Below are 57,066 nucleotides of genomic sequence, written 5' to 3'. Positions count from 1 at the left end.
GCTGCCGGCCTGGGCGAAGCCCGGGCCCTGGCTCAGGGCGGTCAGGGAGAGGCCGAGGGCCTGCATGCGGGCGCGGTCGGCCGGCGAGGTGCCGGTGGGCAGCTTGTAGGCGAGCGCGTCGAAGAGGTCGGCGTTGTCGTGGGCGTCCACGTACTCGACGGCCTCGCCCGGCTGGGCCGCGTAGCCGGTGGGGGCGCCGTTGTAGTCGACTCCCTTGCCGGTGACGGGCTTTCCGGCGCTGTCGGTGAAGGCGTACCCGGCGAGGTTGCCGGTCAGGCCGACCTTCAACTGGTCCATCTGGTGCAGCAGGCGGGCCTTCTGCTCGGCCTCGGTGCCGTTGTCGGGCGAGCCGTTGGGGTCGGTGTACAGGCCGGAGGCGAAGCCCTGCTGCGGGGCGGACGAGAGCATGTAGTTGCCGCCGCGGGCGGCGTCACGGATGCGGTCGTTGAAGGTGGCGATGCCGGTGCCGGCCATGTTGGTCTGGGTGGCCTGGACGAAGCGGGCGTCGTTGGCGACGACGCCGAAGTTCCAGCCCTCGCCGTAGAGGAAGACGTTCTTCCCGTCGACGCCGTCCTTCTGCTTCGTCAGCCTGCCCAGGGCGGACTGCACGTCGAGCATGGTGGACTTCGGGTCGAGGCCCATGAGGTCGAAGCGGAAGCCGTCCACGCGGTACTGCTTGGCCCAGGTGACGACCGAGTCGACGATCAGCTTGTTCATCATGGCGTGCTCGGGCGCGGTGTCGGCGCAGCAGCTGTCCGTGGTGACCTTGCCGGTGTCGCTGAGCCGCTGGTAGTAGCCGGGGACGACCTTGTCGAGCACCGAGTGGTCGGACTGCCCGGCGGCGGCGGTGTGGTTGTAGACCACGTCGAGGACGACCCGCAGGCCGGCGTCGTGCATGGCCTGCACCATCGCGCGGAACTGCACGGTGCGGGCGGTGCCGTTGGGGTCGGTGGCGTAGGAGCCCTCGGGCACGGTGTAGTGCAGCGGGTCGTAGCCCCAGTTGTACGCGTCGTCGGCCTGCACGGCGGCGACGCACTCCTGCTGCCCGTCGCCGTCGGCGGCGAGCGCGGTCAGGTCGCAGGCGGGGAGCTTCTGGTCGGCCCGGTTCTCGCGGATGGTGGCGATGTCGAAGGTCGGCAGCAGGTGGATGGTGGTGACGCCGGCCCTGGCGAGTTCGCGCAGGTGCTTCATGCCGGCCGAGGCCGACTCGGTGAAAGCCAGGTAGGTGCCGCGCTCGTCGGCCGGCACGGTGGTGTCGGCGGTGGAGAAGTCGCGGACGTGCAGCTCCTGGATCTGCTGCCGGGCGGCCGGGACGGCCTCCGGGCTGCTGTGCCGGTCCCAGCCCTTGGGCTTGTTCCGGTCGGCCGCCAGGTCGGTGACGAGGCTGCGCTTCGAGTCGGTGGAGAGCGCGACCGCGTACGGGTCGGTGACGGTGTTGGTGACGACCTGCTGGACGCTCGGCGCCCAGACCTTCACCTGGTAGGTGTAGTACGTCCCGTCGAGGTCGTCGTGGCCGCGGGTGAGCGACCAGACGCCGGTGGCGTCGTCGCGCTTCAGCGGCACGGTCCGCGCGGTGCCGCCGGTGGCCTTGTCCCAGAGCTGGACGGAGACCTCGGTGGCGGTCGGCGCCCAGAGGGAGAGGGTGACCTTGCGGTGGTCGTCGCCGAACCAGCCGCCCTCCTTGCGGCCGCTGTAGACCGGGCCGAGCCGGGCCTCGGCGGCCTTGGCCGCGTACAGGTCGTCCAGGACGCCGGGGGTCTGGACGCCGGTGGCGGCCAGGGCGGCGCCGTTGGGCAGGTGCTCGGTGAAGAGCAGCTGGCTGCGGAGGGCGTCGGTGATGCGGCCGGTGTCGCGCTTGTCGACGGTGAAGGCGCGGTAGCCGGCGAGGTGCGGGAACTTCGCCTTCTGGGCGTCGGTGAGGCTGCCAGGGGTGAGGCGGATCCACCGGCCGGGCTTGCTGAGCACGCCCTTGTCGACGGTGATGCCGCCGGCGGGGTCGTAGATCAGCTGGGCGCTGGTGCCGCCGCCGAGGGCGGTGTCGGTGGCACCGTAGTTGGCGGGCACGACGACGGTCTTCGCGTCGATCCACTGGGCGCGGGCGGAGGTGGGGTCGAGCTGCGAGGAGGCGCCGGCGGCCTGCGGCAGCAGGTAACCCTCCTGGCCGCCGACGATCCAGATCTCCCGGCCGCTGGCGGCGAAGTTGAGCGCCTGGTCCTGCGGGAGGTCCTTGTCGTTGCCGTTGTGGAGGATGTAGTTGAGGCTGGTGGCGCCCTCGGCGAGCGGCACCTCGTAGACCGCGCCGTAGCTGTCCTTGCGGACGGGCATCAGCGGGCTGGCCCAGTCGGTGGGGTTGGCGGCGCCCGTCCAGTCGTGCAGGCCCCAGCCGTCGTAGTTGCCGTCGGCGCGGTGGTAGTGGATGACCGCGGTGTTGTCCTTGACGGGCACGGCCGGGTCCGGGTTCGCCGTGCGGACGGCGGCGTCGCCCTCCTTGATCCACACCTCGCCGGTGGCCGAGACGTCGACGTGGCGGTCGGAGTCGACGTCCTTGGTGCCGTTGTTCTCGACGACGAAGCCGACGTCGGACGCACCGGACTTCAGCTTCACGTACGCGAAGGCGCCGTACGCGTCGCGGCCGGTGAAGCCGTGGCCGTCCGGCCAGGTGGTGGCCTCGCCGTCGGCGATGTCGCCCCAGGCGTAGAGGTTCCAGCCGGTGTAGTCGCCGTCCTTGCGCTGGTAGTGCACGATCGCGTACGGACGGGAGGTGGCGCTGGGCGCCTGCTGCGGCACCGGGCTGCCGGTGGTGAAGGACCCGGTGGTGGAGGCGAGCTTCCCGGCGGAGTCCTGCACGACGGCCTTGTAGCGGACGACGGTGCCGGGGGCGGCCGCGCTGATGTCCTGGGTGACCTTGTACGTGCCGTTGTCGGCGGTGCCGAGGATCTGCCAGGGGCCGGTGCCGACCTGCGCGGCGAAGCTGACCCGGTCGAAGCCGCCGCCGGGCACCTGGGCGCCGACCGTGACCGTGCCGGTGGAGCCGTCCGCGGGGGCCTGCAGGGTGATCTGCGGGGCGGCGGCGGGCTTGGCGAGCTTGCCCTTGGCCTTGTAGACGACCGAGGAGAGCGGCGGCACGGTGACGGTGAGCTTCTTGTCGGCGCCGGTGGTGGCCTTCGCGCCGGCCGCCGGGTAGATCTGCTGGAAGCCCAGGCCGGCGGAGTACGTGTCGAGCGCGACGGTCTTCGGCTCGGCCGCGTTGTTGACCGCGACGACGTACTCGACCTGCTGCTTGGCGTCGATGCGGGAGAAGGCGTACACGCCGGGCCCGTCGGCGGCGTACCGCTCGATCTGGGCGCCGTCGGTGAGCGCCGGGTTGGCCTGGCGCAGCGAGGCGAGGTCGGATATGCCCTCGTAGAGCGCGCCGTGCGTGCCGTAGCGGTCGGCGGAGCCCTTGGTGCCTCCGATGACGGTGTCGGTGTTGTACGACGGGGTCTTCGAGGCGAACATGTCCTGGCGGGCGTCCTTGTCGCCGCCGGCGCCGGTGAAGCCCTGCTCGTCGCCGTAGTAGACGACCGGCTGGCCGCGGGTGAGGAACTGCAGCTCGTTGGCGAAGAGGTCCTTGCGCAGCAGCAGCTCGGCGCTCGCGCCGGGGTTGTCGGTCTGCAGGTAGCTGCCGAAGCGGCCCATGTCGTGGTTGCCGAGGAAGGTCGGCAGCTCGTAGGCGTCGGTGTCGGCGGTGGTGTAGCGGTAGTCCTGGCCGTAGACGTCGGCGAGGGACTTGGCGGAGCCGCCCTGGGAGACGTAGCGGCGGGCGGCGTCCTGGAAGGCGAAGTCGAGGGTGGCCTGGAGCTTGCCCTTGGTGACGTACGAGGAGCTGACGGCGGGGTCGGCCGAGTAGACCTCGCCGAACATGAAGAAGTCCTTGTCGCCGCGCCCGGCGGCGTACTGCTTCAGCGCGGGGGCGAACTTCTGCCAGAAGGCCATGTTGACGTGCTTGACGGTGTCGATCCGGAAGCCGTCGACGCCGCTCTCGGCGACCCAGGTCTGGTAGAGCTTCGTGAAGCCCTCGACGACCTTGGGGTTCTGGGTGTCGAGGTCGTCCAGGCCGGTGAAGTCGCCCTCGGTGGCGGACTCGCCCGCCCAGGTCGAGTTGCCCCGGTTGTGGTAGAGCGACGGGTCGTTCAGCCAGGACGGCGTCTTCGCGTTCGCGTCGGCGGCGGAGCGCAGCACCGGGCTGTACGGGAAGGAGTCGGCGGTGATCTTCGGCCAGGCGGTGCCGGCGTCGGCGGTGGCGATCTCGTCGACCGGGTTGCCGTCGGCGTCGAGGGTCGGGTAGGCGCCGGAGCTGCGGTAGTCGTAGCTGTGCTCGGCGTAGTCGACGACGTCGGCGGTGTGGTTGGTGATGACGTCGAAGAAGACCTTGATGCCCTTGGCGTGCGCCTTGCGGATCAGCTCCTTGAGCTGGTCGTTGGTGCCGAAGTGCGGGTCTACCTGGGTGAAGTCGGTGATCCAGTAGCCGTGGTAGCCGGCGGAGGCGTCGGCGCCGGTGCCCTGGACGGCCTTGTTCTTGAAGATCGGCGCCATCCAGATGGCCGTGGTGCCGAGGTCCTCGATGTAGTCGAGCTTCTTGATCAGGCCCTGGAGGTCGCCGCCGTGGTAGAAGCCCTTGTCGGCGGGGTCGAGGCCGTTGTCGAGGCGGCCGCCCGTGATGCCGCCGGTGTCGTTGGCGGTGCTGCCGTTGGCGAACCGGTCGGGGAGGACGAAGTAGAACTGCTCCTTCGTGAGGTCGTGCCGGCCGGCGGAGGCGGCGAGAGCGGCGTCGGACGGCGGCGCGGGCGGCTGTGCGGCCGCGGCGGCCAGCGGCGCGGAGCCCAGCGTGGCGGAGATCAGCGAGGCCGCGAGCAGGACGGCTGCACGGCGGGGTCTGCGGTACGGGGTGGTGCTCCGTCGACGGGGCTGGACTTCGGCCACAGCGGGCTCCCTTGGGGCGGCTCGTCGTCATTGAGGTGAGGTGGCGTGGACGCTAGCGCGCTGCAAGATGTTTCAGCAAGATGCTGAAAATGTTGCAACACACCTCTTGACCGAACCGTTGCGAAGCCCTCAGAGTCTTTCGTGTGCCTCTCGCGACGACATGACCGCAAGGCACGACGCGCGGCGCCCGGCGGGGCGTTCCGCGCGGGGGTGGTGAGCCCGTCGGGTCCGGCTGCGGTCCGGAACCTGACAGCCCGACGGGCTACTCCCCCTCCTCCCGCCGCCCCACACCCGGCCCGGCCCATCGCTGCGACCCGCTCCCCCGGCACCGCGCCCGCCGACGGCGACCCCGCGCACGCCCCCGCACCCCGGCCCGTGGACACCCGCCACGGACCCCGCCGGCCCCGGCCCGGACCCGCCCGCACCCCGCCCGCCCCCCGCACGCGCACCGGCCGCACCCCGCCCGCACCCCGGCCGACCTGCGGCAGCGCGACCCCGGTCGACCCCCGCCCTCCGCACACGCAACAATGGCTGCATGCGTCCCTCCAGGCTCACACCCCCTCCACCCGCAGGGGGACAGCCGGTGAAGAATCCCCGACCGGAGGATGAGCGGACGGCCACAGGACGTCTGGCAGACTTCTCGTCCATGGGGGAACCGACCGAGATCCACGCAGCCGACGCCGATCGCGCCGGCGCGGCGTCCACCGGCGGTTCCGTCCCCGGCGAGGCCACCACCGGTCGCCCGCTGCCGGACGGAGCCACCCGCGCCGCCCGCACGCGCTCCGCCGCGCTCCGCGGCCGCATCCGCGACCAGCGGAGGTCTCCTGCGCGCCCCCGGCTCTGGTTCGAGCTGGCGCTCATCGGCGTCAGCTACTGGCTGTACTCCCTCGTCCGCAACGCCGTCCCCGAGCAGGCCGCCGCCGCCCAGCGCCACGCGACCTGGATCTGGGACTTCGAGCGCGCCGTCGGCGTCGGCATAGAGCGGGCGGTCAACCACACGGTCAACCGGGCCGAGTGGCTGATCGTCGGTATGAACTACTACTACGCGACGCTGCACTTCATCGTCACGATCAGCGTCCTCGTCTGGCTCTACCGCCGGCATCCGGGCCGCTACGCGGCCGCCCGCACGGTGCTCTTCGTCACCACCGGCATCGCCCTCGTGGGCTTCTACTGCTTCCCCCTGGCACCGCCCCGGCTCATGACCGGCGGCCGCTTCGTCGACACCGTCGCCGTGCACCACACCTGGGGCTCGATGGCCTCCGGCCCGGCGGCGCACGTCTCCAACCAGTACGCGGCGATGCCGTCGATGCACATCGGCTGGTCGCTCTGGTGCGGCCTCACGATCTTCTTCCTCGCCCGCCGCACCTGGGTGCGGGTGCTCGGCCTGCTCTATCCGGCCGCGACCCTCGTCGTGATCGTCTCCACCGCGAACCACTTCTGGATGGACGCGGTCGGCGGCATGATCTGCCTCGCGGTCGGCTTCCTGGCCGCCCGCCTGCTCTACCACGCCTGGGCCTATCAGCTGCCGAGACGGCCCGGCGGCGCCGCGCAGCGGCCGGTCACCGTGCCGGTCGACTGGTCCGCGCCGGTCGGCGCCGGCCGCCGCTAGCCGCCCGCCCGCCCGCATGCGGCGGCCCCGCCCGGGATCGTCCCGGGCGGGGCCGCCACCGTACGCGGGCGGGTCAGCCCTTCGTGCCGCCCTCGGCGGCGGGCAGCGGCCTGCGGAACACCGGGTCGTCCGTCAGCGCCTTCAGCCGGGCCACGTCCAGCGGCGGGGCCGCCCGGGTGGCCCTCTCCTCCTTCTGGGTCCGCGCCCCGGCCGCGACCACGATCACGTGCCGGCCGGTCGGTGTCACGAGCATGGCCGTCCGGAGCACCGTGCGCTCCGCCGCGGAGGACGTGGCTCCCGTCCCGTCGGCGCGTTCCGTGCGGGTGGTGAGGGTCGAGCCGTCCGGCAGCACGGTCTGCGTGCACTCCTCGGCCGTCGGTGCGCACGATGCCAGGTAGGTCCACATGCCGAGGGCCGGCGGGTTCTGGGCCACCGTGACGGTGACCGATCCCACCCCGGCCCCGTCGTCGGCCGCCGTCCAGGCCCCGACCCGCGGATAGCCCATGTAGAGGGCCGTGCCGGGCGTCATGTCGGACACCTCCGAGTCGACGACCCTCCAGCCGTTCAGGTACCGCGCGATCGCCGCCGTCATCGCCTCCCCGGTGAGTTCGCCGGCCGGCTCGGCGGACGCCGGACCGGACACCGGCCCGGACGCCGGCCCCGCCGTGGCCGCGGCCGGTCCGGCCCCGCCGCCGGAGGCCGGGGTGAGCGAGGCCACCCCGGTGGCGACGGCCAGCACCAGGCCCGTCGCCACGGCGGCGCGGGCCGCCACGGCCCTCCGGTGCCGCCGTGTGCCGCGCGCGCTGCCGCCCGCGGCCAGCCGGGGCGCGTCCGGGTGATAGCCGTGCGCCTCCTCCCGGAAGAGCGACACCAGCATCGCGTCGTCCGTGTCCTCGTGGTGGGGCATGGGTCGGTCACCGTCCTTGCGGTCGTGTTCGGGGTGGGGCGGGGCGTGCGGAGCGGTACGGCGACGGGCCGCAGGGGCGTTCAGGGCCGGGCCATGTCGTTCAGGGAGTCGCCGAGCTGCAGCCTCAGCCGGGCCAGTGCCCGCGAGGCCTGGGTCCGGACGGCGCCGGGGGTCGACCCGACGATGGCCGCGGTCTCCTCCGCGCTGACGTCCTCCCAGTAGCGCAGCACCAGCACCGCGCGGTCCCGGGGCGGCAGGGCGGCCAGGGCCTGGGTCAGGGTGATCCGCAGGCTGCCGTCGCCCTCGGGGCCCGCCCGGTCGGCGAACTCCCGCACGGGGTACTCGCTGCTGCTGCGCCGCCGCCGGTGGTCGATGAACAGCCGGTACAGCACCCCCTGCGCGTAGGCCGCCGGGTCCTCGACGGGGCGGGCCCCGAAGATCCGGCCCGACCCGCGCCACACCGCGTACATCCGGCCCAGCGTCTCCTGCACGAGGTCCTCGGCGAGGTGGCTGTCCCCACCGGTCAGCAGGCACGCCGCACGGTAGAGGTGGCCCGCCCGGGCGTGGGCGAACGCCACGTAGCCCTCCTCCGCGGCACCGCGGTCGACGCCGATTCCGAACATCTGCCCTCCTTCGTTCCGTCCGTCTCCACCTGGTAGACGGGTCGGGCGCGGAGGGTCGTTACAACGGCACCGGGCACGGGGGCGGCGCGGGCGTCACGGCCCGTAGAACAGCCGCTCCACGACGGCCCGCGCCCGCCGGGTGGTGCGGCGGTAGTCGTCGACCAGTTCGCCGCTGTGCCCGGCGCCGTAGCCGAGGTAGCGGGCCACCCCGGCCAGCTCGCGGGCGTCGCCGGGGAAGCTGTCGCCGGGCCGCCCGCGCACCAGCATCACCGCGCTGCGCACCCGCGAGGCGAGCACCCAGGCGGCGTCCAGCACAGCGGCGTCCCCGGCGTCCAGGAGCCCCGCCGCGGCGGCCTGCTCCAGTGCGGGCCTGGTACGGGTGGTGCGCAGCCCGGGCAGCCGGTGGCCGTGCTGGAGCTGGAGCAGCTGCACGACCCACTCGACGTCGGCGAGGCCGCCGCGGCCGATCTTGGTGTGGGTGGTCGGGTCGGCGCCGCGGGGCAGACGTTCCGTCTCGATCCGTGCCTTGATCCGACGGATCTCCGTCAGGTCGCGTTCGGGCACCCCGGTGCCGGGGTGGCGCAGCGGGTCGATCAGCGCCCGGAACCGCTCCCCCAGCTCCGGGTCGCCCGCCAGCGGTTCCGCCCGCAGCAGCGCCTGGCTCTCCCAGACGTGCGACCAGCGCCGGTAGTACGCGGCGTACGAGGCCAGGGTGCGCACCAGCGGGCCGTTGCGGCCCTCCGGGCGGAGGTCGGCGTCGACGAGCAGCGGCGGCTCGGTGGAGGGCGAGGCCAGCAGGGTGCGCAGCTCGTGGCAGACGGCGTGGGCGGCCCGGGCGGCGTCCTCGTCGAGCGCCTCCAGGAGCGGCTCGTGGACGAAGAGCACGTCCGCGTCGGATCCGTAGCCGAGTTCGTGGCCGCCGAAGCGTCCCATGGCGATCACCGCGAGCCGGGTCGGCATCTCGCCGTTGCGGGCCTCCCAGCCGGCGATGCAGGCGCGCAGGGCGCCCTGCAGGGTGGCGGCGTTGAGGTCGGTCAGGGCCTCTCCGGCGGCGGTGACGGCCTGGCCCGGGGTGTCGCCGAGGCGGCCGAGCACGTCGGCGGCGGCCGTGCGGAAGAGCTCCCGGCGCCGCACCGAGCGGGCCGCGGAGACGCCGGCCGCGGCGGTCCCGGCGCGGCCGACGGCGGCGAGGATCTCCTGTTCGAGGACGGCCCGGCCGCGGGGCTGCAGGCCCTGCGGGTCGCCGAGCATGGAGACCGCCTCCGGGGCGCGCAGCAGGAGGTCCGGGGCGAGGCGTCCGGCCGACAGCACGCGGGCGAGCTGCTCGGCTGCGGCGCCCTCGTCGCGCAGCAGCCGCAGGTACCAGGGGGTGCGGCCGAGCGCGTCGGAGATCTGGCGGAAGTTGAGCAGGCCGGCGTCCGGGTCGGCGGAGTCGGCGAACCAGCCGAGCATCACCGGCAGCAGGGTCCGCTGGATGGCGGCCTTGCGGCTGACGCCGGAGGCCAGCGCGGAGAGGTGGCGCAGTGCGGCGGCCGGGTCGGCGTAGCCGAGGGCCTCCAGCCGGGCCTTGGCGGCCTCGCTGCTGAGGCCGGCCGCGCCCGGCGGCAGTTCGGCGACGGCGTCCAGCAGCGGGCGGTAGAACAGGCGCTCGTGCAGCCGGCGCACCTCGACGGCGTACCGCTTCCACTCGCGCTGCAGGGCGGCGACCGGGTCGGCCCGGGTGTCGTCGTTGATCAGCGTGTTGAGCGAGCGGGCGAGCCGGCGCTGGTCGGCCGGGTCGGTGGGCATGAGGTGGGTGCGGCGCAGCCGGTGCAGCTGGATGCGGTGCTCCAGCGCGCGCAGGAAGCGGTAGGCGGCGTCGAGGGAGGCGGCGTCGGCGCGGCCGACGTAGCCGCCGTCGCTGAGCGCGGCCAGGGCCTGCAGGGTGTTGCCGCTGCGCAGCGTCGGGTCGGTGCGGCCGTGGACGAGCTGCAGCAGCTGCACGGAGAACTCGACGTCGCGCAGGCCGCCGGGGCCGAGTTTGAGCTGCCGGTCGAGCTCGGTGGCGGGGATGGCGTCGACGACGCGGCGGCGCATCTGCTGCACGTCGGTGACGAAGTTGTCGCGGGCGGCGGCCTGCCAGACGAGCGGGGCGATCGCGTCGGCGTACGCGGCACCGAGCTCGGTGTCCCCGGCGATCGGCCGGGCCTTCAGCAGCGCCTGGAACTCCCAGGTCTTGGCCCAGCGCTGGTAGTAGGCGAGGTGGCTGGCCAGGGTGCGTACGAGCGGGCCGTTGCGGCCCTCGGGGCGCAGGTTGGCGTCGACCGGCCAGATGACGCCCTCGCCGGTGGTGTCGGAGCAGATCCGCATGAGCCGGGCGGCGAGCCTCGTCGCGGCCTGCACGGCGTGGTGCTCGTCGACGTCCTCGCGGGGCTCGGCGACGAAGATCACGTCGACGTCGGAGACGTAGTTGAGTTCGCGGCCGCCGCACTTGCCCATGCCGATCACGGCGAGGCGGCAGGCCTCCGCGGTGTCCGGGTCCTCGGCGGCCGCGATGTCGAGCGCGGTCTGCAGGGTGGCGCCCGCGAGGTCGGCGAGCTCGGCGGAGGCCTGCGGCAGGTCGGTGGTGCCGGTGAGGTCGCGGGCGGCGATGGTGAGCAGGCAGCGGCGGTAGGCGGTGCGCAGCACGTCCGGCCGGCGGGCGGGCTCGGCGGCCCAGACCCGCTCGGTGAGCGCGTGCCGGAAGTCGGCGGCACCGGGGTGCATGTCCTGCAGCTCGAAGGTGACCAGCGCGTGCCAGTCCTCCGGGTGCCGGGCGAGGTGGTCGGCGAGGGCGTCGGAGGCGCCGAGCACGCCGAGCAGCCGGTCGCGCAGCGGCTTCGAGGTGGTCAGGGTGTCGCGCAGGGTGTGCTGCTCCGGCTCGTCGAGCGCCTCCAGCAGCCGGGCGAGGCCGAGCAGGGCCTGGTCCGGGTCAGCGGTCGCGCCGAGCGCGTCCAGCAGCACGGTGTCGCCGGACAGCCCGTGCAGGGCGGGCTCGGCCAGCCGCCGGACGGCTGCGTCCGGGTCGGCGAAGCCGCGCCGCACCAGACGGATCTCCGGCCGGCTGGTACGGCCTCCGGTCCGTTCCTCCACCGACATCGCCCCTCCGGTCCGACAGCAGACCCGCACCGGGGTGCGGGTCTACGAGCCTACGGGCCGAGCGCGGCGGCGGCGCATCCGGCCGTCATGCCAGCAGGAACGTCCGCCTGATCCGCTGCCACGGCAGTGCCGCGAACGGGAGGGCGGTCGCCAGCGCCATCCCGATCACCGGGAGCTCGCGGTCGCCGAGCACGAGCCCGGCGGCCACGGTCGCCCAGCCGGCCGCCCCGCCGAGGAGGCCGAGGGTCTGCCGCCGGCGGTCGGAGATCCGGGTGATGACGGTGCGCCGCCGCTGGCGTCCCGTCCAGGAGACCAGGTGCCGGCCCAGGACCCATTCCCGGAACATCACCCAGAGCGAGAACGCGGTGCCGAGCGTGCCGACGATCAGGTACGCCGGGTAGCAGGCCAGGGCCCGCCGCACCCCCAGCTGGAGGCTGGCCACCCCGAGGGTGATCGCCGCCATCACCAGGAACCACGAGCCGAACCACCGCACCGCGTCGAACTCGGTGAAGCCCGTGGCCAGGTGGTAGAGCAGGGAGGCGTAGCCGACGGCGAGCAGCGCGCTGTCGACCAGCATCGCGCCGAAGACCTTGGTGAAGCCCCAGCTCCGGAAGAACAGGCCCTTGTGCTTGTAGATGGCCTGCGCCCAGCCGGCGGCCCAGCGGTGGGTCTGCGCCCAGTACTCCCGCCAGTTCCGCGGGTCGCGGACGGCGACGAACTCGCCGGGCACGAAGCCCGCCGGGCGGCCCGAGCGGTTCATCTTGAGGGCGAGCTCGACGTCCTCGCAGAGGCTGTCGGTCGACCAGCCGCCGACCGTCCTGAGGTCGTCCGTGCGGTAGATGCCGGCCGAGCCGGAGAGGACCGCCACCCAGCCGTGCCAGGACTCGACGACCCGGGAGACGCGGTGCGCGGAGGCCCATTCGATGGTGCGGGACCGCTGGAACAGCCCCTTGCTGCTGTGCGGGGTGACGGAGAGGCAGACTCCGCCGTAGCCGCGCTCCGCCATCACCCGCAGGCAGGTCTCGAAGACCTGCTCGGAGGCGAAGTAGCCGTCGGCGTCGAGCAGCGCGACGTGACTGGTCGTCACCCGTTCCAGCGCGGCGTTGAGCGACTTCGGCTTGCTCGCGTGGGCGACCTCCATCACCTCCGCGCCGCACCCGGCTGCGATCCGCGCGGTGTCGTCGGTGCAGGAATCGGCAATGACCAGAACGGTTTGCGGCGGCACGGTCTGACGAAAAGCGGATTTCACCGCGGTCGCGATGAAATCCGCCTCGTTGTGTGCCGGAATCAGCACGGTGAGCGAATCGGTCACCGCCGGGCGAACCACTTCACGGCCGCGCCGACCGCCGTGCTGGCCCCACCGATGGCCAGCATGGCGAGAGAGGCGACGCCTGTGTGGGCGAGTGCGTACATTCCTTTTCCTCCGGATTCCTTGGCGATATCGTGTCTGCACCGCACGGAACGGACCTGCACGAAGTGATTTTCGGCCCGGTTCGGCAAGCGGTCCAGATCTACCACGCCCACGACATCGGTCTGCTCATAACACAGTCACCTCGGGAGCCGCTCCCGGCTAATTCATCCGGACAGCTCTGGGTGCGGGCGGTCCGCACCCGAACCGCTCATGGTGAAACCACCGGAGAGACGCCGTCATCCGGACGGCCTCCGGCCCGAGGAGACACATGCTTCCGCTCAACCTGCTGCTCGCCACCGCGCTCGCGGCCGTACCCGGAGCCGCCGAGCCCCGCGCCGTCACGGCCGCCGCCAGCCGCATCGTCTTCGTCGACACCTTCCGCACGCTCGACGTCGGCCCCGGACGCACCTGGGGGTGGCAGACCGCCGCCTACTCGCGGTGCACCGACAGCAGCGACAACCCCGACGCGTGGAAGCTCGACCGGCTGACCACCGACGCGCTCAGCACCGCCTCCGGCCACCTCGTGATCACCGCCACCCCGCGCCCCGACGGCGCCTGGAACACCGGGCTGCTCACCACCGGCGACTCCTGCGACTCCGGCGGCAACGGCGTCCAGGTGCGCACCGGCGACTTCCTCCTCGCCCACATACGCCTGCCCGAGGCGAACACCGGTACCTGGCCCGGACTGTGGACCTGGCGCGACGGCAAGAACGAGGTCGACGTCTTCGAATGGCACGCCGACCGCCCGGAGAACATCGAGTTCGTCAACCACGTCCGCAGCGGCGACACCGTCTTCACCGCCCCGTACGTCGGCGCCGGCAAGTGGATCTACATAGGCGCACGCTTCGGCGCCGACAACACCACCTGGTACATCGGCACCGACAGCACGCAGCTGACCCCCGCCTTCTCCGACCACGCCGGCGTCGGGCCCGACTTCGCCGCCTACCCGATCCTCAACCTGTCGGTCAGCGACGGCGCCTTCCACCGGCCCCCCGGCGGCACGACCCCGGCCACGCTGGAGTCCGACCTCTTCATGATCCAGCGGCCCGCCCCCGCCAGCCTCCCCGACGGCCCCTGACCCGAAGGCCCGGAGGCACCGAAAACGCCCCCCGGGCCGGCGGGTACTCCGCCGGCCCGGGGGGCGCTGGTGCCGTGAAGGCCCCGGTTACAGCACCTGCAGGTTCTTGCGGAGCTCGAACGGGGTGACCTCGGAGCGGTACTCCTCCCACTCCTGGCGCTTGTTGCGCAGGAAGAAGTCGAAGACGTGCTCGCCGAGGGTCTCGGCGACGAGTTCGCTGCGCTGCATGAGGTCGATGGCCTCGCCGAGGTTCTGCGGCATGGGCTGGATGCCCAGGGCGCGGCGCTCGGCGTCGGAGAGCGCCCACACGTCGTCGTCGGCGCCGGACGGGAGCTCGTAGCCCTCCTCGATGCCCTTGAGGCCGGCGGCGAGGGTGACGGCGTAGGCGAGGTAGGGGTTGCAGCCGGTGTCGAGCGAGCGGACCTCGACGCGGGTGGAGCCCTGCTTGCCGGGCTTGTACATGGGCACGCGGATCAGCGCGGAGCGGTTGTTGTGGCCCCAGCAGATGTACGAGGGGGCCTCGCCGCCGGCGCCGGCGGTGCGCTGCGAGCCGCCCCAGATGCGCTTGTACGAGTTGACCCACTGGTTGGTGACGGCGGCGGTCTCGGCGGCGTGCTTCAGGAGGCCGGCGATGAAGGAGCGGCCGACCTTGGAGAGCTGGTACTCGGCGCCGGACTCGTGGAAGGCGTTGCGGTCGCCCTCGAAGAGGGAGACGTGGGTGTGCATGCCGGAGCCGGGGTGGTCGGAGAAGGGCTTCGGCATGAAGCTGGCGTGCACGCCCTGCTCCAGCGCGACCTCCTTCATGACCAGGCGGAAGGTCATGATGTTGTCGGCGGTGGAGAGCGCGTCGGCGTAGCGGAGGTCGATCTCCTGCTGGCCGGGGGCGCCCTCGTGGTGGGAGAACTCCACCGAGATGCCCATCGACTCCAGCATGGTGATGGCCTGGCGGCGGAAGTCGTGGCCGACACCGCGCGGGGTGTGGTCGAAGTAGCCGGACTGGTCGGCCGGGATCGGCGCGGTGCCGTCGCCCGGGAGGTTCTTCAGGAGGAAGAACTCGATCTCGGGGTGGGTGTAGAAGGTGAAGCCGAGGCTGGAGGCCTTCTCCAGCGTGCGCTTGAGCACGTAGCGGGGGTCTGCGTAGGAGGGCGAGCCGTCGGGCATGAGGATGTCGCAGAACATCCGCGCGGTGCCCGGGGTCTCGGAGCGCCACGGCAGTATCTGGAAGGTGGTGGGGTCCGGCTTGGCGATCATGTCGGACTCGTAGACCCGGGCGAAGCCCTCGATCGCCGAGCCGTCGAAGCCGATGCCTTCCTCGAAGGCCTGCTCCAGCTCCGCAGGCGCGACGGCGACCGACTTGAGGAACCCGAGCACGTCGGTGAACCACAGCCGGACGAAACGGATGTCACGCTCTTCGAGCGTACGAAGCACGAACTCCTGCTGCTTGCCCATGGGGACAGTCTCACCTCTGCTCTTTACATCCGTGTTACGCCCGGCGGCGGCCCTGTCGGCTCGTGGTCCCGCGACCGATCCCATCATGTCGGATCATCGGCGTACGTCCACCCCTGGGTGGCCGCGGACACGGTGAACGGACGGTAACCAGGACCCCCCGCGACATAACGTCAGTTCGACGATTACACTCGGGGCCATGCCGAATCTCCGTCTCGCCCTGTGCCAGATCGACCCGTGGGTCGGCGACCTCTCCCGCAACGGCGACGAGGTGGTGCGCTGGACCAGGCAGGCCGCCGACGCCGGCGCCCAGCTGGTCGCCTTCCCCGAGATGGCCCTGACCGGGTACCCGGTCGAGGACCTCGCCCTGCGTTCGTCGTTCGTGGAGGCGTCCCGCGCGGCCCTGGTGGAGCTGGCCGCCCGGCTGGCCGCCGAGGGCCTGGGCGAGGTGCCGGTGGTGGTCGGCTACCTCGGCCGGTCCGAGCACGACTCGCCGAAGCTGCACCGCGCGGCGGGTTCGCCGCAGAACTGCGCGGCGGTGCTGCACCGCGGCACGGTGGTGACCCGCTTCGCCAAGCACTACCTGCCCAACTACGGCGTCTTCGACGAGTACCGGTACTTCGTGCCGGGCGACCAGCTGGTGGTGCTCAGCCTGCACGGCGTCGACGTGGCGCTGGCGATCTGCGAGGACATCTGGCAGGACGGCGGCCGGGTCGCCGCGGCCGGGGAGGCGGGGGCCGGCCTGCTGCTGTCGATCAACGGCTCGCCGTACGAGCGGAACAAGGACGACGTCCGGCTGGAGCTGGTACGGCGCCGGGCCGCCGAGGCGGGCTGCACCCTCGCCTACCTCAACATGGTCGGCGCGCAGGACGAGCTGGTCTTCGACGGCGAGACCCTCGTGGTGTCGGCGGAGGGCGAGGTGCTGGCCCGCGCCCCGCAGTTCGAGGAGAAGCTGCTGGTCGTCGACCTGGAGCTGCCGGCCGCCGCCGGGGGGCACACCGACGGGCTCATCCTCACCGACGGCCTGCACCTCGTCCGCGCCGAGCTGGGCGGCGAGCCGCTGCCGGCCCCCGCCGAGCCGCTCGTCAACGAGATCGCGCCGCGGCTGGACGACGAGGCGGAGATCTACGCGGCACTGGTCGAGGGCACCCGGGCGTACGTCCGCAAGAACGGCTTCCGGTCGGTGCTGATCGGCCTCTCCGGCGGCATCGACTCGGCGCTGGTCGCCGCGATCGCGGTGGACGCGATCGGGGCGGAGAACGTGCACTGCGTGTCGATGCCGAGCCGGTACTCCTCGGAGCACTCCAAGGACGACGCGGCCGACCTGGCCCGCCGTACGGGTCTCAACTTCCGTACCGTGCCGATCGCGCCGATGTTCGACGCCTACATGGCCTCGCTGGGCCTGACCGGCCTCGCGGAGGAGAACCTGCAGTCGCGGCTGCGCGGCACGCTGCTGATGGCGATCTCCAACCAGGAGGGGCACATCGTGCTCGCGCCCGGCAACAAGAGCGAACTGGCCGTCGGCTACTCGACGCTGTACGGCGACTCGGTGGGCGCCTACGGCCCCATCAAGGACGTCTACAAGTCGCTGATCTTCCGCCTCGCGACGTGGCGCAACGAGGCCGCCGTGCAGCGCGGCGAGGAGCCGCCGATCCCGCAGAACACCATCACCAAGCCGCCGTCGGCGGAGCTGCGGCCCGACCAGGTCGACACCGACTCGCTGCCCGACTACGACCTGCTGGACACCGTGCTCGACCTGTACGTGGAGGGCGACCTCGGCCGGGACGCGATCGTCGCCGCCGGGTTCGCGCCGGAGGTGGTGGACCGGATCGTCCGCCTCGTCGACACGGCCGAGTACAAGCGCCGGCAGTACCCGCCGGGCCCGAAGATCTCCCCGAAGGGCTTCGGCCGCGACCGGCGCCTGCCGATCACCAACCGCTGGCGCCGCGGCTGACCCCGGCCGGACGCCCCCTCCCGGACGCCCCGCCCGCCCGGCCCGGCTCAGCCGAGGGAGGCCTGCCACGTCCAGCTGGTGCGCCGCGCCCGGCCCGCGAGGGCGGCCCGGCCGGTGCACCACAGGAGCACCTCGGCGGGGTCGCCCCCGGGGGCGTCCGGGAAGAGCCGGGCCAGCACGCCCTTCGCGAGGGGCGCCGGCAGGTGCCAGTCGACCCGGAGGCCCCGGGTGATGTCCCAGGTGTGCAGGAGGATCTCGGCCGTCCCCATGGCCGCGAAGCCGGACGGGTCGCACGGCCCCCAGTGCCAGGCCCGGGCCTCGGGCCCGGCGAGGGCGAGCGCGCCGGTCAGCAGGCCGCCGCCGGCCCGCACCACCTGGAGGAGCTCGGAGACCGGCGCCCCGGGGCGGACCACCAGGTCGAACGGCAGGTAGCCCTCGCGGGGCCGGGCGGCGAGCTGCCCGGCGTACGCCACCAGGTCGTGCGCGATGTGCTCGGCGGCCTCGCGGCACGTCCAGACGAGCGGCCCCGCGCGGACCGACCAGTCGTCGTCCTCACGGCCGACGAGCACGGCCAGCGACTCGGTGAGGGCGCGGTCGACGTCACGTCCATCCATGCCTGCCATCGTCCCACGCAGGGACGGGCCGCGGACCCCGGCCGCAGGGCCGGCCCGGGGCGGCCGGGCGGGGCAGGTCGGGCGGGACAGGTCGGTACCGGTGGTCGGCTCAGTACCGGTAGTCGGCGGCGACGGCCCGGTGGTCGCTGCCGTCGGCGGGCAGCACCCACGAGTCGGTGGGCTTCAGCCCGCCCTTGCTGAGGATCTGGTCGATCCGCGCCATCGGGAAGGCGGACGGCCAGGAGAAGCCGAAGCCGTCGCCCGCGGCGCCCTGGGCGGAGCGCATCTGGGAGGTGACGGGGGCGAGGCTGCGGTCGTTCATGGTGCCGTTGAGGTCGCCGAGCAGGATGACCTTGGAGAGCTTCTCGGCCTCGATGGCGTCGCCGAGGGCCTGCGCGCTGCGGTCGCGGCGGCCGGCGGTGAAACCGCTCGCCGACTTAAGGCGCACCGACGGCAGGTGCGCGACGTACACCGCCAGCGGGCCGGCCGGGGTGGCGACGCGGGCACGGAAGGCCCGGGTCCAGCCGATGCGGATGTCGACCACGCGCACGTCGCCGATCGGGTACGTGGACCAGAGGCCGACGGTGCCCTCGACCACGTGGTACGGGTAGCGGTCGGCCAGGCCCGTGGAGTAGGCGGCCACCGCACTCGGGGCGAGCTCCTCCAGGGCGACGATCTCGGCGCCGGAGCCGTTGAGCAGCTTCACGGTGCCTGCGGTGTCACTGTTGGCGGCGGCGACGTTGTGCGTGAGCACGGTGAAGTCGCCCTCCCCGCCGGACTTGTCGGTGACCAGGCCGCCGAAGAGGTTGAGCCAGACGATCGCCGGGAGCAGCACCGCCGTGAGGGCGGTCGCCGAGCGGCGCCACAGCCCGACCAGGGCGAGGACGGGCACGGCCAGCCCGAGCCACGGGAGGAAGGTCTCCACCAGGCTGCCGAGGTTGCCCCAGCGGTTGGGGGCGACCGCGTGGGCGGCGAGCACCACGGCGGTGAGGACGGCGAGCGCGGCGGTGATCCAGCCGCGGCGGGGGTCGAGCCAGCGGCTCCGGGAGCGGGCCCGCCCGCCGGGGGTGCTGCCGGCCGCCGTCACTGCCTCGTCCGCCTGCACCATGCGCCGCACCGCTCCCGTGTTCCCGTTGTGCCGTCGTGCCCGTGCCGTCGTGCCCGCGCCGTGGTGTCGTGTCGCCGTGCAGGTCCGCGCGCCAGGAGGCGCCCGGGTTTGTCGGATTCTCGGCTCAGCCTATGACGGCATGGACGCGAAACCGCCCCCGGGGGGTTGCGGCACGCCCCGGATCAGCGGGAACGCCCGTCCGGCGGCGGGGCGGCGACCCCGTTGAGGACCGCGTCGACCATCTGCTCGGGGAGTCCGGGGTCCTCCAGCGGCGCCTCGTCCCACAGGACGGTCCGCAGCAGGATCGGGCCGATGACGATCTCGCAGAGGAGTTCGATGTCGAGGTCGGAGCGGAGCACGCCCTCCTCGACGCCGCGGCGCACGATGGCGCGCGCCATCGCACGGCGGGGCCGGACGACCTGCTCCTGGTAGGCCTCGCGGAGCTCCGGCCAGGAGTTCATCTGGCTGAGCGCGGACTTCAGCATCCAGCGGGACCGTTTGGCGAGGCCGCGCTGGCGCATGTACTCGACCATGGCGATCAGCTCGTCGCGGACGCTGCCGTCGGTGCTGGTCCGGACGGGTGCCGGGGCCTCCAGCCGGGCGACGACGTCGACGAGCAGCGCCTCCTTGTTGGGCCAGCGCCGGTAGATGGTGGCCTTGCCGACGCCCGCGGCGGCGGCGATCCGTTCGACGGAGAGGTCGGAGAGGCTGCGGCCGGCCTCCATCAGCTCCTCGACGGCGGCGAAGATCGCCTGCTCGGCCGCCTCGCTGCGCGGACGGCCCCGCCGCGGGGCGCAGAGCTCCGTGGCGGGGCCCCCGTCGAGGGCGTCGCAGGCCGGGTCGGTCGGCGCCGGATGGGTCGTCGCCGTGGCCTGGGCGGTCGGTTCGGTGTGCATGGCGCCATTCTCTCCCGGTCGCTCAGACGCGGGCCTTGCGAGGCTCGCTGTCGGTGGGGGCCTGCTGGACGGCCGGGGCGGCGGGGGCCTTGCCGGGGAGCAGCAGGAGTGCGAGGAGGACGCCGACGGCGGTGATGCCCGCGGAGAGCCCGGCGACGACGTGCATGGCGTGCACGAAGGCGTCCTGGGCGGGGACGACCAGGCCGGGGAGCCCCGCCTTGTCGGCGACGGCGACGGTGGCCTCCAGGGACTCGCCGGCCTTGCCGCGGAGGGCGGCGGGCACCTGGTCGAGGTGGTCGGCCATGCCGTCGCGGTAGACGGTCGACAGGACGGCGCCCAAGACGGCGACGCCGAGCGAGCCGCCGACCTGGCGGAAGGTGTTGTTGATCGCGGAGCCGGCGCCGGCCTTCTCCCGGGGCAGGGCGCCCATGATGGCGACGGTCACGGGCGGCATGACGTGGGCCATGCCGGCGCCCATGACGAAGCCGATCACGACGAGCACCCAGATGGGGGTGGTGGCGCCGAGCAGGAGGTAGCCGAGGAAGCCGACGGCGATCAGCGCCATGCCGGCGGCGCAGGTGGCGCGGATGCCGAAGCGGTCGACGACGAGGCGGGCGCGGGGGGCGAAGGCCATCTGGGCGCCGGCGAGCGGCAGCATCAGCAGGCCGGCCTGGAGGGCGCTGTAGCCGCGGACGCTCTGGGTGTAGAAGACGCCGAAGAACGAGACGCCCATGAGGGCGAAGAAGACGACGCCGATGACCACGACGGAGGCGGAGAACACCTTGTTGCGGAACCAGGTGACGTCCAGCGCGGGGTGGGAGGTGCGGCGTTCGAAGACGACGAACGCGGCGAGGGCGAGGACGCCGACGAGGATCGGCACCCAGGCGCCGGGCGCGGTGAAGTCGGCGAGTTCGCCGCCCTTGATGATGCCGTAGATCAGTGCGACGAGGCCGACGATGGAGAGCAGCACGCCGATCGGGTCGAGCTTGCCGGGGCGCGGGTCGCGGGAGTTCGGCACGAGCAGGCTCATGGCGACGAGCGCGACGATCACGATCGGGACGTTGACGAGGAAGACCGAGCCCCACCAGAAGTGCTCGATGAGCAGGCCGCCGGTGATCGGGCCGATGGCGATGGCGAGGCCGACGGCGCCGGCCCAGATGCCGATGGCCTTGGGCTGCTCGTGGCGCTCGAAGACGTTCATGATGATCGCGAGGGTGGCGGGCATGACGAACGCCCCGCCGAGGCCCATCACCGCGCGGAACGCGACGAGCTGGCCGGGGCTGTCCGCGAAGGCGGAGAGCAGCGAGCCGAGGCCGAAGACGACCATGCCGCCGAGGAGCGCCCACTTGCGGCCGAGGCGGTCGCCGAGGAGGCCCGCGGTGAAGAGCAGGCCGGCGAAGACGAGCGTGTAGGAGTTGATCGCCCATTCGAGGTCGCTCTGGCTGGCGCCGAGCCCGGTGGGGGCGGGGGCGGCGATCGTCTTCATCGCGACGTTGAGGATGGAGTTGTCGAGCACGACGACGAGCAGGGCGAGGATCAGGGTGCCCAGGATCGCCCAGCGGCGGCGGTGGATGGCTTCGGGTGCACGCGGTGGCGCAGCGGTGCTCATGTGGTTCTCCCCGTCCGTACGAGAGGTGCAGACTTACGAGTCGCCTTCGTCTCGTAACCCGTTCGGGCCAAGCCTAGCGCCTCTTGCGATACGAGACGGGCTCGTATCGTAAAGTATGGGTAAAGAGTGCCGTGAGCCGTCCGGACCCGGGCCTTTGCGGCGGGCGCGCGGCGTGCAAGCATGGGTGCAGATCCGGGGACGCCGTAAGGCGCCACGAGACGACAACCTTCTGGAGTCTGTTCGATGAACGCTTCTCCGCTTCAGCCTGCCCAGCCGCAGGAAGGCACCGTCCTGTACGGCGGCATCACCAACCGGCGCGTGACCGTCCGCGACCTGGCCAGGGCCAAGCAGCACGGCGAGCGCTGGGCGATGCTCACCGCGTACGACGCCCTGACCGCCGGCGTGTTCGACGAGGCCGGCATCCCGGTGCTGCTCGTCGGCGACTCGGCCGGCAACTGTCACCTCGGCTACGAGACCACCGTGCCCGTGACCATGGACCAGATGGTGATGCTCTCCGCCGCCGTCGTCCGCGGCACGAAGCGCGCCATGGTCGTCGGCGACATGCCGTTCGGCTCCTACCAGGAGTCGCCCGCGCAGGCCATGCACAACGCGGCCCGCCTCATGAAGGAGGCCGGGGTCGGCGCCGTCAAGCTGGAGGGCGGCGAGCGCAGCGCCCGATCCATCGAACTGCTCGTCGAGGCGGGCATCCCGGTGATGGCCCACATCGGCCTCACCCCGCAGTCCGTGCACGCCTTCGGCGGCTACCCGGTGCAGGGCCGCGGCGACGAGGCCGCCCACCGGCTGCTGCGCGACGCCAAGGCCGTCCAGCAGGCCGGCGCCTTCTCCGTCGTGCTGGAAGCCGTGCCCGCCGAGCTCGCCGCCGAGGTCACCGCGCAGCTCGCGATCCCGACGGTCGGCATCGGCGCCGGGGTCTCCACCGACGCGCAGGTGCTCGTCTGGACGGACATGGCCGGCATGACCGCCGGCCGGGTGCCGAAGTTCGTCAAGCAGTACGCGGACCTGCGGGCCGTCCTCGGCGACGCCGCCCGCGAGTTCGCCGCGGACGTCACCTCCGGCGCCTTCCCGGCGCCCGAGCACAGCTTCAGCTGATCCCCCTCGCACGGGTGCCGGGGCCGCGACCTGCGGTCCCGGCACCCGTGCGTCCGGGCCCGTCCGGCACCGCCCGGCCGCCGCGGCCAGGCCCGGACGGGCGCCCGGCAGCACCGCGACAGCGCCGTGCCGGTGCACCCGTCGCGCTGACAGCAGGGTGACAGCGGGCTGACAGCGGCGCCCGGCAGCCTGGGGGCATGACATCGAACGCAACCGCCCCGAACGACCGGGGGCAGCTCGGCCGCGGCAACGCCGTGGAGGTCCGCGGCATCGTCAAGACCTTCGGCGCCACCCGGGCGCTCGACGGCGTCGACCTCAGCGTCCGCGAGGGCACCGTGCTCGGCCTGCTCGGCCCGAACGGCGCCGGCAAGACCACCCTCGTCCGCATCCTCTCCACCCTCGTGAAGCCGGACGCCGGCACCGCGTTCGTCGGCGGCTACGACGTGCTGCGCCAGCCCAAGCAGCTGCGCCGCACGATCGGCCTCACCGGCCAGTACGCCTCCGTCGACGAGCTGCTCTCCGGCTACGAGAACCTCTACCTGATCGGGCGGCTGCTCGACCTCTCCGCCAAGGAGTCGAAGACCCGCGCCGGCGAGCTGCTGGAGCGCTTCTCCCTCACCGAGGCCGCCAAGCGCCCCGCGAAGACGTACTCCGGCGGCATGCGGCGCCGGCTCGACCTCGCCGCCTCCATGATCGGCCGGCCCAAGGTGCTCTACCTGGACGAGCCCACCACCGGCCTCGACCCCCGCACCCGCAACGAGGTCTGGGACGAGGTGCAGCGGATGGTCGCCGAGGGCTCCACCGTGCTCCTCACCACCCAGTACATGGAGGAGGCGGAGCAGCTCGCCCACGAGCTGACCGTCATCGACCGCGGCCGGGTGATCGCCGCGGGCGGCATCGACGAGCTGAAGACGCAGGTCGGCGGCCAGACCCTGCAGGTGCGCCCGCTGCACGCCGCCGAACTCCCCGAGATGGCCCGGTGCCTGCACGAGGCGGGCATCGCGGCGACGTTCTCCACCGACAGCGGCCTCCTCTCCGTGCAGCTCACCGAGGACGGCCAGCTGACGTCGGTGATCGGCGTGCTCGGCACCCGCGGCTTCGGCATCGCGGGCATCGACACCGAACTCCCCAGCCTGGACGAGGTGTTCCTCACCATCACCGGCAAGCCGTCGGCCGCCGCCGCCCCGATCCACGACAAGGAGCCCGTGGCATGACCACCGCCGCCCCGACCTTCGCCCCGGCCCACGCGGACGATCCGCGGATCGGCCTCTCCGGGCACCTGCGCCACGTCGGCGCGCTCACCCGCCGCAACCTGATGCGCATCAAGGCCGACCCCGAGTCGATGCTCGACGCGCTGCTCATCCCGATCATCTTCACGGTGCTGTTCGTCTACGTCTTCGGCGGCGCGGTCTCCGGCAGCCAGCAGGAGTACATCCAGTACATGATCCCCGGCCTGCTCGGCACCACCGGCCTCAACCTGGCGATGGCCGTCGGCACCGGCCTCAACAGCGACTTCCAGACCGGCGTGATGGACCGCTTCCGCACCCTGCCGATCGGCCGGTCCGCGGTGCTGCTGTCGAAGATCGTCGCCGAGACCTGCCGCGGCCTGGTCTCCTTCACCATCCTCATCGGCTTCGCGATGATCCTCGGCCTGGAGATCAGGACCGGCTTCCTGCAGCTGCTGGCCGCCGTCGGCCTCTCGCTGCTCTTCGGCATGTCGATCGTCTGGATCTCCATGCTGCTCGGCATGTCGCTGCGCAGCGCCCAGGCCGTGCAGGGCGTCAGCATGCTGGTGATCATGCCGCTGCAGTTCGGCAGCTCGATCTTCGCGCCGACCAGCACCATGCCCGGCTGGCTGCAGACCTTCACCGAGTACAACCCGCTCTCCGCGCTGGCCGACGCCTGCCGCAGCCTGATCAACGGCGGCCCGCTCACCCACTCGGTGACGATCGTGGTGGTCTGGTCGCTGGCGATCACCGCCGTCACCGCGCCGCTCGCGGTGGCCCGCTTCCGCAAGCGCACCTGAACCGAAGACTTCTGACGTGGTGTCAGATCTCATCGATGTCGTCGAGCAGGGCGGCCGCCTCCGAGAGCGTGAGGCGGCTGCCCTCCTCGCGCGCCGCGCGCAGGCCGTCCGCGCCGAGCAGTTCCTCCAGCCGCCCGATCAGCCGCCGGTGCTCCAGCCGCTCCATGTGCGAGCCCAGCGCGCCGTGCAGCACGTCTCCGGCGCCGACCAGGACGCCGGCGCGGCGCGCCGCCACGGGCTGCGCCTCCTGCTCCGCGAGGGCCAGCAGCACGCCCGCCGCGGGCATCAGCAGCATCGCGGCCATGTGCTCGACGAAGATGGTGGCCCCGCCGGGCGAGGCGGTCATCTCCCGGCGCCCCCCGGCCATCAGCTCCAGGCCGCGCCGGGCGTCGCCGGCCCGCGCCACGACCCAGCCCCGGATGCAGGCCACGATGCCGAAGAAGACGGCCGGGACGACCGGCCCCAGCGTGCTCTGGGTGCTCAGGAGCTCGTCCAGCTCGTGCAGCGCCGCGTCGTGGTCGCCCTGGCGGACCCGCAGGTTGCACAGCACGAGCCGGCCGTACATCGTGGCGCCGTCCGCCGCGTGGTGACCGCTCAGCCTGACGTCCTCCAGGGCGTCGAGCACCATCCGTTCGGCCTCGACCGGGTCGATCTCGAACAGTGTCTCGCCGAGCCGCACCTGGAGCAGCGGCACCTCCTGCGAGGCGCCCAGCTCCTCGGCGATCCCGATGGCCTGGCGGTAGGCGGCGGCAGCGCGCCGGTCGTCGCCCTGCTTGGCCGCGTTCTCCGCCTGCGCGGACAGCGCCTCCGACATGCCCCAGCGGTCGCCGATCGCGGTGAAGAGCTGCAGCGCCTCGGCGCTGTCCTCGACGGCCTGGCCGAGGCCGCCGACCAGGTCGTTGAGCAGCCGGGCGCGCAGCTGCAGGGCGAAGGCGAGGTCGATCGGCCGCCCGTGCCGGCGGGCGCCCGCCACGGCGTCGTCCATCAGGCCCTTCATCCGGTCGAACTCCCCGGTGAGGAACGCCCCGAAGACCCGCAGCAGCACCGGGAAGCGGTACGCCTGCGGCAGGTCCGGCGTGTACGTCTCCAGCACCCGCCGGCTGAGCCGCATCGCCTCCTGGTCGCCGAGCATCGCCATGTTGCCGGTGAACATCGCCACCAGCCGGTGCAGGTGCACCTGCCGGCGGGTCTCGGCGAGCATCGCGGGCGCCAGCGGCGGCGGGGCGTCCAGCGGGCCGGCCAGCAGCGGCTCCGGCGGCTCCGCGTCGTCCGCGTACGCGTCGGGGCCGAGCGCGGTCACCGCCTCGTACCAGCTGTGGGCCTCGCGGCGGTAGTCGCGCAGCGACCAGAACCAGCTCATGCCGAGGACGAGGAGCAGCGCCTCCTCCTCGTCACCGGCGTCGACGGCGGTGCGCAGCGCCGCACGGATGTTGTCCTGGTCGCGGTCGAGCACGGCGAGCCAGTGCAGCTGCTCGGGGCCGTGCAGGCTGAGCTCGGCGGTGCGCACCAGCTCGCGGAAGCAGCGGACGTGGCGCTGCCGGGCCGCGGCCTCGTCCTCCCCGGCCTCGGCGAGCCGCTCGGCGGCGTACTCGTGGATGGTCTCCAGCATCGCGTAGCGGGGGCCGCCGTCGAGGTCGGCGACCACGAGGGACTTGTCGACGAGGGAGAGGAGCAGGTCGGCGACGTCCTCGCGGCGCACCTCGGTGCCGTCGGCGACGACGTCCTCGGCGGCCTCCAGGGTGCAGCCGCCGGCGAAGACGGAGAGCCGCCGCAGCACGGCGCGCTCCCGCCGGCCGAGCAGGTCCCAGCTCCAGTCGACGACGGCCCGCAGGGTCTGCTGACGGGGCAGCAGCGTGCGGGAGCCCGCGGTGAGCAGGGCGAACCGGCCGTCGAGGCGGTCGGCGAGCCGGCGGGGCGTCAGGCCGCGCAGCCGGGCGGCGGCGAGTTCGATGGCGAGCGGCAGGCCGTCGAGGCGGCGGCAGATCTCCGCGCAGGCCTCCGGGTCGTCGGCGGGGTCGAAGCCGGGCCGGGCCGCGGCGCCGCGTTCGGCGAGCAGCCGCAGGGCGGCCGGGTCGGGCAGCGGTTCGACGGGCAGCACGGTCTCGCCGGGCACGCCCAGCGGTTCGCGGCTGGTGGCGAGGACGGTCAGGCCGGGGCACTCGGCGAGCAGCCGGTCGGCGAGGTCGGCGGCGGCCTGGACGAGGTGCTCGCAGTTGTCGAGGACGAGGAGCATCCGGCGGCCCGCGCAGTGCTCGACGAGGCGGAAGAGGGGGTCGCTGCGGCGGCCGTCGATGGCCTCGGCGACGGCGCTGCTGGTGTGCAGCACGGTCTCGCGCAGGCCGAGGGCGGCGACGACGGCGTCGGGCACCGCCCCGGCGTCCTCCAGCGGGGCGAGCTCGGCCATCCAGACGCCGTCCGGCCAGGCGCCGCCGGCGAGCTGGGCGCGGCCCGCCTCCAGGGAGAGCCGGGTCTTGCCGGAGCCGCCGGGGCCGGTGAGCGTGGTGAGCCGGCCCGCGGCGAGGGCGCGGCCCACGGTGGCGAGGTCCGTGTCGCGGCCGACGAAGCTGGTGAGCCGGGGCCGCAGGTTGCCGGCGGGGGCCGGGCGGGCGCCGGGCCTCGCCGCCGCGGCGCGGGGTGCCGGTACGGGCTCCGCGGCGGGGCCGGGCCGGGCGGCCGCGGGGGCGTCGCCCGCGGCGAGCAGCCCGGCGTGCAGGGCGCGCAGCTCCGGTCCGGGGTCGGTGCCGAGCCCGTCGGCGAGGGCGCGGCGCAGCCGGTCGTAGCGCTGGAGCGCCTCGGCGGTGCGGCCCTCGGCCTGCAGGGCCCGCAGGAGCAGTGCGTGCAGGGGTTCGTCGAGGGGTTCGCCGGCGCAGAGTTCGGCGAGTTCGGCGGTGAGGTCGGCGGCGCGGCCGAGGGCGAGGTCGGCGGTGATCCGGTGCCGGCGGGCCTCGTCGCGCTGGGCCTCCAGGCGGACGGCCGCGCCGGCCCGGTCGGGGAGGTCGGCGAGGGCGGGGCCGCGCCACAGGGCGAGGGCGGCGCGCAGCAGGTCGGCGGCCTCCCCGGGATCCCCGGCGGCGAGGGCGCGGCGGCCGTCCGCGGCGAGGCGCTGGAAGTCGCCGGCGTCGGTGCCGCCGCCGGCCAGCCAGTAGCCGGACGGGCCGGAGCCCACCTCGTCGCGGCCGACGGTGCGGCGCAGCCGTCCGACGAGGGTCTGCAGGGCGGCGGAGGCGTCCTGCGGCGGGTCGTCGCCCCAGACCTCGTCCACCAGCAGGTCCGCCGGGACGGGCCGGCCCTGCCGGAGGGCCAGGGCGGCGAGCAGGGCGCGCAGCCGGGCGCCGCCGAGCGGCACCGGGATGCCGTCGTCGTGGTGGGCCGTGGTGGTTCCGAGGATGCCGTAGTGCACGGCCCCATTCTGGTCGACGGCCGGGCGGGCGGGCGCCCGGGTGCCGGTGGCCGTGCGGCGGGGCCGCGGAACCGGGGGCGCGTGCCGTGCGTTCACCGGGGACGGCTTGTCCCCGCCTCGCGGCGCGGGGCATGATCGGTCCCCCCGTCCGCACCCCGGCCGATTTCGGAGCGCCGCCACCATGACCTTCGCCGACACGCAGCGCCGCAGCGAGGAGAACCGGATCAGTCCGGTGTTCTGGGTGCTGCTCGCGACCCTGGCCACCTCGGCGTGGGCGGTGGTGAGCGGCTACGGGAGCGCGCGGTTCGGCGTGTTCCTGTTCGTGGTGTCGGGCTGGATGGTCTCGCTGTGCCTGCACGAGTACGCGCACGCGCGGACGGCGATGCACAGCGGCGACATCACGATCGGCGCCAAGGGCTACCTGACGCTCAATCCGTTCAAGTACGCGCACGCGCTGCTGAGCTTCGTGCTGCCGGTGATCTTCGTGATCATGGGCGGCATCGGTCTGCCCGGCGGCGCGGTCTACATCGAGCGGCACCGCATCCGGGGCCGGCTGAAGCACAGCCTGATCTCGGCGGCCGGGCCGCTGGTGAACGTGCTGTTCGGAGTGGCCCTGCTGGTGCTGGTGAGCTCCGGGGTCTTCGACGACCCGGACCGGCCCGCGGTGCTCGACGGCCAGCAGCTGATCGTCTCGGCCTTCCCGGCGGCGCTCGGTTTCCTGGCGTTCCTGCAGGTCAGCGCGTCCCTGCTGAACCTGCTGCCGATCCCGGGCCTGGACGGCTACGGCATCGTCGAGCCGTGGCTGTCGCCGAGGACCCGCCGGGCGATCGAGCCGTTCGCGCCGTACGGGATGCTCGCGGTGTTCGTGATCTTCTGGCAGACGTCGGTCGGCCAGTGGTTCTCCGACCTGGTGTTCTCGATCATCCGCCTGTTCGGCGTCTCCGAGGCGTACCCGGTGGTCGGCCAGTACCTCTTCCGCTTCTGGCAGTGAGGCCCGTCCGGGGCCCGTCCGCCGCGGCCGCCGGGCGCTACGGCTGCCGGGCCGCCGCCGCGGCGCGCTCCAGGCGCTCCTTGCGGATGTAGTACCAGGCCATGTTCGAGGACAGGCCGGCGAGCAGCACCCAGATCACGCCGAACCAGTTGCCCTCCACGAAGGAGACGACGGCGGCCGTCACCGCGAGCACGAGGACGATCGAGGCGAAGAGGGCGTTGCGGGGCATGGTGGAACTCCTAGGGCCGGCTGCGGTCGCCACCCATTGTCACCGACCGGCCCCCGTGCCCGGGTACGGGGGCCGGTCGCGGGCCGTCAGACGTCGGTGACGCGGAGCCCGGCGTGCGCCTTGTAGCGGCGGTTGACCGAGATCAGGTTGGCGACCAGCGACTCCACCTGGTGGGCGTTGCGGAGCCGTCCGGCGAAGATGCCGCGCATGCCGGGGATCCGCCCGGCGAGGGCCTGCACGGCGTCGGTGGCGGCCCGGTCGTCGCCGAGCACCATCACGTCGGTGTCGATCTCCTCGACCGCCGTGTCCTGCAGCAGCACCGCCGACAGGTGGTGGAAGGCCGCGGTGACGCGGGAGGCGGGCAGCAGGGCGGCGGCCTGCTGGGCGGCGCTGCCCTCCTCGGGCTTCAGGGCGTACGCCCCCTGCTTGTCGAAGCCCAGCGGGTTCACGCAGTCCACGACGATCTTGCCGGTGAGCTCCTCGCGCAGGGCGGCGAGCGTGTCGGCGTGGCCCTCCCAGGGCACGGCGACGATCACGATGTCGCTCTCCCGGGCGCAGGCCGCGTTGTCGGCGCCGCGCACGCCGAGGCCCAGCTGCTCCGCCGCGGCCTCCGCGCGTTCGGCGGTGCGGGAGCCGATCACCACCTGCTGGCCGGCCCTGGCCAGCCGGTAGGCCAGGCCGCGGCCCTGGTCGCCGGTGCCGCCGAGGACGCCGACGACGAGCGCGGACACGTCGAGCGGGACGGGGGGCGCGGGGGCCGCGGTGGCGGCCGGATTCACCGATTCGGGTTGCGTCATGCCGAAGATCCTCCCAAAGGCGGGCCCACTGCTCCATTCTGTCCCGCATGGACGCGGTGAGACTTTCCGCACTGAGCGCGTCACTGGCCGGCACCGGCCTGCTGGACGTCACCCGGGCCTTCGGCGGCGCACTGCACCGCTCGGTCACCCGGCGCTCCGCCACGGGCCTGCTGCTCGTGGGCACCGAGGCGTACGAGCCCTGGCACCTGGCCGCCCACCTGGACGAGGAGGCCGTCGCCTGCGGGGTCGGCGCGCTCGCCCCGCTGCTGGTCCGGCACCGGGTGCCGCCCGGTGCGCCCGCCCACCTCGCGTCCGGGCTGCACCGGCTCCACGCGGCCCGGCGCGGCGAGACGGTGCTGGTGGTGGCGCCCGGCGCGGCCGGCGAGGGCCTCCTGGAGCGGGTGGACGACGCCCGGCGCGGCGGGGCGACGGTGCTCGCGCTCGACTCCGGCGACCCGGAGCTCGGCTCCCTCGCGCACGAGCGGCTGGCGGTGCCGGTGGCGGGCGAGGGTCCGTTCGACCTGGTGCAGCACCTGGTCGGCGCGGCGGCCTCGGCGCCGCCGTCCGGGGGGATGCGCAGCCGGCTGGCCCGGCTCGCCGGGCAGCTCATGGCACCCCCGGTGCTGCACTGGTGAACGGCCGGGCCGCGCCGTAAATTCGCTTGCCCGGCCCCGGCCGGGCGACCGAGGATGGCCCGTCGTGACCTCCGGACCACCGCAGACCCGGTCGAGCCGGCCGCCGGGCCTTCTCCGCGGCCTGCTGCCCGACACCACCCCCTGGCGGGCCTCCCGCGAGTTCCGCCTGCTGTGGGCGTCGGGGTGCGTGAGCAGCCTGGGCAGCTTCCTGACGTACGTGGCCGTGCCGCTGCAGGTGAAGGAGCTCACCGGCTCCTCGTTCGCGGTCGGCCTGGTCGGGGCGTTCGAGCTGGTGCCGCTGATCGTCTTCGGGCTGTGGGGCGGCGCCCTCGCCGACGCGCTCGACCGCCGCCGGCTGGTGCTGTTCTCGGAGGGCGCCCTCGGGCTGCTCACCGGCCTGCTGCTGATCAACGCCCTGCTGCCGCACCCGGTGCTGTGGCCGGTCTACGCGGTGGCCGCGCTGGTCGCCGCCGTCGACGGCCTGCAGCGGCCCGCCCTGGACTCGCTGACCCCGCGGATCGTGCCGCACGAGCAGCTGACCGCCGCGTTCGCCCTGAACTCCCTCTACCGCAACGTCGGCTCGGTGGCCGGCCCGGCACTGGCCGGGGTGATCGTGGCACTCGCCGGGGTGCAGACCGCGTACGCGCTGGACGTCGTCAGCTTCGCGGCCTCGCTGCTGCTGCTCGCCCGGATCCGGGCGGTGCCGCCGCCCACCGGCGCGGAACGGCCCTCGGTGCGCGCGATCGCCACCGGCCTGCGCTACGCCTGGAGCCGCAAGGACCTGCTCGGCACCTACGCGATCGACGTCTGCGCGATGCTGTTCGCCTTCCCGGTGGCGGTGTTCCCCTTCCTCGCGGCGGACCTGCACGCCGGGTGGGCGCTCGGCCTGCTGTACGGCGCGCCCGCGGCCGGTGCGCTGCTCGTCTCCGCCACCGGCGGCTGGACCTCCCGCATCCACCGGCACGGCCGGATGCTGGTCGCCGCGGCCCTCGGCTGGGGCGCCGCGGTGACCGTCGCCGGGCTGGTGGGCGACATCTGGCTCGTCCTGGCGTGCCTGGCGGCGGCCGGCGCCGCCGACCAGATCAGCGGGACCGCCCGGGCCACCCTGTGGAACCAGTCGATCCCGGACGAGCTGCGCGGCCGCCTGGCCGGGGTCGAACTGCTCAGCTACTCGGTGGGCCCGCAGCTGGGGCAGGTGCGGGCCGGCGGCACGGCCGCCCTGATCGGGGTGCGCGGCTCGGTCTGGGCGGGCGGCGCGGCCTGCGTGCTCGGGGTGGCGGCGCTGGCCGTGGCCCTGCCCGCCCTGCTCGCCTACGACGCCCGGACGGATCCGCACACCGCGGCCGTCCGGGAGGCCGCGGAGCGCGCCGCGCGGCTCCGGGCCGCCGACGGCGCGGGGCAGCCCGCCACCGCCTGACGCAGGGTCGGCGGGACCGGCCGGGTCAGCCCTGCCCGCCCTCCGCGGGCGGGTCGTCGTGCCAGCGCGGGTCGTTCCGCCACTCGCGGTTGCGCTCGGCGGCGGTGTCCAGCGCGGCGGCGGCCTCGCCCGGTGTGGCGTACGGGCCGAGGCGGTCCTTGGCCGGGCACTCGGGCCCCTCCTCGACCTTGGCGTGCTTGATGCAGTAGAACCACTCGCCGGGCTTGCCGGTGGGCTTGCGCCCGAATCCCAGTGCCATGGGGTGCTCCCCTCGTTCGTCGGTCGTCCTGGAAAGATCCTTTCCCGACACCCGGACCGTACACACGACCGGACGGCCGGGCGGCGGCGACTAGAATCGCGGCCATGGCTCTCGTACCCGGCACGCAGTCCCCCACCCGCAAGGTCCCCGCGCACATCGCGCGCCCGGAGTACGTGGGCAGGCCCGCGCCGACGCCGTACACCGGCCCCGAGGTGCAGACCGCGGAGACCGTGGAGAAGATGCGGATCGCCGGGCGGATCGCCGCGCAGGCCATGGAGGAGGCGGCGAAGCTGATCGCCCCGGGCGTCACCACCGACGAGCTCGACGCCGTCGCGCACGCCTACATGTGCGACCACGGCGCGTACCCGTCGGACCTCGGCTACCGGGGCTTCCCCAAGTCGATCTGCACCTCCGTCAACGAGGTGATCTGCCACGGCATCCCGGACTCGACGGTCCTTCAGGACGGCGACATCGTCAACATCGACGCCACCGCGTACATCCACGGCGTGCACGGCGACCTCAACGCCACCTACCTGTGCGGCAACGTCGACGAGGAGTCGAAGCTGCTGGTGGAGCGCACCCGCGAGGCACTCGCCCGGTCGATCAAGGCGGTCAAGCCGGGCCGTCAGGTCAACGTCATCGGCCGGGTCATCGAGTCGTACGCCAAGCGGTTCGGCTACGGGGTCGTCCGCGACTTCACCGGCCACGGCATCAACACGTCGTTCCACTCCGGGCTGATCATCCCGCACTACGACAGCGAGCGGGCCACCGAGGTCATCAAGCCCGGCATGACGTTCACCATCGAGCCGATGCTGACGCTGGGCAGCTACGACTACGACATCTGGGAGGACGGCTGGACGGTCGTCACCAAGGACCGCAAGCGGACCGCCCAGTTCGAGCACACCCTCGTCGTGACCGCGGACGGCGCGGAGATCCTCACGCTGCCGTGACCGCTCCCTGTCCCGCCCCGCCCCCTGGCCGGGCGGGGCAGGCGGGTCCTAGCCGATCAGCCACTGCTCCTCGGCGACCGCGCCGACCTCGGTGCAGGCGTCGGTGAGCACGTCCAGCACGCGCAGCGGGTCGGGCAGCGCGTGCTCGGGACCGCGCAGCCAGCACACCTCGGAGCCGTCCGGCAGTGCGGCCGGGGGCAGCAGCGTGTACGAGCCGCGGCAGTGCCAGCGCAGGCCGGGGTGCTCGGACATGGTGTCCGGGGTGGAGTCGAGGGCGCTCGTCCACCACTCGTCCTCGTCGGCGGGGGTGCCGCGGGTGGCGGTGAAGAAGAGGTAGCGGTCGTCGCCGACGGCGGCGACCGGGCCGGTCACGCCGAGCCCGTCGAGCCGTTCCAGGGCGAGGCGTCCGGCCGCGGCCGGCACGTCCAGCACGTCGTGCGCGCGGCCGGTGGCCGTGACGAAGTTCGCCTGCGGGTCGCGCGCCAGCCAGCGTTCGAGCTGTTCCGCGTCGGTGGTGGCCTGGGTCTGCCAGGCGAAGGAGACGGGGTGCTGGGCCGGCGCCGGACAGCCGACCCGGTCGCAGGAGCACCGGTGGCCCGCGGGATGCGCCGCGGGCGCGAGCGGGAATCCGGCGCGCACGGCGCCCAGCAGCAGATCCAGCCTCGCAGCCGCTCCCCCGCCCGTGACCGTGCGGTCCTGCCGCCGCTCACGCCGCCACCAGGTCGTCCACCTGCTGCTGGCTTCCATCGGGCCCCTTCCGCTCTGCCGTGACCTGACGTGCCTGGTGCGGCACGCCGACCGGCGTGACATCCGACGCAACACCCGGCGCCGCCCGCTGCTTCCCGGTGCGCCGTCCGTCACGTCCGCCGTGGGCCGGAACCGGGATCGCCGGCCGGCCGACGCCCCGGGCACAGCACGGAGTTCGCGGCCTGCGACTCGCGGCCGGACGCACCGGCGTGCGCCGTGACCGGCCCCGACGGACCCGCGGACCCGGGTCGACCCCGAGGGCGTACAGAGCAGGATAAGGGTGCGGACGACCCCGGAATGACCGGGGCGGGTGCTGCGCCGGTCACAGCGGCTCCACACCGCCTCTGCCGGATGCGCACGCACGGCCGCCGCCGGCCGCCGCGTACGCTGGTGGGCGTGAAGAGCGCGGAGACGGAATTCCTCGGCGGCCCCCTGGACGGCAGGGTGCTGCCCGTCATGCTGGGGGTGTTCCACACCGTGCCGAAGGTGTACCGCGTGCCGGTGCCCGGCTACCACGACACGCCCCCGGTGACGCTGGTCTACCGCCGCACCAAGGTGCCCGGCAGCAAGGGCTGGCGCTGGTGCTACGCGTACGACGAGCAGGCGTGACGCGGCCCCGCCGACCCGGACCGGGACCGGCGGGGCCTGCTCCTGCGGCGGGGCCCGCCCCTGCCGGGAGCCGCCCGGCGGAGACCGTCAGACCTGCTCGTCGGCGAGGATCAGGTAGAGCTTGCGCTTCGCCTCGTTGAGGACGGCGAGGCCCTTGGCGCGCTGCTCGGCGGTGCCGGTCGCCACGACCTGCCGGATCGCGTGGTCGACCGCGGCCATCGCCGCGCCCGTCTCCTGGACGGCCTCCCAGTCGACGCCGCGGCCGGCGTCCTCCCAGGGGGACTCCGCACCCGCGTCGGCCTCGGCCCGGCCGGCGTCCGTCAGCTCGAACAGCTTCTTGCCCGAGGACTCCTGAGCCGCGATCAGCCCCTCCTCCTCCAGCATCTGCAGGGTCGGGTAGACCGAACCCGGGCTGGGCCGCCAGGCGCCGCCCGTCCGCTCGCCGATCTCGGTGATCATCTCGTAGCCGTGCATCGGCCGCTCCCTGAGCAGCGCGAGCAGCGAGGCCCGGACGTCGCCGCGCCGGGCCCGGCCGCCGCGGCGACCGCCGCCCGGCCCCCAGCCGCCTGGCCCCCAGCCGCCCGGTCCTCGGCCGCGGCCACCGTGACCGGGGAAGCCCGGTCCGCCGAAGCCGCGCCCGAACGGGCCCGGACCGCCGGGGCCCGGCGGCACCCCCGGCAGGCCGGGCGGGCCGAAGGCGAAACGCCCCTCGAAGCCGTCCCCGGGCATCCCGCCACCGGACATCCCGCCACCGGGCCGGCGCTCTCCCCTGAATCGCATTCCCTGGCGCATCTGCGCACCACCTCTCGCCTGTGACACCTCTTTCCGAAGCATCTCGATAACTCGACGATATATCGGTGACTGTCGCTCGTCAACGGTTTCCGACCACCGCGCGGCCGGCCGCGGCCCGCGGGCCGCCCCCCGCGGCCCCACGGCGCCGGGCCGGCGCCCGCGACACGGACGCGGCTGCCCGCCGCCGCGCGGCACCCGCACTACGGTGGACGCATGGCCGCCGAACGAGACCTCAGCGCACTGCTCGGCGGGTTGCGGCCCGTGCTCAACCCGGGCCGGTACGTGTACTGCACGCTGCCCGCCCGCGTACCGCCAGGGCTGCGCCCGGTGGTGACCGTCGCGGAGGCCGAGGGCGTCACCGTGGTGGTGCCGCAGCCGGAGGCGGACGAGCTCGGACTGCGCTACGAGTACGTCGCGGCCTGGATCACGCTGCGGATCCACTCGGCGCTGGAGGCCGTCGGCCTCACCGCGGCCGTGGCGACCGAACTCGCCGACCACGGCATCAGCTGCAACGTCGCCGCGGGCTTCCACCACGACCACCTGTTCGTGCCGGCCCGCGACGCCGAACGGGCCGTCCGGGTGCTGGAGGAGCTGTCGGCCCGGCAGGGCTGAGCGGCACGCGCCGCCGCGGGCCCGGCCGCGCCGGGGCGCGCCCGCGGAGGCGCTCTGGCCGCGCGACCCGGGTGCGGGCGACAATCCGGGAGTACCGCACCGTTCGACCGGCTCCACTCCACCGGTTACGGAGGGACGCACGTGACCACCACCACGCCCTGGGCCCCCGCGGCAGCCGCCGCACTGGCCGACGCCCTCGACCACGCCGTACGGGAGCGCGGTGTGCCCGGCGGGGTGCTCGTGCTCGGCGACACCCGCGCAGGCCCCGCCCCGGACCGGTCGGTCGCCGCCCGCGGCGCCGTCGCCCCCGAGTGCGGACCCGCCGCGCCGGACGAGCACACCCGGTACGACCTCGCCTCGCTCACCAAGATCACCGCCACCTGGGCGCTGACCGGCCGGGCGCTCGCCGCAGGGCTGCTCGACCTGGACACCCCGCTCGGCGAGCGGTTCCCGGAGCTGCCCGTCCCCGGCGCCCTGCTCACCGTGCGCGGCCTGCTGTCGCACAGTGCGGGCCTCCAGCCGGAGACCCGGCTCGACCGGTACCTCCACCTCGACCGGCCGCTCGCCGAACTCCTCTGCGCGGAGCGGCTCGTCGCCACCCCGGGCAGCGAACACCGTTACATCAACCGGGGGTTCGTCCTGCTCGGGCTGCTGCTGGAAGCCGCGCACGGGCGGCCGCTGGACCGCCTCGCGGACGAGATGTGGCGCGAAACCGGCATGTACGAAACGGAGTTCGGCCCGGTGCGGCGCTCACCCGCGGTCGCCCCGACCGAGCAGCGGCTGCGCGGCGCGCCCCGCACCTGGGGCACTCCGCACGACCCGAACGCCGCCCTGCTGAACGGTGTCGCCGGCCACGCCGGGGTCTTCTCCACCGCGGCCGACCTCGCCGTCTTCGCCGAACACCTGCTGACCGGCGACGACCCCTGGCTCGCGGCCAGCCTGCGCCCGCAGATCGCCGCCGACCCGGGCCGCAGCCGCGGCCTGGCCTGGCTCGTCACCGACACCGGCGTCGCCTACCACCACGGCTACACCGGCACCAGCCTCTTCCTCTCCCCCGCCACCGGGCGGTACGCCGTGCTGCTCACCAACGCGGTCTACCACGGCTTCAGCAGCAGCAGGCTCACCCCGCTGCGCGACCTCGCGCTCGCCGAGCTCGCCGGCCCCCGCACGGTCCGACCGCACCGTCAGCCGCAGCCCACCCAGGTGGCGTGGGCCGGGTCGAGGGCGTTCACGACGTGGTGCAGCGCGGTCGGGTCGACCGCGATCAGCACGTGCTCGGCCAGGTCGACCGGGCAGCTGTCCTGCACGGTGATGTTGTCGACCCCCTGGCCGGAGAGGAACTGCGTGCGGTACGGCGTCACCACCTCGTCGAACACGGTGGAGATCACGGTGTAGCGCACCCCGGGCACGGTGTCCGGCACCGAGGCCAGCTTCCGGTTGAACGCCGAGTCGACCACCTGGTCCCGGCAGGCCGGGCAGGCGTCGTAGATCAGGTCGGCGACACCGGGCAGGTACGGGGCGAGGTTGGCGATGCCGGAGAGCGTGGTGCCGTGGTTGGACGGCGCGAGGCCGATCAGCTTGTCCACCTTGGCGGCGCCGCCGAGGAACTTCACGTAGTAGTTCGGGAGCATGCCGCCCTGCGAGTGGCCGACGATGTCGACCTTCGCCGCACCGGTGTACGTCCGCACCAGGTCGACGAAGCGGCCGAGTTGCGCGGCCGACTCCGCGGCCGGGCCGAGCCCTCCGATCGGCAGCAGCAGGCCGCTGCCGGAGGAGGTGATGCCGGGCACCGTGCCGTAGTCGAGGGCGAAGACGCAGTAGCCCAGGCTCTTCAGCAGCGGGGAGAGCACCAGCCAGTTCTCGTACCGGTTGGCGAAGGTGCCGTGCACCAGGACGACCGGGTTGGGGTGCGCGGCGCGGGGCCGGCAGCTCCAGTCGTTGGCGCCGGGCGGGGAGGCCACGGTGTCACCGTCGGGTGGGGCCGAGGCGGTGGCCGTGCTCGCCGCCGCGAGGGCGGTGGGGGTTCCGCCGGTCAGTACGGCGGCTGCCAGCAGCACCGCGCCGAGTGCGCCGACGAGCTTGCGTCGCAGGGGTTTTGCGGCAGAGCGGAGAAGTGGGGTTCTCAACTGTTGCCTCCACACCAGAAGTTTGTTACCAACAGGTAACCGGGAGTGCCTCCATGATGGGGCCGCCGCCACGGACCGGCCCTTGGGCGTATCCCAGACCTGGACGGTGTTTTCTGTGAGCAGTCACAACGCCTCTGCGCTGCAGGTGGACTGGCAGGTGCCGCTGATCGGCGGGATCCCCGCCGACCGGCACCTGCTGGACGGCCTGCCCGAACTCGTCGCCACCGTCCTCGCCCAGCTCCTCGAACGGCTGCCCACCTACCGGCAGTTGCCGCGAGAACAGCTCACCGGCGAGCTCACCCGCACCATCGGCCACCGCATCCGCGCGCTCGCCCTTGCCGTCCGCACCGGCGAGGTTCCCGCCGCCGAGGAGTTCACGGCCGTCCGCGAGCACGCCGCCCGCCGCGCCGAGGAAGGGCTGCCGCTGGAGGCCGTCCTCCTCGCCCACCACCTCGGCCTGGAGGTCTGCTGGGACCGCATGACCCGGACCGCCGGCGCCGGCGACACCGCGGCTCTGCTCGTGCTGCACCGGCTGCTGCTGGACCACCTCCGGCAGCTCACCGCGGCCGCCGGCGCCGGGTACTTCGAGGAGCGGCGGACCATGGTCGACGAACGGAACGCCGCCCGGCACGCCCTGCTCACCGCCCTCCTCGACGGCGCCCCCGCCGAGGAGGCCGCCGCCCGGGCCGGGGTGCGGCTCCCGCCCGCCTACGCCGTCCTCGGGCTCGCCGTCGCCGACCACCCCGACGAACGCGCCGACGGCGTCGACCGCACGGTGGCGGGCCGGCGCAAGCTGCGCCGGCTGCGCGCCGAACTCGACCACCACACCCGGCAGTCGTCACTCACCGTGCTCTCCGCCGGCGGCGGGCTCGTCCTCGTACCGCTCGACTGCCGGCCCGACGACGTGCCCGACGACCGGTGGCGGCAGCTGGACGACCTCCTCGCCCGCACCGCCAGGGCCGTCGGCGCGCCCGTGCTCGCCGGCGCCGCGGCCTGCGAGCCGTACGCGGTGGCCACCGCGGCCACGCTCGCGTACGAGGTGCTGGAGGTCGCACAGGCCTTCGGCCGCCCGCCCGGGCTGTACCGGCTCGACGACGTGCTGCTGGAGTACCAGCTCACCAGACCGAGCCACGCCCGGCCCCGGCTCGCCTCCCTGATCGAACCCCTGCAGGACGCGGGCGACCTGCTCGCCACCCTGCGCACCCACCTGGCGGGCGGCCTGAACCGCCGCCACACCGCCGGCGCACTCCACCTGCACCCCAACACGGTCGACTACCGGCTGCGCCGGATCGCCGCCCTCACCGGGCTCGACCCGGCCCGCCCCGCCGACCTGCTGCGCATCACCGCGGCGATCGCCGCGCACGACGCCGAACACGCCTGAGCCCGCGGCCTCCTGGCGGACCCGGCGCCCAGCACCCGGCAGCGGGTCAGCGGGTCAGCTCCAGGGCGTGTTCATCAGGATGTCCGAGGTCTTCAGCGCGACGAGGGCCACCAGGACGGCCGCCACCGCCACCGTGCCCGCCGCCTGGACCCCGCCCCGCAGCCGGGCCGGGCGGGCCAGCGCGAACGCCAGCACGGCACCCACCGCGGCACCCGCGGCCAGGCCGCCGAGGTGGCCCTGCCAGGACGTGAAGCCCGCCGAGACCACCAGCCAGACCAGCGAACCGCCCAGCAGCCGACCGCTGTCGAGCGGGTCGTGGCGGGTCCGGCGGGCCGTCACCGCGTAGCCCGCCACCAGGCCGAAGACCGCCCCGGACGCGCCGACCGCCGACCGCTCCGGTGCCAGCAGGTACTGGAACACCGACCCGCCGAGCGCGGAGACGAGGTAGAGGCCCAGGAACCGGAGCCGGCCGAGCCGGCCCTCCAGGAAGCGGCCGAGCAGCCACAGCCCGTACATGTTTACCAGGATGTGGGCGATCCCGAAGACGCCCTCCGTCGGCGGGAGATGGAGGAACGCCGAGGTGATCAGCCGGTACCACTCGCCGTGCGCGACGCCGACGGCGTGGTAGCCCGTCGGGAGGTACGGCGTATCGACCGTGTAGAAGCCGCCGTCCGGGCCCACCACGCCCTGCCCCAGCGCGGAGAACCGGTCGACGATCCCCGGACGGGCCACCTCGGCCAGGTAGAGCAGGACGTTGAGCGCGATCAGCGCCCAGGTCAGGACGGGACGCGTCACGGTGCGCCCGCCGAACCGGGTGACGGTCGGCCGGGCCGCCCGGGCCGCGCCCTTCACGCACTCCACGCACTGGTAGCCGACGGACGCCTCGTGACGGCAGTCCGGGCAGGCGTACCGGTCGCACCGGCTGCACCGGATGTACGACTCGCGGTCGGTGTGCCGGAAGCAGACGGCGGCCGGCGGGGCCGCCTCGACGGTCGGCGTGCTGTCCATGGGCGGGCGTCTCCGGGGGCGGGGCCGCCGCGGGGTGCGGCGGGGCGGGCGGCGGGGCGTGACGGCGGCGCCGCGGGGTGCGGCGGGTGCGGCGGGGTGCGGCGGGTGCGGCGGGGTGCGGCGGGCCCACAACCTAGCGGAGCCCCCCGGCCCGTCGATCACCGGGCCGGGGCCGTGGCCCGCGGGCCGGCCCCGGCCGCGCGCGGGCCTGCCTCGGGCCCGCCCCGCTCAGTCGTACAGCCGGTCGACGTCCGCTGCGTACGCGAGCGCCACCGCCTGTCGCTTGACCTTCAACGACGGTGTGAGCAGGCCGCGTTCCTCGGTGAAGTCGCCTTCGACGATCCGCACGCGGCGGATCGACTCGGCCCTCGACACCGAGGAGTTGACCGCCCGGACGGCCGCCGCGACCTCCGCCACCACGGCGTGGTGCACCGGCAGCGCACTGCCGACCGCCACGGCGTCGCCGCCCGCGGACCCCGCCTCCCGTGCGCCGCGCGGCAGATGGGCGAGGTACTCCTCGACGGCCGCGGGGTCCAGGGTCACCAGGGCGGCGACGTACGCGCGGCCGTCGCCGAGCACGAGGCACTGGCTGACCAGCGGGTGCGCGCGCAGCCGGTCCTCCAGCGGGGCCGGAGCGACGTTCTTGCCGCCGCTGGTCACGAGGATCTCCTTCTTGCGGCCCGTGATCGTGAGGTAGCCGTCGGCGTCGAGGCTGCCGAGATCGCCGGTGGCGAACCAGCCGTCCGTCACCGCGGGCCGCTCCGCGCCGGTGTACCCGTCGAAGACCTGCATGCCGCTCAGCAGCACCTCGCCGTCGTCGGCGATCCGCACGGCCGATCCCGGCACCGGCGGTCCGACCGTGCCGGGCCGCGGCCGCAGCGGCGGGTTGACCGTCGAGGGGCCGGAGGTCTCGGTGAGGCCGTAGCCCTCGTAGACCAGCACCCCGGCTCCGGCGAAGAAGAGCAGCAGGTCGGGCGCGAGCGAGGAGCCGCCGCTGATCGCGTACCGGACCCGGCCGCCCATCGCCTGCCGCACCTTGCGGTAGACCAGCGCGTCGTACAGCCGGTGCTGCAGCCGCAGGCCGAGCGGGGGGCGCGGGCCCTCGCCCGCCAGGGCGGCGAGTTCGGCCCGGGCGTGGCGCACGGCGACGTCCGCGGCCCGGTCGTACACCCGGGCGGCGTGCCGGGCCTGCGCCTCCGTCCGGCCCAGGTGGTGGATCTTCTCGAAGAGGTAGGGCACGCCGACGAGGAAGGTCGCGCCGAACGAGGCGAGGTCGGGGCGGAGTTCGGCCGGTTTCAGGGACGGGCTGTGGCCGATGCGGATCCGCGCGTGCACGCAGGCCACCTGGATCATCCGGCCGAGCACGTGCGAGAGGGGCAGGAACAGCAGCGTCGACGGCGGCTCGTCCGACACCGCCTCGAAGACGGGCTGCAGCAGCGCCTGGCAGTTCGCGGCCTCGTCGAGCAGGTTGCCGTGGGTGAGCCGGCAGCCCTTGGGCCGGCCGGTGGTGCCCGAGGTGTAGATCAGGGTGGCCTCGCTCCGCGGGGTCAGTGCCGCACGGCGCGCCGCGACCGCCTCGTCGGCCACCGCGGCGCCGCGGGCGGCGAGTTCGCCGACGGCGTGCTCGTCGAGCCGCCACAGCGGGATGCCGCCGCCGATGCGGCGCAGCCCGGCGGCGAGGACCTCCGCGCAGCCGGCGTCCTCCGCGACGACCGCGACGGCGCCCGAGTCGCGGACGATCCACTCGGCCTGGTCGGCGGAGGAGGTGGGGTAGACCGGCACGACGGCGGCCCCGGCGGCCCAGGCGGCGAAGTCGAGCAGGGTCCACTCGTAGCGGGTGCGGCACATGAGGACGATCCGGTCGCCCGGGCCGATGCCCGAGGCGACCAGGCCCTTCGCCACGGCGGCCACCTCGGCGGCGAAGGCGGCGGCGGTGAGGTCGTCCCGCCGGCCGTCCGCGGTGCGCCGGGTGACCACGACCGCGTCGGGCGCCTCGGCGGCGTTGCGGAAGGGAAGGTCGGCGAGGCTGCCGGTGGTGGCGGGCGGCACGAGGTACGGGGTGCGGGCCTCGACGACGCGGGAGCCGCTGCGGCGCACCTCGACGGGTGCCCGGTCGTGCAGGTGGGCCGCGCGGCCGGCGCGGGCGATCGGAAGCGGCATGGGCCGGTTCTCCCTGGAGGGTCGGGGTGGGGGGCGGCGCCGGGGCGGGGACGGCGGCCCGTGAGGTGCGGCGCCGCGGCGGGGTTCGGCACTGCGGCAGGGTTCGGCACTGCGGTGGGGTGCGGACGGCGCCGGGGTGCGGTCGGCGGCCCGGCGGGGCTCAGCGTTCGAGGAGGGCGGTGACGCCCTGGCCTCCGGCGGCGCAGACGGAGATCAGACCGCGGACGGGCCTGCTGGTCCCGCCGGTCCGGGGACTGCCGGGGGTGGTGGCGAGTTCGTGGAGGAGCGCGGCGAGGGTGGCGGTGATGCGGCCGCCGGTGGCGGCGAAGGGATGGCCGGCCGCGAGCGAGGAGCCGTTGACGTTCAGCCGGGCGCGGTCGACGGTGCCGAGCGGGCCGGGGAGTCCGAGCCGGGTGGTGCAGAACTCCGGGTCCTCCCAGGCCTTCAGGGTGGCCAGCACCTGGGAGGCGAAGGCCTCGTGGATCTCGAAGCGGTCGATGTCGGCGAGGTGCAGGCCGTTGCGGGCGAGCAGCCGGGGCACCGCGAAGACGGGGGCCGTCAGCAGACCGTCCTCGCCGCCGGTGAAGTCGACGGCGGCGACCTCGGTGTCGGCGAGGTAGGCGAGGGGTTCGATGCCGCGGGCGGCGGCCCACTCCTCGCTCGCGAGGAGGACGAGGGCGGCGCCGTCGCTGAGGGGGGTGGAGTTGCCGGCGGTCATGGTGGCGTCCGGGGTGTCGGTGCCGAAGACCGGGGCGAGGCGGGCGAGGCGTTCGGGGGTGGAGTCCGGGCGGAGGTTCTGGTCGCGGGCGAGGCCGCGGAACGGGGTGACGAGACCGTCGAAGAAGCCGCGTTCGTAGGCGGCGTGCAGGCGCTGGTGGCTGGTGGCGGTGAGCGCGTCCTGCTCGGCGCGGCCGATGTCCCACTGCCGGGCGGTGCGGGCCGCGTGCTCGCCCATGGAGAGGCCGGTGCGGGGCTCGGCGTTGACGGGGACGTCGGGCACGACCTGGCGCGGGCGCAGGCCGCGCAGCAGGGCGGCGGCCTTCCGTGCGGCGGTGGGGGCGTGCCGGGCGCGCAGCAGCAGGCGGCGCAGGTCGTCGTTGAGGCCGATCGGGGCGTCGCTGACGGTGTCGACGCCGCCGGCGACGGCGCACTCGGTCTGCCCGAGGGCGATCCGCTGGGCGGCCAGGGCGACGGCCTCCAGGCCGGTGCCGCAGGCCTGTTGGAGGTCGTAGGCGGGGGTGCGGCGGTCGAGGCGGCTGCCGAGCACGGTCTCGCGGGCGAGGTTGTGGTCGCGGGCGTGCTTGAGGACGGCGCCGGCGGCGAACTCGCCGAGCAGGGCGCCGTCGAGGCCGTACCGGTCGACGAGTCCGTCGAGGGCGGCCGCGAGCATCTCCTGGTTGGAGGCTCCGGCGTAGGGGCCTCCGGCGCGGGCGAAGGGGATGCGGTTGCCGCCGAGGATCGCGACGCGGCGGACGGTTCGGGCCATCGCTGACTCCAGGGGCCTGAGGGGGTGGCGCTCGACAGTCGCCAGGGTATTTACTCTTCAGTAAACTTACTAGGTAGTAAGGAGAGGTTTTCATGCCGGACCTTCTCAGCCGGGCGGTCTCCGGCCGGGCCGCACGGGCGGTCCTGCGCCGCGCGGGCGTCCCCACCCCCGCGCCGCTGCCGCGCCACCGGCCGGACGGCCCCGCCGTCCCCGGGCCCGTCCGGCTCGGCGGCACCCGGCAGGGCCGCCTCGCGCCCGCCCTGGCCGCCGTCCTGACCTCCGCCGGTGCCGAGACCGTCGACGGCACCGTGCCGGAGGAGGCCGCCCGCCCCCGCCCGGCCGCCCTGGTCCTCGACGCCACCGGCCTGACCGGCGCCGCCGGCCTCGCCGAGGTGTACGCCTTCGCGCACCCTCTCGTCCGCGAACTCGCGCCCGGCGGAAGGGTCGTGGTGCTCGGCGACGTCCCCGCCGAGGCCGCGGCGGGGCCGGGCGGGGTCGGCGCGGCCGTCGCCGCGCAGGCCCTGGAGGGCTTCACCCGCTCGCTCGGCAAGGAACTGCGCGGCGGCGCCACCTGCCAGCTGCTCCGGGTCGCCGCCGGCGGCGAGGGCGCCCTCGCCTCGCCGCTGCGCTTCCTGCTCTCCCCGCGCTCCGCGTACGTCTCCGGGCAGGTCGTCCGGGTCGGGCCGGCCGCCGCCGCCGCGCCCGCCGACTGGGCCTCGCCCCTGCACGGCACCGTGGCCGCCGTCACCGGGGCCGCCCGGGGCATCGGCGCGGCCGTCGCCGCCGTGCTGGCCCGGGACGGCGCACACGTCGTCTGCCTCGACCTGCCCTCCCGGCAGGACGCGCTGGAGCGCACCGCGGAACGCGTCGGCGGCACCGCGGTGACCGCCGACATCACCGCCCCGGACGCCCCCGCGGAGATCTGCCGGCGGCTGCGGGAGCCGTTCGGCGGCGTCGACGTCTTCGTGCACAACGCGGGCGTCACCCGCGACCGCACGCTGGCCCGGATGACCCGGCAGGAGTGGGACACCGTGCTCGACGTCAACCTCGGCGCCGTGCAGCGGATCACCGACGCGCTGCTCGACGCCGCGGCCGGCGGCGCGCCGGTGCTGCGCGACGGGGGCGCCCTGGTCTGCACCTCCTCCGTCGGCGGCATCGCGGGCAACCGCGGCCAGACCAACTACGGTGCCGCGAAGGCCGGTCTGATCGGCCTGGTGCAGGCGCTCGCGCCGGTGGCGGCCGCGCGCGGCATCCGGGTCAACGCGGTGGCACCCGGGTTCATCGAGACGGAGATGACCGCCCGGATGCCCCTGATGGTGCGCGAGGCCGGACGCCGGATGAACAGCCTCGGCCAGGGCGGCCTGCCGGTCGACGTCGCCGAGGCCGTCGCCTGGCTCGCCGCACCCGCCACGGCCGGGGTGACCGGCCAGACCCTGCGGGTGTGCGGCCAGTCCCTGCTCGGCGCCTGACCCCGCCCGCACGGGCCGGCGCACCGACCGCCGGCACCGCGGCCCGACCACCCCGGAGGGGACCATGCCGGACCTTCACCTCGACCGCCCGCCGGGCGTGCTGCCCGCCTACCTGAGGGCCGCGGCCCGCGGCCGTACGGGCGCTCCCGGCCGCCCGCTGCCCGGCCGCCGCGCCGTCCTGCCGGAGGTGGCGGCCGATCCGGCGCGGCTGGCCCGGTACGCCGAGGTCTGCGGCGCGCGGCCGGACGGCTTCCTGCCGCCCGCCTACCCGCACCTGCTGGCCTTCCCCGCGGCGCTCGCGCTGATGACCGCGGCGGACTTCCCGCTGCCGCTGCTCGGCCTGGTGCACACGGCCAACTCCCTCACCCTGCACCGCCCGATCGGCGCCGGGGAACGGCTCGCCCTGGAGGTGCGCACCGACCGGCTGCGCCCGCACCCGCGCGGCACCGCCTTCGACGTCGCCGCGGTGGCCCGCACCGCCGGCGGGGGCGAGGAGGTGTGGGCGTCCCGCTCCACCTACCTGCACCGGCACGGCGGCGGGAGCGCCGCGCCGGGGGCACCGGGCGGCTCCCCCGCGCCCGCCGTCCTCGCGGACGGGTCCGGGCCGTGGCGGGTGCCGGCCGCCACCGGGCGGCGGTACGCGGCGGTGAGCGGCGACCGCAACCCGATCCACCTCCACCCGTGGGCGGCCCGGCCGTTCGGCTTCCGGCGGGCCGTCGCGCACGGCATGTGGACGAAGGCCCGGGTGCTCGCCGCCCTCGGCCCCGGCCTGCCGGGCGCCGCGGAGGTCGAGGTGGTGTTCCGCACCCCGCTGCTGCTGCCCGGGACGGTGCGGCTGGCCGTCGGCGGGCGCGACGGGCGGACGGAGTTCGCGCTGACCTCCGGGGACGGCACCCGCACGCACCTCGCCGGGAGCGTCACGCCCCGGTGAGGCCGCCGCCGCCGTCGGCGCCGCGCACCGCGAAGCCCTCGCCCTTGGCGCGGCGCTCCAGGCCGACCCACATGAGGTTCATCAGCCGCCGGGCGGTGGCCTCGGGGCGCTCCCCCGGCACCGTCAGCGCCCAGTCGGCGAGGGCGTCGGCGGCGCCGACGAGGGCGTGGGCGATGGCGGACGCCTCGCGGCGCAGCGCGGCGTAGCCGGGGCCGGCGCCGCGGCCGTCGGCCTCCAGCGACTGCCGGACGAGCTCGGTCACGGTGTCGACGATCTCGCCGCGGGCGCGGGCCAGCCGTTCCGCGACCGGGCCGCTCAGCGAACGCGCCTGCTGGTAGAGGACGATCCAGCTGGCCCGGTGGTCGGCGACGAACGAGAAGAACGCCGTCAGGCCCTCGGCCAGCCGCTCGCCCGGCTCCTCCGCGGGCGCCTGTGCGGCGGCGCCGATGGTGTCGATCAGCCGGTCCGCCTCGCGGGCGATGCAGGCGCCGAAGGTCTCCTCCTTGGAGCCCAGGTAGAGGTAGAGCAGGGGTTTCGACACCTGGGCGCGTTCGGCGATCTCGTCCATGGAGGTCGCGTGGAAGCCACGCGAGGAGAAGACCTGCACCGCGGCGTCGAGCATCTGCTGCTCGCGCACCTTGCGGGGCAGGCGCTTGCGACTGGGTTCCGGTTCCACCTTGCGAGGATATCTGACCCGCCCGTAACCTTACTCTCAAGTAAACTTACTCAATAGTAAGAAGGCGGCCGTGACGCTCCCCACCTCGCTCAGCCAGCAGGACGTCGACACCCTCGACTTCACCGCGATCTCCCCTCAGGAGTTCGCCCTCCTCGTCCGCAACACCCCCCGCCGGGCGCTCGCCGACATCGCCGGGGGCCCGTCCCGCGGACGCCTCCTGGACGAGGTCTTCAGCCGCATGGAGAGCCGTTTCAAGCCCGACACCGCCGGCCGCCTCGACGCCCTCGTCCGGTGGCGGATCACCGACCCCGGGCAGCCCGACGCCGTCTACGAGACCGTCATCGCCGACGGCGCCTGCACCCTCACCACCGGCGAGGGCACCCGCGAACCCCGGCTCGTCCTCACCCTCGCCACCGCCGAGTTCCTCCGGCTGGCCTCCGGCAACGCCTCCGGCGTCACCCTCTTCATGACCCGCAGGCTCAAGGTCGTCGGCGACCTCGGCCTGGCCGCCGGTCTCACCCGCTACTTCGACATCCCCAAGGCCTGATCCCGGCCGCCACCACCCCCGCCTCCCGCCCGCCCTCACCCCGCCCGGAGAGCAGCATGAGCTTCAGCCTCGACCTGACCGACGACCAGACCGAACTCCGTTCCTGGGTCGCGGGTTTCGCCAAGGACGTGATCCGCCCGGCCGCCGCCGAGTGGGACGAGCGCGAGGAGACCCCCTGGCCGATCATCAAGGAGGCCGCCCGGATCGGCCTCTACGGCTTCGAGTCCCTCGCCGAGATGTGGGCCGACCCGACGGGCCTCTCCCTCGCCGTCGCCAACGAGGAACTCTTCTGGGGCGACGCCGGCATCGGCATGTCCGTCTTCGGCACCACCCTCGCCGTCGCCGGGATCTTCGCCGGCGGCACCCCCGACCAGGTCGTCGAGTGGATCCCCCAGTGCTACGGCGACGAGAACGGCCCCCGGCTCGCGGCGTTCTGCGTCTCCGAGCCCGGCGCCGGTTCCGACGTCGCCTCGCTGCGCACGAGGGCCCGCTACGACGAGGCCGCCGGCGAGTGGGTGATCAGCGGCCAGAAGGCGTGGATCACCAACGGCGGCATCGCGAACGTGCACGTGGTCGTCGCCTCGGTCGACCCCGCGCTCGGCTCCCGCGGCCAGGCGGCGTTCATCGTGCCGCCGGGCGCCCGGGGCCTGGCCGGCGGACCCAGGATCAAGAAGCTCGGCCTGCGCGCCTCGCACACCGCCGACGTCTTCCTCGACGAGGTCCGGGTGCCCGCCGGCTTCGTGCTCGGCGGCAAGGAGAAGCTCGACGAACGCCTCGCCCGCGTCCGTGAGGGCCGCGCCGGGAAGGCCCAGGCGGCGATGGCCACCTTCGAGCTGAGCCGCCCCACCGTCGGCGCGCAGGCCCTCGGCATCGCCCGCGCCGCCTACGAGTACGCGCTCGAATACGCCGGGCAGCGACAGCAGTTCGGCCGGCCGATCCTGCAGAACCAGGCGATCGCCTTCGCCCTGGCCGACCTGCGCACCGAGATCGACTGCGCCCGGCTGCTGATCTGGCGGGCCGCCTGGATGGGCCGCAACGACCGGCCGTTCACCGCGGGCGAGGGCTCGATGTCGAAGCTCAAGGCGGGCGAGGTCGCCGTCGCGGCCGCCGAGAAGGCCGTGCAGATCCTCGGCGGCGCCGGCTACAGCCGCGAGCACCCGGTGGAACGCTGGTACCGCGACTCGAAGATCTACACCATCTTCGAGGGGACGAGTGAGATCCAGCGCCTCGTCATCTCCCGCGCGATCTCCGGCCTGCCGATCGCCTGACTCCACGGCTCCCGGCCTCCACCGCAGCGGCCGCCGTCCCGTCCCGGTCGCCGTTCAGTTGCCCCAGCGGCCCGCCTCCGTCTGCACCTCCAGCGCCGTCCGGTGGGGCGGCTCGGAGCGCTCGCGGAGCAGCTCGCCGGCGATGGAGTAGCGCGGCGCCTTGCCCGGCCGGCGCTGCGCCTGCCCGACGATCGCGTCGACCAGCGAGGTCGCCATGGACAGCCGCGGGTAGGCGGCGTGGAGCGCGGCCCCGGTGGCGTCCGGGACGAAGTCGGCGCCGTACCCGAAGTCGAGGCCCACGCCGAGGCGGACGAACTCGCACAGGGTGCCGCTGCGCTCGGCGATGCCGGGCGAGGAGTGCAGGGCGATCGCCTGCCACACGGCGTCGACCTGCGGCGCGGCGAAACCCTGCCCGGTGAGGAACTCCGCGGCGGCGTCGGCGCCGTCCACCTCGAAGCGCTGCTGCCCGTCGCCGCGCACGGTGAGGCCGATGTCGTGCAGCGTGCAGGCCAGGAAGAGCAGTTCGGGGTCGTAGTCGCGGCCCGCCTCGGCGCCCCGGTGGTCGGCGAGCAGGCGGGCGAAGACCGCGCTGCGGATGCTGTGGTGCGCGACGGACGGCGTCTCCTCGCGGAGCACGAGGTCGAGCGCGGCCCGGGCGGCCGGGGTCGCGGGCAGCTCTGGCAGGCCCGCCCCGCCGGTCGCGGCCGGGGCGGCAGGGGCGGCAGGGGCGGCGGCACGGGGCGCGGCGTCGGTACCGGTGCGGGTGCCGGCGTCGGTGTCGGTGTCGGTGTCGGTGTTCATGGACTCCATGCTCGTCCGCGCCGGGCCGGGTCTACAGTGGCGGCAATGCCACCGTGCGAGAGGATCCGGCCATGATCGAGCACGGCCCCGCCGGCCCCCCGCACCAGGTGGCCGTGCTCGTGCTGGACGGTTTCCTGCCGCTGGACCTCGGCATCCCGGCCCAGGTCTTCGCCCGACGGGCCGGCCTGCCCTACCGCCTGACGCTGTGCGCGCCCGTACCGGGCCAGGTCCCGTCCGCCTCCGGCTTCTCCGTCACCGTCGAGTCCGGCCTGGACGCCCTGGGGCGTGCGGACACCGTCGTCGTGCCCGGCTTCGCCGACCCGCTGCGCCCCTTCGAGCCCGCCGTCGTCGGGGCGCTGCGCGCCGCCCACGCGCGGGGCGCCCGCATGGTGTCGATCTGCACCGGCGCCTTCGCCCTGGCCGCCGCGGGCGTGCTCGACGGCCTGAGCGCCACGACCCACTGGCAGTACGCCCGCGAACTCGCCGCCCGTCCCGGCGTCACCGTGGTGCCCGAGGTGCTCTACGTCGACGAGGGCAGCGTGCTGACCTCCGCCGGCGTCGCCGCCGGCATCGACCTGTGCCTGCACCTCGTACGCCGCGACCTCGGCGCCCGCACGGCCAACCGGCTCGCCCGCGGCCTCGTCGCCGCACCCCACCGCGAGGGCGGGCAGGCGCAGTTCGTCCGGCAGCCGCTGCCCGCGGGCCCCGGTGACAGTTCGCTGGCCGGCACCCGCGCCTGGGCGCTGGAGCACCTGTGCGAGCCGCTGACCGTCGCCGGCCTGGCGGCGCACGCCCACATGTCGACCCGCACCTTCGCCCGGCGCTTCACCGCCGAGACCGGTGTCACCCCGCTCGCCTGGCTGCTGACGGCCCGTCTGGACCACGCACGCGAACTGCTCGAGCACAGCGACCTCGGCATCGACCGGGTCGCCGAGCGCAGCGGCCTCGGGAGCCCGTCCAACCTGCGCCTGCACTTCCGCCGCGCACTGGGCACCTCCCCCGGCGCGTACCGCAGGGCCTTCGGCGCGCCGCCCGCCGACCGCGCCGCATCCGCCACCACCGCCGGTCGGCCGGACCGCACCGGCTGAACGCGCGGCCGGAGTCGGCCACACGCACGGCGCTGCGGCCGGACACCGCCGGGCGGTTGCGGCCCCGGCGGCGCCCGCTCCGTCTGTCGGAGAGTCAGAGTCCGGTCGCTGCAGGCGACGCCGCGGGGTGCTCGACGGGCTCCGGGCTGCACCTGTCATCGAAATCAGCAATCGACTGTGCGACTTTCAATCTGTCAATACGATTGTCAATTAGCGCCTTTTGACTGACCCACTCATGACAAGGAGCCCCTTCGTGCCCCTCCCCGCCGCACCCCTTCCCGCAGCACCCGGCTCCGGCCCGCCCAGACTCCCCGGAGAGGCCGGTGCACCGTGACGCTGTCACTCGACACGACCACCCGCCTGCTCGTCGGGCTCGGACTCGTCCTCGCACTGAGCCGGGGCGCCGGCCGGGTGGCCGTCCGGTTCGGCCAGCCCCCCGTGCTCGCGGAGATCGCCGTCGGCATCGCGCTGGGCCCCTCCCTCCTGGGCCGGCTCGCCCCGGCACTGCACGCGCAGCTCTTCGGGCCCGGTCCGACGGCCGTGTTCGACGGGCTCGCCCAGATCGCCGTCGCCCTCTACGCCTTCGAGATCGGCTCGCACCTCACGGAGCCCACCGCCGCCGGGGAGCGGAAGGGCCGCTCGCCCGTCCTGCTCGCCCTCGTCTCGCTGACGGTGCCGGCCGCCGCCGGGCTGGCGCTCGCCCCCTGGCTCCACGGCCGGGGGGAGACGGCCGGCCAGGCCGCGTTCACCGTGTTCCTGGCCTGCGCACTCGGCGTGACGGCCGTCCCGGTGCTCGCCCGCATCCTGCAGGACAAGGCGATGGACCGCACTCCGGTGGGACGCCTGAGCCTGGCCGCCGCGGCGCTCGGGGACGGCGCCTGCTGGTGCCTGTTCGCCGTGGCCCTGTGGCTGTCGGGCGGCATCGACGCCGTCCGCCTGACCGTCGGCCTCGCAGGTGTGGTCGCCGCGGCGGCCGTCGCCCGGTGGCGGTCCGGCCACGGTGACCGGCCCGTACGGCCGCGCCGTGAGCGGTCGGCCGCCGAGACGCTCGGCGCGGTCTGCCTGGCCGCCGCGGTGTCGTCCGCCCTCGGGCTGCACGCGCTCTTCGGCGGGCTGGCGCTCGGCCTCGCGTGGCCGGCGACCGCGCGCGACGCCGCCTCCCCCGGCCGGGCCGGCGGCGGCACCGGCACCGCGGTGCTGTCCGGGGCCCTGCTGCCCTGCTTCTTCCTGGGCGCGGGCCAGCAGGTCGACCTGGGACCACGGCTGGCGACCGGCGGATTCCTCGGTCTGGTCCTGCTGCTGCTCGTGGTCTCGCTGGCGACGAAGGCCCTGGCCTGCGCCGTGACCGGCCGCTGGTACGGGCTGGGGCGGCGCGACTCCGTACGGCTGGGCGTGCTGATGAACACGAAGGGGCTCACCGAGATCGTGGTGCTCACCGCGGGCCACCGGGCCGGGCTCGTCGGGCAGGCGCTGTTCGAGGCCCTGCTGGTGGTCGCCCTGGTCTCGACGATGGCCGCCGGGCCGGTGCTGGCGGCCCTCGACTCACGGGATGCCCGGGCCGCACGGGACGCGCGGAGCACCCGGGACGACCGGCCGGGTCCGCACCGGCAGCCGCATCCGCGGCCCCGGAACGGCGAGGCCGCCGCCGCGGAACCCGCGACGGCGGCAGGCGCCGGGTGACGCCTCCTCCGGCCGACGGATCCCGGCGGGTGCGCCGGCCGGGATCCGGGCCGGGAACGGCCGTGGGGGGGGGCGGTGGGGGGGGGGGGGGGGGGGGGGGGCCCCCCCCCCCCCCGGGGGCCCCCCCCCCGCCCCCCGCCGCGGCCCCGGGGGCGACCCCCCCCCCCGTGGGGCGGTCCGATGGTGCTGGGCAGGTCGGGGGTGTCACCGCCCAGCACCGTCGGACCGCCCCACGGCGTCCGGCCGCGACGCGGTGTCAGACCGCCGCCGACCGGCCCCGGTAGACCTCCAGGGTGCGCCGGGCCGCGAGGTCCCAGGAGAAGTCCTGCACGGCCCGCTCCCGGCCGGCCAGACCGTACTTCTCGGCGAGGTCCGGGTCGTCGAGCAGCAGGTTGACCGCCATCGCGAGCTCCAGCGCCAGCTGCTCGGGGTCGGCCGGCTCGCCCGTGCCGTCCGGCCGCTGCTCGTACGGGACGAGCAGGCCGGTGCGGCCGTGTTCGACGACCTCCGGGATCCCGCCGACGGCGGTGGCCACCACCGCGGTGCCGCAGGCCATGGCCTCCAGGTTGACGATGCCCATCGGCTCGTACATCGACGGGCAGACGAAGGCCGTCGCATGGGTCAGGAGCTGGCGCAGCAGGGCCGGTTCGACCATGGCGTCGATCCGGTGGACCCCCTGCCGGACCTTGCCGAGCCCGTCCACCAGCCCGGCGACCTCGGCCGCGATCTCCGGGGTGTCGGGCTGCCCGCAGCAGAGCACCAGCTGCGCGTGCGGCCGCAGTTGGAAGGCGGCCCGCAGGAGGTGCGGGAGTCCCTTCTGCCGGGTGACGCGTCCGACGAAGAGCACGATCGGGCGGTCGGGGTCGATGCCCAGCTCCTCCAGGGCCTGCGTCCCGTGGTCGGGGCGGTACACGTCGGTGTCGATCCCGTTGTGGATCACGTGGATCCGGTCGGGCGACACCTCCGGGTAGGCCGTGAGGATGTCGGCGCGCATCGCGGCGGAGACCGCGATCAGGGCGTCGGCGGACAGCGCGGGCGTCCGCTCCATCCAGCTGGAGAGGGCGTAGCCGCCGCCCAGTTGCTCGGCCTTCCAGGGCCTCAGCGGTTCGAGGCTGTGCATCGTCATGACATGGGGGATGCCGTGCAGCCGCGCGGCGAGGTCCCCCGCCATGTTGGTGTACCAGGTGTGACTGTGGACCAGGTCGCTGCCGGCGCAGTCCGCCGCGATCCGCAGGCCGGCGCCGAGGAACCGCAGCGCGGCGTTGGCGTCCTCCAGGTCGTGCGGGGTGTCGTAGGCGGATGTGCCGGGTTCGGACCTGTCCTGGCCGAAGCACCGTACGCGGACGTCGGCGTGGCGTCGCAGGGCGCGGGTGAGCTCCGCGGCGTGGACGCCCGCTCCCCCGTAGACCTCGGGCGGGTACTCCCTGGTCAGGAGGTCGACTCGCATCTGGATCCCTTCCTCGGGGCGCGACCGGCGGCCCGCCGGTCGTTCACGGCGCGGTTCGTCCGGGCCGGCTCGTCAGCAGCAGCCGCCCTGGCCGGGGCCGTTGGTGGGGGTCGGGGAGGCGCTGGCGGCCGCAGGGGCGGGGACCGGCCCGCCGGCCGACGCGGTGGCACCCACCGGGGCGAGGAGGAGGACCAGACCGGCGGAGGCGAGCGTGGCGGCAGCGAGGGCGGTGAGCTTGCGCACGGGTGTGCTCCTTGGGTTCCGTGGGGACGGGGTGTCGATTGACACGATGAGTCAAACGCACTTAACAAGGCTTGTCAATCAGAGTCATTCGAGGGGATGCTGGCTACAGAGTGAATGCAGTGAGTGCCTGCGGGTATGCAGCCCTCTGGGGGAGAATCCCAAGAGGTCAGGGCCGGGGTCGCACTACTTGGCCAGCGCCTGCGACTGATGTAAAAAGGTTAGTAAAGTGCACACGACTGAGGATCGGCCGGACGCCGGACTCCCCTCAACCGGAGAACCATGGAGCGATCACAGAGCGAGACCAGCGGGATCGGACAGCGGCTCCGCAAACTGCGGCTGGAGAAGGGACTCAACCAACAGGACCTCGCCTCCGCCGACATCTCCGTCAGCTACGTCTCGCTGATCGAGACGGGGAAGCGGGCACCCTCCGAGGCCGTGCTGAAGTTCCTCGCGGAACGGGTCGGGTGCTCGGTCGAGTACCTGCGCACCGGACGCGACGACGCACGGGTCAAGGAGCTCGAACTCAAGATCGCCTTCGGCGACATGGCGCTGCGCAACGGGGCCAACGGGGAGGCGCTGCAGTCCTACAGCGAAGCCCTGGCGTCCGCGCCGTTCCTGGGCGAGGCGATGATCCGACGGGCACGGACCGGGCAGGCCATGGCCTTCGAGAAGCTGGGCCGGCTCGAAGCCGCGATCCAGCTGCTCACCTCGCTCTTCGAGGACCCCGGCACCGTCGTCGGCTCCGCCGAGTGGGCCCAGCTCGCGGTGGCGCTGTGCCGCTGCCACCGCGAGTCGGCGAACCACCTGCTGAGCGTCGAGATCGGCGAGAAGGCCATGCGCGAACTCGACACCCTCGGCATGGAGGTGACCGACGACCACATGCAGCTCGGCGCCACCCTGATCGACTGCTACCGCGTCAGGGGTGATCTCGCGCAGGCGCACGTCGTGGCCTCGCGCCTGATGCCGCTGGCCGAGGAGACCGGCTCCCGGGTCGCCCGCGGATCCGTCTACTGGAACGCCGCCCTGGTGGCCAAGTCGCAGGGCCGCACCAGCGAGGCCCTCGCCCTGACCGAACGCGCGCTGATCATGATGGCGGAGACGGACAACGTCCGTCACCAGTCCCTGCTCAAGACCGTCTACGGCACGCTCATGCTGGAGTCGGCCAACCCCGACCTGGAGCGGGCCAGGACGCTCCTGGCCGAGGCGCAGCAGGGCCTGCTGGAGGTCGGCACCTCCTCGGAGCAGGCGTTCTGCGAGACGAGCCTGGCCCAGGTGTCGGTGCGCGACGGGCAGTTCGAGGCGGCGGTGGCGCACGCCAGCCGCGCCCTCGGACTGTTCCGCAACGAGCCGCGCTGGGAGTCCGCCAAGGCCCGTACGGTGCTCGCCCAGGCGCAGTTCCGGTCCGGCGACGGCGTGACGGGCGAGGCCACCCTGAACGCCGTCGAACGGCAGCTGACGCAGATCCCGGTCACCCGCAGCACGGCCGAGGTCTGGCGGTACATCGGTGACGTCTGGAAGGAGAACGGGCACCCCTCGGAAGCGATGGAGGCCTACCAGCGGGCGCTCACCGAGGTCGGGCTGCGCGGCCTGCCGGCCGGCAGCACGGCCGTCACCCGCAGCTGACCCGGCCACGCGAACGGCGGGTGCCGGCCCCTCGAAGGGGTCGGCACCCGCCGTTCGCGGTGTCCGCCGCCGGTGCGGTGTCCGCCGTTCGCGCCGCGCCCGCCGTACCTGCCGGGGACGCGGCGCGTGCGCCGTCCGCTCAGACCGTGCCCGGCTCCTCCGGGACGAGCCAGACGGTGGCCAGCGGCGGCAGGACGAGCTCGGCACTGGCGGCCTGGCCGTTCCACGGCACGGGCTCGGTGCGGACGGTGCCCGTGCCGCCCGCGCCGCTGCCGCCGTACGCCTCGGCGTCGGTGTCGAGCAGGATGCGCCAGGCGCCCGCGCGGGGCAGGCCCAGGCGGTAGCCGGGCCGGGGCGTCGGGGAGAAGTTGCTGACGCTCACCAGCGGCCGGCCCGCGGCGTCGAGCCGGGTGAAGGCGAGCACGTTGTCGTCGGCGGCGTCGGCCTCCAGCCAGCGGAAGCCGTCGGGGGTGGTGTCCTGCTCCCAGAGGGCGGGGGTGGCGCGGTAGGTGTGGTTGAGGTCGGCGACCAGCTGCCGGACGCCGCGGTGGTCGGCGGCCGCGGGCCAGTCGTCGGCGAGCACCCACCACTGCGGCCCGCTCTCGTGGTCCCACTCCGCACCCTGGGCGAACTCCTGCCCCATGAAGAGGAGCTGCTTGCCGGGGTGGGCCCAGACGTAGCCGAGGTAGGCGCGGTGGTTGGCGCGCTGCTGCCACCAGTCGCCGGGCATCTTGGAGACCAGCGACTGCTTGCCGTGCACGACCTCGTCGTGCGAGATCGGCAGCACGTAGTTCTCGGAGTACGCGTAGACCATCGAGAACGTCATGTCGTGGTGGTGGTAGCGGCGGTGCACCGTCTCCCTCCCCATGTACGCCAGGGAGTCGTGCATCCAGCCCATGTTCCACTTCAGGCCGAAGCCGAGGCCGCCGCTGTCGGTGGGGCGGGTGACGCCGTCCCAGGCGGTGGACTCCTCGGCGATCGTGATCACGCCCGGGCAGCGCCGGTAGACCGTCGCGTTCATCTCCTGGAGGAACCGCACGGCGTCGTGGTTCTCGTGCCCGCCCTGGGCGTTGGGGGTCCAGGCCCCCTGCGGGCGGGAGTAGTCGAGGTAGAGCATGGAGGCGACGGCGTCGACGCGCAGGCCGTCGACGTGGAACTCCTCGCACCAGTAGACGGCGTTGGCGACGAGGAAGTTGCGGACCTCGGTGCGGCCGTAGTCGAACT

Annotated in this window: 45 protein-coding genes and 1 pseudogene (1 of these 46 only partly in view); 21 read left to right on the top strand and 25 right to left on the bottom strand. The window is 74.3% G+C overall.

What is annotated here, in order from left to right:
• On the bottom strand, positions 1-4,962 hold the 5' portion of the coding sequence (gene pulA / locus SNE206_RS34740; protein WP_407917553.1) for a pullulanase-type alpha-1,6-glucosidase. It extends 573 nt beyond the left edge of the window; the window shows 4,962 of its 5,535 coding nt (coding positions 1-4,962); it begins with the start codon at positions 4,960-4,962; its stop codon lies off the left edge, out of view.
• 646 nt (positions 4,963-5,608) lie between these two features.
• Between pulA and SNE206_RS34735 the strand changes: the two genes are divergently transcribed.
• On the top strand, positions 5,609-6,571 hold the full coding sequence (locus SNE206_RS34735; protein ID WP_407917552.1) for a phosphatase PAP2 family protein: 963 nt from the start codon (positions 5,609-5,611) through the stop codon (positions 6,569-6,571).
• A 73-nt stretch (positions 6,572-6,644) separates the two neighbouring features.
• Here the strand turns inward: SNE206_RS34735 and SNE206_RS34730 are convergent, their stop codons facing one another.
• The 4 genes from SNE206_RS34730 to SNE206_RS34715 form a co-directional block, all read right to left on the bottom strand.
• Entirely contained in the window at positions 6,645-7,478 is an 834-nt protein-coding gene (locus tag SNE206_RS34730) for a hypothetical protein (protein WP_407917551.1), read from the bottom strand.
• Between the two features lie 80 nt (positions 7,479-7,558).
• Positions 7,559-8,101 carry a SigE family RNA polymerase sigma factor gene (locus tag SNE206_RS34725; protein ID WP_407917550.1) on the bottom strand — a complete coding sequence of 181 codons (543 nt, stop codon included), beginning with the start codon at positions 8,099-8,101 and terminating at the stop codon, positions 7,559-7,561.
• A 93-nt stretch (positions 8,102-8,194) separates the two neighbouring features.
• On the bottom strand, positions 8,195-11,218 hold the full coding sequence (locus tag SNE206_RS34720) for a bifunctional [glutamine synthetase] adenylyltransferase/[glutamine synthetase]-adenylyl-L-tyrosine phosphorylase (protein ID WP_407917549.1): 3,024 nt from the start codon (positions 11,216-11,218) through the stop codon (positions 8,195-8,197).
• 85 nt (positions 11,219-11,303) lie between these two features.
• A complete protein-coding gene (locus SNE206_RS34715) occupies positions 11,304-12,512 on the bottom strand; it encodes a glycosyltransferase family 2 protein (protein ID WP_407917556.1) in 1,209 nt (402 codons plus the stop codon).
• Positions 12,513-12,897: 385 nt separating this feature from the next.
• On the opposite strand from SNE206_RS34715, the gene SNE206_RS34710 reads away from it, so the two are divergent.
• Complete coding sequence (locus tag SNE206_RS34710; protein WP_407917548.1) at positions 12,898-13,707, top strand: beta-glucanase; 810 nt, start codon at positions 12,898-12,900, stop codon at positions 13,705-13,707.
• 87 nt (positions 13,708-13,794) lie between these two features.
• Here the strand turns inward: SNE206_RS34710 and glnA are convergent, their stop codons facing one another.
• Positions 13,795-15,156: a type I glutamate--ammonia ligase gene (glnA, locus tag SNE206_RS34705; protein WP_405013639.1), complete on the bottom strand. Its 1,362-nt coding sequence runs from the start codon at positions 15,154-15,156 to the stop codon at positions 13,795-13,797.
• A gap of 196 nt (positions 15,157-15,352) precedes the next feature.
• Between glnA and SNE206_RS34700 the strand changes: the two genes are divergently transcribed.
• A complete protein-coding gene (locus SNE206_RS34700; RefSeq protein ID WP_407917547.1) occupies positions 15,353-17,107 on the top strand; it encodes an NAD+ synthase in 1,755 nt (584 codons plus the stop codon).
• A gap of 47 nt (positions 17,108-17,154) precedes the next feature.
• Here SNE206_RS34700 and SNE206_RS34695 read toward each other — a convergent pair whose 3' ends face one another.
• From SNE206_RS34695 to SNE206_RS34680, 4 genes are all read right to left on the bottom strand, one after another.
• Positions 17,155-17,721 carry a maleylpyruvate isomerase N-terminal domain-containing protein gene (locus tag SNE206_RS34695; protein ID WP_407917546.1) on the bottom strand — a complete coding sequence of 189 codons (567 nt, stop codon included), beginning with the start codon at positions 17,719-17,721 and terminating at the stop codon, positions 17,155-17,157.
• 109 nt (positions 17,722-17,830) lie between these two features.
• On the bottom strand, positions 17,831-18,829 hold the full coding sequence (locus SNE206_RS34690; protein ID WP_407917545.1) for an endonuclease/exonuclease/phosphatase family protein: 999 nt from the start codon (positions 18,827-18,829) through the stop codon (positions 17,831-17,833).
• Positions 18,830-19,011: 182 nt separating this feature from the next.
• Positions 19,012-19,725: a TetR/AcrR family transcriptional regulator gene (locus tag SNE206_RS34685; protein ID WP_407917544.1), complete on the bottom strand. Its 714-nt coding sequence runs from the start codon at positions 19,723-19,725 to the stop codon at positions 19,012-19,014.
• Between the two features lie 22 nt (positions 19,726-19,747).
• Positions 19,748-21,334: an MFS transporter gene (locus SNE206_RS34680; RefSeq protein WP_407917543.1), complete on the bottom strand. Its 1,587-nt coding sequence runs from the start codon at positions 21,332-21,334 to the stop codon at positions 19,748-19,750.
• Between the two features lie 243 nt (positions 21,335-21,577).
• On the opposite strand from SNE206_RS34680, the gene panB reads away from it, so the two are divergent.
• The 3 genes from panB (at position 21,578) to SNE206_RS34665 (ending at position 24,470) form a co-directional block, all read left to right on the top strand.
• A complete protein-coding gene (gene panB / locus SNE206_RS34675; protein ID WP_407917542.1) occupies positions 21,578-22,444 on the top strand; it encodes a 3-methyl-2-oxobutanoate hydroxymethyltransferase in 867 nt (288 codons plus the stop codon).
• Positions 22,445-22,641: 197 nt separating this feature from the next.
• Positions 22,642-23,658, top strand: a complete 1,017-nt coding sequence (locus tag SNE206_RS34670; protein WP_407917541.1) for an ATP-binding cassette domain-containing protein — start codon at positions 22,642-22,644, stop codon at positions 23,656-23,658.
• Positions 23,655-24,470, top strand: coding sequence for an ABC transporter permease (locus SNE206_RS34665; protein ID WP_407917540.1), 816 nt, complete (start codon positions 23,655-23,657; stop codon positions 24,468-24,470). The genes SNE206_RS34670 and SNE206_RS34665 overlap by 4 nt, the downstream gene beginning before the upstream one ends.
• A gap of 22 nt (positions 24,471-24,492) precedes the next feature.
• Here the strand turns inward: SNE206_RS34665 and SNE206_RS34660 are convergent, their stop codons facing one another.
• On the bottom strand, positions 24,493-27,870 hold the full coding sequence (locus SNE206_RS34660) for an AfsR/SARP family transcriptional regulator (RefSeq protein ID WP_407917539.1): 3,378 nt from the start codon (positions 27,868-27,870) through the stop codon (positions 24,493-24,495).
• Between the two features lie 181 nt (positions 27,871-28,051).
• Between SNE206_RS34660 and SNE206_RS34655 the strand changes: the two genes are divergently transcribed.
• The gene (locus SNE206_RS34655; RefSeq protein ID WP_407917538.1) at positions 28,052-28,861 is read left to right on the top strand and encodes a site-2 protease family protein; all 810 of its coding nucleotides are present in this window, start codon (positions 28,052-28,054) and stop codon (positions 28,859-28,861) included.
• Positions 28,862-28,898: 37 nt separating this feature from the next.
• On the opposite strand, the gene SNE206_RS34650 is transcribed toward SNE206_RS34655, so the two are convergent.
• Both SNE206_RS34650 and npdG read right to left on the bottom strand, forming a co-directional pair.
• Positions 28,899-29,090 (bottom strand): hypothetical protein, encoded by a 192-nt coding sequence (locus SNE206_RS34650; protein ID WP_407917537.1) that lies wholly within the window; start codon positions 29,088-29,090, stop codon positions 28,899-28,901.
• Positions 29,091-29,176: 86 nt separating this feature from the next.
• The gene (gene npdG, locus SNE206_RS34645; RefSeq protein ID WP_407917536.1) at positions 29,177-29,887 is read right to left on the bottom strand and encodes an NADPH-dependent F420 reductase; all 711 of its coding nucleotides are present in this window, start codon (positions 29,885-29,887) and stop codon (positions 29,177-29,179) included.
• A 47-nt stretch (positions 29,888-29,934) separates the two neighbouring features.
• Between npdG and SNE206_RS34640 the strand changes: the two genes are divergently transcribed.
• Positions 29,935-30,522 (top strand): hypothetical protein, encoded by a 588-nt coding sequence (locus SNE206_RS34640; RefSeq protein ID WP_407917535.1) that lies wholly within the window; start codon positions 29,935-29,937, stop codon positions 30,520-30,522.
• A 64-nt stretch (positions 30,523-30,586) separates the two neighbouring features.
• A complete protein-coding gene (locus SNE206_RS34635; RefSeq protein ID WP_407917534.1) occupies positions 30,587-31,939 on the top strand; it encodes an MFS transporter in 1,353 nt (450 codons plus the stop codon).
• A 25-nt stretch (positions 31,940-31,964) separates the two neighbouring features.
• Here SNE206_RS34635 and SNE206_RS34630 read toward each other — a convergent pair whose 3' ends face one another.
• The gene (locus SNE206_RS34630) at positions 31,965-32,198 is read right to left on the bottom strand and encodes a hypothetical protein (protein ID WP_407917533.1); all 234 of its coding nucleotides are present in this window, start codon (positions 32,196-32,198) and stop codon (positions 31,965-31,967) included.
• Positions 32,199-32,302: 104 nt separating this feature from the next.
• Between SNE206_RS34630 and map the strand changes: the two genes are divergently transcribed.
• Positions 32,303-33,148, top strand: coding sequence for a type I methionyl aminopeptidase (gene map, locus SNE206_RS34625; protein WP_407917532.1), 846 nt, complete (start codon positions 32,303-32,305; stop codon positions 33,146-33,148).
• Positions 33,149-33,196: 48 nt separating this feature from the next.
• Here map and SNE206_RS34620 read toward each other — a convergent pair whose 3' ends face one another.
• Positions 33,197-33,895: a bifunctional DNA primase/polymerase gene (locus SNE206_RS34620; RefSeq protein ID WP_407917531.1), complete on the bottom strand. Its 699-nt coding sequence runs from the start codon at positions 33,893-33,895 to the stop codon at positions 33,197-33,199.
• Positions 33,896-34,291: 396 nt separating this feature from the next.
• Between SNE206_RS34620 and SNE206_RS34615 the strand changes: the two genes are divergently transcribed.
• Positions 34,292-34,504 carry a hypothetical protein gene (locus SNE206_RS34615; protein WP_407917530.1) on the top strand — a complete coding sequence of 71 codons (213 nt, stop codon included), beginning with the start codon at positions 34,292-34,294 and terminating at the stop codon, positions 34,502-34,504.
• An 87-nt stretch (positions 34,505-34,591) separates the two neighbouring features.
• On the opposite strand, the gene SNE206_RS34610 is transcribed toward SNE206_RS34615, so the two are convergent.
• Positions 34,592-35,284 carry a PadR family transcriptional regulator gene (locus tag SNE206_RS34610; RefSeq protein ID WP_407917555.1) on the bottom strand — a complete coding sequence of 231 codons (693 nt, stop codon included), beginning with the start codon at positions 35,282-35,284 and terminating at the stop codon, positions 34,592-34,594.
• Between the two features lie 225 nt (positions 35,285-35,509).
• Here SNE206_RS34610 and SNE206_RS34605 point away from each other — a divergent pair, with 225 nt between their 5' ends.
• Entirely contained in the window at positions 35,510-35,908 is a 399-nt protein-coding gene (locus SNE206_RS34605) for an ACT domain-containing protein (protein WP_407917529.1), read from the top strand.
• Between the two features lie 141 nt (positions 35,909-36,049).
• Positions 36,050-37,039: pseudogene (locus SNE206_RS34600) on the top strand (serine hydrolase domain-containing protein); the annotation flags it as partial.
• 53 nt (positions 37,040-37,092) lie between these two features.
• Here SNE206_RS34600 and SNE206_RS34595 read toward each other — a convergent pair.
• Entirely contained in the window at positions 37,093-38,034 is a 942-nt protein-coding gene (locus tag SNE206_RS34595) for an esterase/lipase family protein (protein WP_407917528.1), read from the bottom strand.
• A gap of 115 nt (positions 38,035-38,149) precedes the next feature.
• Here SNE206_RS34595 and SNE206_RS34590 point away from each other — a divergent pair, with 115 nt between their 5' ends.
• Entirely contained in the window at positions 38,150-39,415 is a 1,266-nt protein-coding gene (locus SNE206_RS34590; protein WP_407917527.1) for a PucR family transcriptional regulator, read from the top strand.
• Between the two features lie 54 nt (positions 39,416-39,469).
• Here the strand turns inward: SNE206_RS34590 and SNE206_RS34585 are convergent, their stop codons facing one another.
• The 3 genes from SNE206_RS34585 to SNE206_RS34575 form a co-directional block, all read right to left on the bottom strand.
• Positions 39,470-40,423 carry a rhomboid family intramembrane serine protease gene (locus tag SNE206_RS34585; RefSeq protein WP_407917526.1) on the bottom strand — a complete coding sequence of 318 codons (954 nt, stop codon included), beginning with the start codon at positions 40,421-40,423 and terminating at the stop codon, positions 39,470-39,472.
• Positions 40,424-40,651: 228 nt separating this feature from the next.
• Positions 40,652-42,583, bottom strand: coding sequence for an AMP-dependent synthetase/ligase (locus SNE206_RS34580; protein ID WP_407917525.1), 1,932 nt, complete (start codon positions 42,581-42,583; stop codon positions 40,652-40,654).
• Between the two features lie 160 nt (positions 42,584-42,743).
• A complete protein-coding gene (locus SNE206_RS34575; RefSeq protein ID WP_407917524.1) occupies positions 42,744-44,069 on the bottom strand; it encodes an acetyl-CoA C-acetyltransferase in 1,326 nt (441 codons plus the stop codon).
• A 92-nt stretch (positions 44,070-44,161) separates the two neighbouring features.
• Here SNE206_RS34575 and SNE206_RS34570 point away from each other — a divergent pair, with 92 nt between their 5' ends.
• Positions 44,162-45,538, top strand: coding sequence for a 3-oxoacyl-ACP reductase (locus SNE206_RS34570; protein ID WP_407917523.1), 1,377 nt, complete (start codon positions 44,162-44,164; stop codon positions 45,536-45,538).
• 64 nt (positions 45,539-45,602) lie between these two features.
• Complete coding sequence (locus SNE206_RS34565; protein ID WP_407917522.1) at positions 45,603-46,469, top strand: MaoC family dehydratase; 867 nt, start codon at positions 45,603-45,605, stop codon at positions 46,467-46,469.
• Here SNE206_RS34565 and SNE206_RS34560 read toward each other — a convergent pair.
• On the bottom strand, positions 46,456-47,145 hold the full coding sequence (locus SNE206_RS34560; protein WP_407917521.1) for a TetR/AcrR family transcriptional regulator: 690 nt from the start codon (positions 47,143-47,145) through the stop codon (positions 46,456-46,458). The two genes, SNE206_RS34565 and SNE206_RS34560, sit on opposite strands and share 14 nt — an antisense overlap.
• Before the next feature lie 70 nt (positions 47,146-47,215).
• Here SNE206_RS34560 and SNE206_RS34555 point away from each other — a divergent pair, with 70 nt between their 5' ends.
• Positions 47,216-47,692, top strand: a complete 477-nt coding sequence (locus SNE206_RS34555; protein ID WP_407917520.1) for an SCP2 sterol-binding domain-containing protein — start codon at positions 47,216-47,218, stop codon at positions 47,690-47,692.
• A 56-nt stretch (positions 47,693-47,748) separates the two neighbouring features.
• Complete coding sequence (locus SNE206_RS34550) at positions 47,749-48,960, top strand: acyl-CoA dehydrogenase family protein (RefSeq protein ID WP_407917519.1); 1,212 nt, start codon at positions 47,749-47,751, stop codon at positions 48,958-48,960.
• A 54-nt stretch (positions 48,961-49,014) separates the two neighbouring features.
• On the opposite strand, the gene SNE206_RS34545 is transcribed toward SNE206_RS34550, so the two are convergent.
• On the bottom strand, positions 49,015-49,761 hold the full coding sequence (locus SNE206_RS34545) for an HD domain-containing protein (RefSeq protein WP_407917518.1): 747 nt from the start codon (positions 49,759-49,761) through the stop codon (positions 49,015-49,017).
• A 71-nt stretch (positions 49,762-49,832) separates the two neighbouring features.
• On the opposite strand from SNE206_RS34545, the gene SNE206_RS34540 reads away from it, so the two are divergent.
• Together SNE206_RS34540 and SNE206_RS34535 are read left to right on the top strand one after the other, a co-directional pair.
• A complete protein-coding gene (locus SNE206_RS34540; protein ID WP_407917517.1) occupies positions 49,833-50,849 on the top strand; it encodes a GlxA family transcriptional regulator in 1,017 nt (338 codons plus the stop codon).
• A 330-nt stretch (positions 50,850-51,179) separates the two neighbouring features.
• Complete coding sequence (locus SNE206_RS34535) at positions 51,180-52,529, top strand: cation:proton antiporter (protein WP_407917516.1); 1,350 nt, start codon at positions 51,180-51,182, stop codon at positions 52,527-52,529.
• Between the two features lie 256 nt (positions 52,530-52,785).
• Here the strand turns inward: SNE206_RS34535 and glgA are convergent, their stop codons facing one another.
• Together glgA and SNE206_RS34525 are read right to left on the bottom strand one after the other, a co-directional pair.
• Positions 52,786-53,976: a glycogen synthase gene (gene glgA, locus SNE206_RS34530; RefSeq protein WP_407917515.1), complete on the bottom strand. Its 1,191-nt coding sequence runs from the start codon at positions 53,974-53,976 to the stop codon at positions 52,786-52,788.
• Positions 53,977-54,048: 72 nt separating this feature from the next.
• Positions 54,049-54,219 carry a hypothetical protein gene (locus tag SNE206_RS34525; RefSeq protein ID WP_407917514.1) on the bottom strand — a complete coding sequence of 57 codons (171 nt, stop codon included), beginning with the start codon at positions 54,217-54,219 and terminating at the stop codon, positions 54,049-54,051.
• Positions 54,220-54,498: 279 nt separating this feature from the next.
• Here SNE206_RS34525 and SNE206_RS34520 point away from each other — a divergent pair, with 279 nt between their 5' ends.
• Complete coding sequence (locus tag SNE206_RS34520; protein WP_407917513.1) at positions 54,499-55,842, top strand: helix-turn-helix domain-containing protein; 1,344 nt, start codon at positions 54,499-54,501, stop codon at positions 55,840-55,842.
• Positions 55,843-55,981: 139 nt separating this feature from the next.
• On the opposite strand, the gene glgB is transcribed toward SNE206_RS34520, so the two are convergent.
• Positions 55,982-57,066: 1,4-alpha-glucan branching enzyme (glgB, locus tag SNE206_RS34515; RefSeq protein WP_407917512.1), on the bottom strand; the 1,085-nt coding region annotated here is incomplete at its 5' end.

Source organism: Kitasatospora sp. NE20-6 (genome assembly GCF_045862635.1).
This window is presented reverse-complemented; position numbering and strand designations above follow the sequence as displayed.

What these genes read in the sequence shown, in the direction of transcription:
- SNE206_RS34735 (WP_407917552.1), top strand. Translation starts at nt 5,609, where the DNA reads ATGGGGGAACCGACCGAGATCCACGCAGCCGACGCCGATCGCGCCGGC.
- SNE206_RS34730 (WP_407917551.1), bottom strand. Translation starts at nt 7,478, where the DNA reads ATGCCCCACCACGAGGACACGGACGACGCGATGCTGGTGTCGCTCTTC.
- SNE206_RS34725 (WP_407917550.1), bottom strand. Translation starts at nt 8,101, where the DNA reads ATGTTCGGAATCGGCGTCGACCGCGGTGCCGCGGAGGAGGGCTACGTG.
- SNE206_RS34720 (WP_407917549.1), bottom strand. Translation starts at nt 11,218, where the DNA reads ATGTCGGTGGAGGAACGGACCGGAGGCCGTACCAGCCGGCCGGAGATC.
- SNE206_RS34710 (WP_407917548.1), top strand. Translation starts at nt 12,898, where the DNA reads ATGCTTCCGCTCAACCTGCTGCTCGCCACCGCGCTCGCGGCCGTACCC.
- glnA (WP_405013639.1), bottom strand. Translation starts at nt 15,156, where the DNA reads ATGGGCAAGCAGCAGGAGTTCGTGCTTCGTACGCTCGAAGAGCGTGAC.
- SNE206_RS34700 (WP_407917547.1), top strand. Translation starts at nt 15,353, where the DNA reads ATGCCGAATCTCCGTCTCGCCCTGTGCCAGATCGACCCGTGGGTCGGC.
- SNE206_RS34695 (WP_407917546.1), bottom strand. Translation starts at nt 17,721, where the DNA reads ATGGATGGACGTGACGTCGACCGCGCCCTCACCGAGTCGCTGGCCGTG.
- SNE206_RS34690 (WP_407917545.1), bottom strand. Translation starts at nt 18,829, where the DNA reads ATGGTGCAGGCGGACGAGGCAGTGACGGCGGCCGGCAGCACCCCCGGC.
- SNE206_RS34685 (WP_407917544.1), bottom strand. Translation starts at nt 19,725, where the DNA reads ATGCACACCGAACCGACCGCCCAGGCCACGGCGACGACCCATCCGGCG.
- SNE206_RS34680 (WP_407917543.1), bottom strand. Translation starts at nt 21,334, where the DNA reads ATGAGCACCGCTGCGCCACCGCGTGCACCCGAAGCCATCCACCGCCGC.
- panB (WP_407917542.1), top strand. Translation starts at nt 21,578, where the DNA reads ATGAACGCTTCTCCGCTTCAGCCTGCCCAGCCGCAGGAAGGCACCGTC.
- SNE206_RS34670 (WP_407917541.1), top strand. Translation starts at nt 22,642, where the DNA reads ATGACATCGAACGCAACCGCCCCGAACGACCGGGGGCAGCTCGGCCGC.
- SNE206_RS34665 (WP_407917540.1), top strand. Translation starts at nt 23,655, where the DNA reads ATGACCACCGCCGCCCCGACCTTCGCCCCGGCCCACGCGGACGATCCG.
- SNE206_RS34655 (WP_407917538.1), top strand. Translation starts at nt 28,052, where the DNA reads ATGACCTTCGCCGACACGCAGCGCCGCAGCGAGGAGAACCGGATCAGT.
- SNE206_RS34650 (WP_407917537.1), bottom strand. Translation starts at nt 29,090, where the DNA reads ATGCCCCGCAACGCCCTCTTCGCCTCGATCGTCCTCGTGCTCGCGGTG.
- npdG (WP_407917536.1), bottom strand. Translation starts at nt 29,887, where the DNA reads ATGACGCAACCCGAATCGGTGAATCCGGCCGCCACCGCGGCCCCCGCG.
- SNE206_RS34640 (WP_407917535.1), top strand. Translation starts at nt 29,935, where the DNA reads ATGGACGCGGTGAGACTTTCCGCACTGAGCGCGTCACTGGCCGGCACC.
- SNE206_RS34630 (WP_407917533.1), bottom strand. Translation starts at nt 32,198, where the DNA reads ATGGCACTGGGATTCGGGCGCAAGCCCACCGGCAAGCCCGGCGAGTGG.
- map (WP_407917532.1), top strand. Translation starts at nt 32,303, where the DNA reads ATGGCTCTCGTACCCGGCACGCAGTCCCCCACCCGCAAGGTCCCCGCG.
- SNE206_RS34620 (WP_407917531.1), bottom strand. Translation starts at nt 33,895, where the DNA reads ATGGAAGCCAGCAGCAGGTGGACGACCTGGTGGCGGCGTGAGCGGCGG.
- SNE206_RS34610 (WP_407917555.1), bottom strand. Translation starts at nt 35,284, where the DNA reads ATGCGATTCAGGGGAGAGCGCCGGCCCGGTGGCGGGATGTCCGGTGGC.
- SNE206_RS34605 (WP_407917529.1), top strand. Translation starts at nt 35,510, where the DNA reads ATGGCCGCCGAACGAGACCTCAGCGCACTGCTCGGCGGGTTGCGGCCC.
- SNE206_RS34585 (WP_407917526.1), bottom strand. Translation starts at nt 40,423, where the DNA reads ATGGACAGCACGCCGACCGTCGAGGCGGCCCCGCCGGCCGCCGTCTGC.
- SNE206_RS34580 (WP_407917525.1), bottom strand. Translation starts at nt 42,583, where the DNA reads ATGCCGCTTCCGATCGCCCGCGCCGGCCGCGCGGCCCACCTGCACGAC.
- SNE206_RS34575 (WP_407917524.1), bottom strand. Translation starts at nt 44,069, where the DNA reads ATGGCCCGAACCGTCCGCCGCGTCGCGATCCTCGGCGGCAACCGCATC.
- SNE206_RS34570 (WP_407917523.1), top strand. Translation starts at nt 44,162, where the DNA reads ATGCCGGACCTTCTCAGCCGGGCGGTCTCCGGCCGGGCCGCACGGGCG.
- SNE206_RS34565 (WP_407917522.1), top strand. Translation starts at nt 45,603, where the DNA reads ATGCCGGACCTTCACCTCGACCGCCCGCCGGGCGTGCTGCCCGCCTAC.
- SNE206_RS34550 (WP_407917519.1), top strand. Translation starts at nt 47,749, where the DNA reads ATGAGCTTCAGCCTCGACCTGACCGACGACCAGACCGAACTCCGTTCC.
- SNE206_RS34545 (WP_407917518.1), bottom strand. Translation starts at nt 49,761, where the DNA reads ATGAACACCGACACCGACACCGACACCGACGCCGGCACCCGCACCGGT.
- SNE206_RS34540 (WP_407917517.1), top strand. Translation starts at nt 49,833, where the DNA reads ATGATCGAGCACGGCCCCGCCGGCCCCCCGCACCAGGTGGCCGTGCTC.
- glgA (WP_407917515.1), bottom strand. Translation starts at nt 53,976, where the DNA reads ATGCGAGTCGACCTCCTGACCAGGGAGTACCCGCCCGAGGTCTACGGG.
- SNE206_RS34520 (WP_407917513.1), top strand. Translation starts at nt 54,499, where the DNA reads ATGGAGCGATCACAGAGCGAGACCAGCGGGATCGGACAGCGGCTCCGC.